Annotated in this window: 44 protein-coding genes and 1 pseudogene; 27 read left to right on the forward strand and 18 right to left on the reverse strand. The window is 68.5% G+C overall.

The features are described from left to right. From ACN469_RS21300 to rpoZ, 8 genes are all read left to right on the forward strand, one after another. Positions 1-347, forward strand: a 347-nt coding sequence (locus ACN469_RS21300; RefSeq protein WP_498770574.1) for an RNA polymerase sigma factor, incomplete at its 5' end; no start/stop codon positions are given. Continuing rightward, entirely contained in the window at positions 344-1,114 is a 771-nt protein-coding gene (locus ACN469_RS21305) for an ACP synthase (RefSeq protein ID WP_498770575.1), read from the forward strand. The genes ACN469_RS21300 and ACN469_RS21305, both read left to right, overlap by 4 nt. Next, the gene (locus ACN469_RS21310; protein WP_498770576.1) at positions 1,111-2,709 is read left to right on the forward strand and encodes a caspase family protein; all 1,599 of its coding nucleotides are present in this window, start codon (positions 1,111-1,113) and stop codon (positions 2,707-2,709) included. The genes ACN469_RS21305 and ACN469_RS21310 overlap by 4 nt, the downstream gene beginning before the upstream one ends. An 11-nt stretch (positions 2,710-2,720) precedes the next feature. Next, on the forward strand, positions 2,721-3,695 hold the full coding sequence (locus tag ACN469_RS21315) for a hypothetical protein (protein WP_498770577.1): 975 nt from the start codon (positions 2,721-2,723) through the stop codon (positions 3,693-3,695). A gap of 73 nt (positions 3,696-3,768) precedes the next feature. After that, positions 3,769-5,400, forward strand: a complete 1,632-nt coding sequence (locus ACN469_RS21320; protein ID WP_498770578.1) for an AmpG family muropeptide MFS transporter — start codon at positions 3,769-3,771, stop codon at positions 5,398-5,400. Between the two features lie 103 nt (positions 5,401-5,503). Next, positions 5,504-7,144, forward strand: coding sequence for a phosphoglucomutase (alpha-D-glucose-1,6-bisphosphate-dependent) (gene pgm, locus ACN469_RS21325; protein ID WP_498770579.1), 1,641 nt, complete (start codon positions 5,504-5,506; stop codon positions 7,142-7,144). 12 nt (positions 7,145-7,156) lie between these two features. Further along, positions 7,157-7,510, forward strand: a complete 354-nt coding sequence (locus ACN469_RS21330) for a DoxX family protein (protein ID WP_498770580.1) — start codon at positions 7,157-7,159, stop codon at positions 7,508-7,510. A gap of 141 nt (positions 7,511-7,651) precedes the next feature. Next, the gene (gene rpoZ, locus ACN469_RS21335; protein WP_141644810.1) at positions 7,652-7,891 is read left to right on the forward strand and encodes a DNA-directed RNA polymerase subunit omega; all 240 of its coding nucleotides are present in this window, start codon (positions 7,652-7,654) and stop codon (positions 7,889-7,891) included. A 9-nt stretch (positions 7,892-7,900) separates the two neighbouring features. Here rpoZ and ACN469_RS21340 read toward each other — a convergent pair whose 3' ends face one another. The 3 genes from ACN469_RS21340 to ACN469_RS21350 are packed head-to-tail and all read right to left on the reverse strand — an operon-like array spanning position 7,901 to position 9,680. Continuing rightward, positions 7,901-8,380 carry an NUDIX hydrolase gene (locus ACN469_RS21340; protein ID WP_163862602.1) on the reverse strand — a complete coding sequence of 160 codons (480 nt, stop codon included), beginning with the start codon at positions 8,378-8,380 and terminating at the stop codon, positions 7,901-7,903. Between the two features lie 39 nt (positions 8,381-8,419). Continuing rightward, positions 8,420-9,061 (reverse strand): hypothetical protein, encoded by a 642-nt coding sequence (locus ACN469_RS21345; RefSeq protein ID WP_498770581.1) that lies wholly within the window; start codon positions 9,059-9,061, stop codon positions 8,420-8,422. Positions 9,062-9,080: 19 nt separating this feature from the next. Further along, a complete protein-coding gene (locus ACN469_RS21350; RefSeq protein WP_498770582.1) occupies positions 9,081-9,680 on the reverse strand; it encodes a hypothetical protein in 600 nt (199 codons plus the stop codon). Positions 9,681-10,094: 414 nt separating this feature from the next. On the opposite strand from ACN469_RS21350, the gene groES reads away from it, so the two are divergent. The 6 genes from groES (at position 10,095) to ACN469_RS21380 (ending at position 16,058) form a co-directional block, all read left to right on the forward strand. After that, positions 10,095-10,385: a co-chaperone GroES gene (gene groES, locus ACN469_RS21355; RefSeq protein ID WP_498770583.1), complete on the forward strand. Its 291-nt coding sequence runs from the start codon at positions 10,095-10,097 to the stop codon at positions 10,383-10,385. 39 nt (positions 10,386-10,424) lie between these two features. Beyond that, complete coding sequence (groL, locus tag ACN469_RS21360) at positions 10,425-12,068, forward strand: chaperonin GroEL (protein ID WP_498770584.1); 1,644 nt, start codon at positions 10,425-10,427, stop codon at positions 12,066-12,068. A 149-nt stretch (positions 12,069-12,217) separates the two neighbouring features. Next, positions 12,218-12,475, forward strand: coding sequence for a glutaredoxin 3 (gene grxC / locus ACN469_RS21365; protein WP_498770585.1), 258 nt, complete (start codon positions 12,218-12,220; stop codon positions 12,473-12,475). Positions 12,476-12,571: 96 nt separating this feature from the next. Further along, complete coding sequence (locus tag ACN469_RS21370) at positions 12,572-12,973, forward strand: hypothetical protein (protein ID WP_498770586.1); 402 nt, start codon at positions 12,572-12,574, stop codon at positions 12,971-12,973. Positions 12,974-13,431: 458 nt separating this feature from the next. Then, entirely contained in the window at positions 13,432-14,817 is a 1,386-nt protein-coding gene (locus tag ACN469_RS21375) for an FHA and sigma-54 interaction domain-containing protein (protein WP_498770611.1), read from the forward strand. A gap of 38 nt (positions 14,818-14,855) precedes the next feature. Next, on the forward strand, positions 14,856-16,058 hold the full coding sequence (locus ACN469_RS21380; protein ID WP_498770587.1) for a hypothetical protein: 1,203 nt from the start codon (positions 14,856-14,858) through the stop codon (positions 16,056-16,058). An 83-nt stretch (positions 16,059-16,141) separates the two neighbouring features. Here ACN469_RS21380 and smc read toward each other — a convergent pair whose 3' ends face one another. Further along, positions 16,142-19,741, reverse strand: coding sequence for a chromosome segregation protein SMC (smc, locus tag ACN469_RS21385; RefSeq protein WP_498770588.1), 3,600 nt, complete (start codon positions 19,739-19,741; stop codon positions 16,142-16,144). Between the two features lie 335 nt (positions 19,742-20,076). Between smc and ACN469_RS21390 the strand changes: the two genes are divergently transcribed. Then, positions 20,077-20,787, forward strand: coding sequence for a TapB family protein (locus ACN469_RS21390; protein ID WP_498770589.1), 711 nt, complete (start codon positions 20,077-20,079; stop codon positions 20,785-20,787). 28 nt (positions 20,788-20,815) lie between these two features. On the opposite strand, the gene ACN469_RS21395 is transcribed toward ACN469_RS21390, so the two are convergent. Together ACN469_RS21395 and ACN469_RS21400 are read right to left on the reverse strand one after the other, a co-directional pair. After that, a complete protein-coding gene (locus tag ACN469_RS21395) occupies positions 20,816-22,237 on the reverse strand; it encodes a hemolysin family protein (protein ID WP_498770590.1) in 1,422 nt (473 codons plus the stop codon). A 3-nt stretch (positions 22,238-22,240) separates the two neighbouring features. Next, positions 22,241-23,056 (reverse strand): tetratricopeptide repeat protein, encoded by an 816-nt coding sequence (locus tag ACN469_RS21400; protein ID WP_141644800.1) that lies wholly within the window; start codon positions 23,054-23,056, stop codon positions 22,241-22,243. Between the two features lie 63 nt (positions 23,057-23,119). Between ACN469_RS21400 and ACN469_RS21405 the strand changes: the two genes are divergently transcribed. Next, positions 23,120-24,328: a CapA family protein gene (locus ACN469_RS21405; RefSeq protein WP_498770591.1), complete on the forward strand. Its 1,209-nt coding sequence runs from the start codon at positions 23,120-23,122 to the stop codon at positions 24,326-24,328. 8 nt (positions 24,329-24,336) lie between these two features. Here ACN469_RS21405 and ACN469_RS21410 read toward each other — a convergent pair whose 3' ends face one another. Continuing rightward, the gene (locus ACN469_RS21410; RefSeq protein ID WP_013941470.1) at positions 24,337-24,459 is read right to left on the reverse strand and encodes a hypothetical protein; all 123 of its coding nucleotides are present in this window, start codon (positions 24,457-24,459) and stop codon (positions 24,337-24,339) included. 161 nt (positions 24,460-24,620) lie between these two features. Here ACN469_RS21410 and prfA point away from each other — a divergent pair, with 161 nt between their 5' ends. From prfA to ACN469_RS21430, 4 genes are all read left to right on the forward strand, one after another. Then, positions 24,621-25,712, forward strand: coding sequence for a peptide chain release factor 1 (prfA, locus tag ACN469_RS21415; protein WP_498770592.1), 1,092 nt, complete (start codon positions 24,621-24,623; stop codon positions 25,710-25,712). After that, on the forward strand, positions 25,709-26,590 hold the full coding sequence (prmC, locus tag ACN469_RS21420; protein WP_498770593.1) for a peptide chain release factor N(5)-glutamine methyltransferase: 882 nt from the start codon (positions 25,709-25,711) through the stop codon (positions 26,588-26,590). Before prfA ends, prmC begins: the two co-directional genes overlap by 4 nt. 14 nt (positions 26,591-26,604) lie before the next feature. Next, on the forward strand, positions 26,605-27,876 hold the full coding sequence (murA, locus tag ACN469_RS21425; RefSeq protein WP_498770594.1) for a UDP-N-acetylglucosamine 1-carboxyvinyltransferase: 1,272 nt from the start codon (positions 26,605-26,607) through the stop codon (positions 27,874-27,876). 149 nt (positions 27,877-28,025) lie between these two features. Then, a complete protein-coding gene (locus ACN469_RS21430) occupies positions 28,026-28,415 on the forward strand; it encodes a zf-TFIIB domain-containing protein (protein ID WP_498770595.1) in 390 nt (129 codons plus the stop codon). Between the two features lie 26 nt (positions 28,416-28,441). Here the strand turns inward: ACN469_RS21430 and ACN469_RS21435 are convergent, their stop codons facing one another. Further along, positions 28,442-29,281, reverse strand: a complete 840-nt coding sequence (locus ACN469_RS21435; protein WP_498770596.1) for an NADase-type glycan-binding domain-containing protein — start codon at positions 29,279-29,281, stop codon at positions 28,442-28,444. 178 nt (positions 29,282-29,459) lie between these two features. Here ACN469_RS21435 and ACN469_RS21440 point away from each other — a divergent pair, with 178 nt between their 5' ends. Both ACN469_RS21440 and ACN469_RS21445 read left to right on the forward strand, forming a co-directional pair. Continuing rightward, a complete protein-coding gene (locus ACN469_RS21440; protein WP_498770612.1) occupies positions 29,460-31,418 on the forward strand; it encodes an ABC transporter substrate-binding protein in 1,959 nt (652 codons plus the stop codon). A gap of 290 nt (positions 31,419-31,708) precedes the next feature. Beyond that, a complete protein-coding gene (locus ACN469_RS21445; RefSeq protein WP_498770597.1) occupies positions 31,709-35,206 on the forward strand; it encodes an ELWxxDGT repeat protein in 3,498 nt (1,165 codons plus the stop codon). Positions 35,207-35,409: 203 nt separating this feature from the next. Here the strand turns inward: ACN469_RS21445 and ACN469_RS21450 are convergent, their stop codons facing one another. The 6 genes and pseudogenes from ACN469_RS21450 to ACN469_RS21475 all read right to left on the reverse strand — a co-directional run bounded on the left by ACN469_RS21450 (position 35,410) and on the right by ACN469_RS21475 (position 40,783). After that, entirely contained in the window at positions 35,410-35,877 is a 468-nt protein-coding gene (locus tag ACN469_RS21450; protein WP_498770598.1) for an NUDIX hydrolase, read from the reverse strand. Next, the gene (locus tag ACN469_RS21455) at positions 35,874-37,373 is read right to left on the reverse strand and encodes a DUF2380 domain-containing protein (RefSeq protein WP_498770599.1); all 1,500 of its coding nucleotides are present in this window, start codon (positions 37,371-37,373) and stop codon (positions 35,874-35,876) included. Before ACN469_RS21455 ends, ACN469_RS21450 begins: the two co-directional genes overlap by 4 nt. 16 nt (positions 37,374-37,389) lie before the next feature. Continuing rightward, a complete protein-coding gene (locus tag ACN469_RS21460) occupies positions 37,390-38,739 on the reverse strand; it encodes a hypothetical protein (RefSeq protein ID WP_498770600.1) in 1,350 nt (449 codons plus the stop codon). Positions 38,740-39,113: 374 nt separating this feature from the next. Then, complete coding sequence (locus ACN469_RS21465) at positions 39,114-39,359, reverse strand: hypothetical protein (RefSeq protein WP_498770613.1); 246 nt, start codon at positions 39,357-39,359, stop codon at positions 39,114-39,116. Positions 39,360-39,480: 121 nt separating this feature from the next. Continuing rightward, positions 39,481-39,987: pseudogene (locus ACN469_RS21470) on the reverse strand (protein kinase domain-containing protein); the annotation flags it as partial. 202 nt (positions 39,988-40,189) lie between these two features. Beyond that, on the reverse strand, positions 40,190-40,783 hold the full coding sequence (locus ACN469_RS21475) for a plasmid pRiA4b ORF-3 family protein (protein ID WP_498770601.1): 594 nt from the start codon (positions 40,781-40,783) through the stop codon (positions 40,190-40,192). A 415-nt stretch (positions 40,784-41,198) separates the two neighbouring features. Here ACN469_RS21475 and ACN469_RS21480 point away from each other — a divergent pair, with 415 nt between their 5' ends. Continuing rightward, positions 41,199-41,465, forward strand: a complete 267-nt coding sequence (locus ACN469_RS21480) for a transposase (protein WP_498770602.1) — start codon at positions 41,199-41,201, stop codon at positions 41,463-41,465. Between the two features lie 144 nt (positions 41,466-41,609). On the opposite strand, the gene ACN469_RS21485 is transcribed toward ACN469_RS21480, so the two are convergent. The 3 genes from ACN469_RS21485 to ACN469_RS21495 all read right to left on the reverse strand — a co-directional run bounded on the left by ACN469_RS21485 (position 41,610) and on the right by ACN469_RS21495 (position 45,599). Then, the gene (locus tag ACN469_RS21485) at positions 41,610-42,764 is read right to left on the reverse strand and encodes a serine/threonine protein kinase (RefSeq protein ID WP_498770603.1); all 1,155 of its coding nucleotides are present in this window, start codon (positions 42,762-42,764) and stop codon (positions 41,610-41,612) included. Positions 42,765-42,921: 157 nt separating this feature from the next. Next, positions 42,922-44,727, reverse strand: a complete 1,806-nt coding sequence (locus ACN469_RS21490) for a serine/threonine protein kinase (RefSeq protein ID WP_498770604.1) — start codon at positions 44,725-44,727, stop codon at positions 42,922-42,924. Next, entirely contained in the window at positions 44,724-45,599 is an 876-nt protein-coding gene (locus tag ACN469_RS21495; RefSeq protein ID WP_498770605.1) for a DUF2381 family protein, read from the reverse strand. Before ACN469_RS21495 ends, ACN469_RS21490 begins: the two co-directional genes overlap by 4 nt. A 354-nt stretch (positions 45,600-45,953) precedes the next feature. Between ACN469_RS21495 and ACN469_RS21500 the strand changes: the two genes are divergently transcribed. The 4 genes from ACN469_RS21500 to ACN469_RS21515 all read left to right on the forward strand — a co-directional run bounded on the left by ACN469_RS21500 (position 45,954) and on the right by ACN469_RS21515 (position 50,882). Continuing rightward, positions 45,954-46,166, forward strand: a complete 213-nt coding sequence (locus tag ACN469_RS21500) for a hypothetical protein (RefSeq protein WP_498770606.1) — start codon at positions 45,954-45,956, stop codon at positions 46,164-46,166. Between the two features lie 69 nt (positions 46,167-46,235). Then, positions 46,236-47,624, forward strand: a complete 1,389-nt coding sequence (locus ACN469_RS21505; protein ID WP_498770607.1) for a hypothetical protein — start codon at positions 46,236-46,238, stop codon at positions 47,622-47,624. 341 nt (positions 47,625-47,965) lie between these two features. Then, on the forward strand, positions 47,966-48,631 hold the full coding sequence (locus tag ACN469_RS21510) for a DMP19 family protein (protein ID WP_498770608.1): 666 nt from the start codon (positions 47,966-47,968) through the stop codon (positions 48,629-48,631). Between the two features lie 100 nt (positions 48,632-48,731). Continuing rightward, entirely contained in the window at positions 48,732-50,882 is a 2,151-nt protein-coding gene (locus tag ACN469_RS21515) for a Kelch repeat-containing protein (protein WP_498770609.1), read from the forward strand. 102 nt (positions 50,883-50,984) lie between these two features. On the opposite strand, the gene ACN469_RS21520 is transcribed toward ACN469_RS21515, so the two are convergent. Next, positions 50,985-51,862 (reverse strand): hypothetical protein (locus ACN469_RS21520; RefSeq protein ID WP_498770610.1); only part of this gene is annotated, 878 nt, incomplete at its 5' end.

Here is a 51,862-nt window from a genome sequence, read left to right on the forward strand (position 1 = left end):
ACTTCCGCGCGGACGCCTCGCCGCTGACGTGGCTGATGAAGATCGCCACGCACCACTGTCTCAACCAGCTCCGCTCGGAGCGGGCGGGCTGGCGACAGTGGTTCGAGCGGGACGAGGCGGCGCGCTCGGAAGGCCACGGTGGGCCCGGAGAGATGGAGACGCGGGACCTGGTGCGCCGGCTGTTGTCCCGGGTGGATGAGGAGACGCAGGCGGCGGTGGTGCACTACCACGTGGATGGGATGACGTTGGAAGAGGTGGCCGCGTTGCTGGGGCGCTCGGTGCCCACGATTCGTAAACGGCTGGAGCGCTTCGCCGAGCTGGGTGGAGAGGAGCTGAGGGTCCGATGAGCGCGCACGAGTCGGAGTGGACACTGCGACGCCTGCACGCCGGTGAGCTGGCCTCACCCGAGGCCACTCGCGCCAGCACCCACGCGGCGAGCTGCGACACCTGCGGCGCCGTGCTGCGCGGGCTCGAGTCGAACCAGGCCCGCTTCGAGGCGGAGCTCCCCTTCGAGCGCTTCGAGCTGGGAGTGCAGCGCGCGCAGGAGCGACAGCAGAGGCGGGAAGCGCTGAAGCCTTCACCCCGGCGCTGGGTGGCGCCGACGGTGGCGCTGGCCGCGTCGGTGCTGATGGTGGTGCTGGCCCGGCCGCTGCTGGACCAGGGCCCGGGTTGGGACCGGAGCAAGGGCAGCGGAGTCGTGGCGGAGCTGCGCATCGGCGGAGGTCCCGGCCCCCAGCGAGAGGTGAAGCCCGAGTCCATCGAGGCCCTGGAGCCGGGCGAGCGGGTGATGCTGGGCTACAAGGCGGGCACGCACCGGTACGTGGCCGCGGTGTCCGTGGATGCCATCGGCGACGTGACGGCGCTGCATCCGGAGTCCGGCGCGAGCACGCCCGTGGAGCCCGGCGCGGACCTGCAGTGGCTGCAAGGGAGCTGGGAGCTCACCGGCTCCGGTGCCGAGCGCGTGGTGCTGGTGCTCGGCGACGAGCCCTTCACGGTGGAGTCGCTGGTGGAGGCGACGCGGCGCGCGTTCACCGCCGCCAACGGCGAGGTGGAGCGGATGTCCCAGCTCGACGTGCCGGGTGCGCAGACGCACTGGGTGCTGTTCAAGCCATGAGCGCTCCCCTGTTTCATGGCTGGCGCGCGCTGGCCTCCCTCCTCGTGCTCGTGGCCTCGGCCGCGCATGCGGACAGCCTGCGCCGCTTCGCGCTGGTGGCGGGCAACGACGAGGGCGGCGACGAGACGCGGCCCCTGCGCTTCGCTCAGGACGACGCGCGAAAGATGCACGGCCTACTGACGCGCCTGGGCGGAGTCGCGCCCGGCGACGCGAAGCTGCTGCTCAACGAGTCCTCCAAGGACTTCCTCGCGGCGCTGATGGCCCTGGAGGCGCGGGCGAAGGAGGCGCAAGCGCGAGGTGAGCGCACAGCGCTGCTCGTCTACTACTCCGGCCACGCGAAGGACGGCACGCTGCGGCTGGGCAACACGCGGCTGGGCTTCGAGGACCTCAAGCAACGGCTGTCGAATGCGCCCGCGGACATCCGCATCGCGATTCTCGACTCGTGCCGTTCCGGGGCGCTGACGCGCACCAAGGGCGCGCGACGGGCCCCCGCGTTCGAAATCGAGTCCGGCGCGGCGCGCGACGCACGGGGGCTGGTCATCCTCACCTCCAGCTCGGCGGACGAGGACTCGCAGGAGTCGGACGCGCTGAGCGGCAGCTACTTCTCCCACCACCTGGCCAGCGGCCTGCTGGGGGACGCGGACAGGAGTGGTGACGGACGGGTGACGCTCTTCGAGGCGTACTCGCATGCCTACGCCCGCACGGTGGCGGACACGGCGGCCAGCAGCGGGGGCGCGCAGCATCCGACGTTCAGCTACGACCTGGCGGGCAACGGGGACCTGGTGTTGACGGACCTGCGCGCGGGGGGTGACGGACTGGTGGTGCCCGGCCTCGCGCCCTCGGGCACGTATTACTTCGTGGACCCCGCGGGCCTGGTGGTGGCGGAGCTCGACAAGCGGCCCGACGTGGAGCGCCGCGTGGCGCTCGCGCCGGGCACGTACCGCGTGAAGCGGCGGCTGTCGGACCGGCTGCGCATCGGCGAGGTGGAGGTCGCCCGAGGACGGCAGGTGGTGCTGGAGGAGGCGCGGCTGCGAGACGCGCCGTTCTCCGACGACCCGGTGAAGGGCGCGGCGCCGGAGGGCGGTGCGTGGTGGACGGTGGGCCTGTCCGGAGGCGTGCAGTCGTTCCTCGATGCGCCCACGCGCGACACGCTGTTTCTGTCCGTGGGGATGCTGGGCGCGGAGGCCCAGTTGCACGATTACTTCCGCCGCGATTGGGTGTGGGGCGTGGACGTGGCGGTGGGCGGGAAGCAGGCGGTGCTGGACCTGCCCACGCTGTCGGGGCCCGCGTACCGGTACTCGGTGACGAGCCTGGGCACGACACTCACCTCGGAGTGGCCCCTAGGACGCGTGGCCCCGTTCGTGGGCGCGCGGATGGCGTATCAGGTGATGCGGCGCGACTTCACGGACGAGGCGTATCCGGACCAGAAGTTCGCCATGTTCTCGCCAGGCGTGGTGGCCGGCCTGCGCTGGCAGCCCCTGCGGCGCTTGCACGTGACGGGCAGGGGCCGACTCCACTACCTCCTCTACACCGTGGACGAGCAGCGCTCCCTGGGCTTCTGGGAACTGAGCGCGCTCATCACGTACCAGCCATGAAGGAGCCTTCGATGCGACACCTGGCACCTGCCTGTCTCCTGTTGGCCCTGACCGCGTGCGGCGGCGACTTCTCCAATGACGACCTGGAGTTCCTCAACGCCCTGCCCCAGCGCGAGGACCTCTCGGTGACGACCCCCGGTGAACGCATGGGCGGCCGCACGGGCCAGCGCCTGGCGCGCCAGGGCAAGGTGGGGAGCCACAGCGCCCTCTGGGCGAAGCTGGGCGAGGCGTCGGCCCTCGTCGGAAACACCGACGAGACAGGAGAGAGCTTCAACGAGTCGATTGGCGGCATTCTCGACTCCGTGGAGAGCATCACCCGGCTGACCCCGACGACGCGCGAGCCGAACCGCAGGGTGTGGGGCCCCGTCCTGGGCAAGAACGACATGAAGTTCGACAGCCGCTTCGTGATGACCCGCGAAGGCGAGCGGTTCAACTACCAGACGCAGTACCGCCGCGTCGGAGGGGGCGAGGACGACTGGTGGAGCTTCCTCGAAGGCACCTTCCAGGCCGACGGCGGCGTCAGGAAGGGGACGGGTCGCCTCTACATCGACTGGAAGCGCGCGCGGGAAGAAGCGTGGCTCTTCTCCGTCGACTTCCTGGACGGACAGGAGATCCGCTACCAGACGCAGCGGCTTCCGACGAAGGTGGAGCTGGAGTACTTCGGCCCCCTGCCGGACCTCTTCCCGGGCCGGTACATCTACCGCGAGGCGGAGGGGGACCTGGCGGAGATGACCTTCGAGCTGCGGGACACTGACTTCGTGCCGGGAGGACTGAAGGAGAACGTGGCGCTCGTCACCCGCTGGGCGCCGGACGGACGGGGCACGGCCTTCCTGGAGGTCCTCTCGGGGGACATCGTCGGGGCGAAGTACACCGAGTGCTGGGACGCGCAGGGCCGCGTGACGTTCATCTCCCGGAGCTGGGACTTCCTCAATCCGACGGAGGGCGTGCGCGCCTCCTGCCCGGACATGTCGGCGCTGGACCGGTAACCGGCCAACCCTCCGAGCGGAAGCGCGCGGGACACCCTGGGCCGCGTGCACGGCTGGTATAGAGTCCGCCGCCATGAGCGAGCAGCAGGGCAAGAGTACGGAGCAGACAGCGCGGCCGGGAACCTGGGCCAGTCTGGCGCGGGCCATGGCCTCCTGGCGGACAGCCTCCGTCACCCTGCTCTCGTTCTCCTCGGGTCTGCCGCTCGGCCTGGTGTGGATCGCCATCCCCGACTGGCTTCGCAGCATCGGCGTGGACATCCGCGTGGTGGGCATCATCACGCTCGCGCAGGCGCCGTGGTCCTTCAAGTTCCTCTGGTCGCCGCTGATGGACCGCTACGTGCCGCCCTTCTGGGGCCGGCGACGAGGCTGGATGGCGGTGGCGCAGGTGGCCCTCTTCGCCACGACCTTGGCGCTGGCGGGAATCGGAGAACATCCGGAGACGGCGTGGGTGGTGGGCGCGCTGGCCATGGCGGTGGCGTTCTCCGCGGCGACGCAGGACATCGCCATCGACGCGTACGCGGTGGAGGTGCTGCGCAAGGAGGAGCAGGGCGTGGCGGTGGGCGCGCGCGTGGCGGTGTACCGCGCGGCCATGTTCATCGCGGGCTCGGCGGCGATTACGCTCGCGGGCCGCGTGTCGTGGAAGTGGGTCGTCATCGGGCTGGCGGTGCTGTACCTGCCCATGCTCATCGTCACCCGCTTCGCGCCGGAGCCGGAGGAGACCTTCACTCCGCCCAAGTCCCTCAAGGACGCCGTCTGGTATCCCTTCGTGGGCTTCCTCGCGCGGCACCGGGCGCTCGAAATCCTCGCCTTCGTCTTCCTCTACAAGCTGGCCGACAACCTCGGCGGCACGCTCTTGCGGCCCTTCCTGGTGGACATGGGCTACAGCGACCTGCACCGTGGCGTGGCCCTGGGCACCATCGGCCTGTTCGGCACCATCGCCGGCACGCTGGTGGGTGGCGCGTGGACGACGGTGCTGGGCCTGGGCCGCGCGCTCTGGGTGTTCGGCGTCATCCAGATTGTGTCCAACATCGGCTACGTGCTCGTCGCGCGCGCCGGAGCCCCCACGCCGTGGCTGATGTACATCGCCATCGGCTTCGAGAACGTGACGCAGGGCCTGGGCACCGGCGCCTTCTCCGTGCTGCTGATGCGGCTGACGCAGAAGCGCTTCTCCGCCACCCAGTTCGCGCTGCTCTCCAGCCTCTTCTCCATTCCGCGCGTCGTCGCGGGCCCCATCGCCGGCTTCCTCGTGTACTCCATCGGGTGGGAGCCCTTCTTCTGGTTCACCATGGTGGGCGGCATCCCCGGCCTGCTGCTGCTCGCGCGCTTCGTGCCGCTGGGCGTGAAGGACCCGGACTTCGACGTGCAGAGCCGCCCCACCACTCGCGCCGTCACGCGCCCCGTCCTGCTGGGCAGCGCGGCCTTCGCGGCCGTGGTGGGCATGGTGCTGGGCGCGATGACGACGGCGCTGCTCACCGCCGTGCAGAACCTGCGAAAGACACCCGAGAAGGGCTTCGACTTCGCCACGCCCTTCACCGCGCTGTTCCAGCCCTCGGGTGTCACCGACTGGGTGACGCTGGCCGGCATCGTCGTCTTCGGGTTGACGGTGGGCCTGCTCACCGCGGCCGTGCTCGCCGCGCGCTCCGGGGCGTTCTACCTGCCCGAGCAGGAGGCGCCCCCCACCCCCTCCGGCGCCGCCGGCTCGTAGCGAGGCACCCGCTTCGAGTCCGGGAGGGTCTGGGTCCACCCGAGGACAGCTCCCTCACAAGGGTTGTCCATCCGTCGCGCGGCGCGTTTATGTTGGCGGCGACATGGCCCATCCCCTCGCTGGAAAGCTCCCGCCGGAAGACCTCCTCATCGACCCCGAGAAGCTGCGCGCGCGCTACTACGCGGAGCGTCCCGACGTGGCCGTGCCCGAGCAGCGTGTCGCCTTCGGCACGTCCGGCCACCGAGGTTCCGCCGCGCGCACCAGCTTCAACGAGGCCCACATCGTCGCGGTGACACAGGCCATCTGCGAGTACCGCCAGCAGCAGGGCATCGACGGGCCGCTGTACCTGGGCATGGACACCCATGCGCTGTCCGCGCCCGCGCAGCAGACGGCGCTCGAGGTGCTGGCCGCCAACGGCGTCCAGGTGCGCTTCACCGACGGCGCCACGCCCACGCCCGTCATCTCCCACGCCATCCTCACGTACAACCGCGGCCGGGGCGCCTCGGGGCTCGCGGACGGCATCGTCATCACCCCGTCCCACAACCCGCCCGAGGACGGCGGCATCAAATACAACCCGCCCAACGGCGGCCCCGCGGACACGAATGTCACCTCGGGCATCGAGCGCCGCGCCAACGCGCTGCTCGGCACCGGCAACGCGGGCGTGAAGCGCACGCCGTACGAGAAGGCGCGCACGGCCCCGACGGTGAAGCCCTACGACTTCATCACGCCCTACGTGGAGGACCTGGGCACCGTGGTGGACATGGAGGCGCTGCGCGGCGCGAAGCTGCACATCGGCGCGGATCCGCTGGGCGGCGCCAACGTCGCCTACTGGGAGCCCATCGCCACGCGCTACGGCTTGAACCTGCGCGTGGTGAACCCCACGGTGGACCCGACGTTCCGCTTCATGCCGGTGGACCATGACGGGAAGATCCGCATGGACTGCTCGTCGCCGTACGCCATGGCGAATCTGGTGAAGCTCAAGGACCAGTACGACATCGCCTTCGGCAACGACGCGGACTCGGACCGGCACGGCATCGTCACCCGCTCCATCGGGTTGATGAACCCCAACCACTACCTCGCGGTGGCCATCAACTACCTGTTCCAGAACCGGCCCGGCTGGAAGGCGGACACCGCCGTGGGCAAGACGCTGGTGAGCAGCGGCCTCATCGACCGCGTGGCCGGAAGCCTGGGCCGCCGCGTCGTCGAGGTGCCGGTGGGCTTCAAGTGGTTCGTGGACGGGCTGCTGGATGGCTCGCTCGGCTTCGGCGGCGAGGAGAGCGCGGGCGCGTCCTTCCTGCGCCGTGACGGCACCGTGTGGACCACCGACAAGGACGGCATGCTGCTGGACCTGCTCGCGGTGGAGATCCTCGCGCGCACCGGCAAGGACCCGGGACAGCACTACCAGGAGCTGGCGGGGCGCTTCGGCACGCCGTACTACGCGCGCATCGACCAGGCGGCCACGCCCGCGCAGAAGTCCGTGCTGAAGAAGCTCTCACCAGAGGCGGTGAAGGCCACGAGCCTCGCCGGAGAGCCCATCCTCCAGCGCCTCACGCGCGCACCCGGCAACGACGCGGACATCGGCGGGCTCAAGGTGGTGGCGCAGAACGGCTGGTTCGCCGCGCGGCCGTCGGGCACCGAGGACGTGTACAAGATCTACGCGGAGAGCTTCCGCGACGACGCCCACCTCCAGGCCATCCTCCAGGAAGCGCGCGCCATCGTCGACACGGCCTTCGCGGGGGCGTAGGACTCCCGGTCCATGGTGAAGACCGTCCTGATGTACGTGCTCGGCCTGTTCATGGTGGCCGGTGGCATCAATCACTTCGTGAACCCGCGCCCCTACGTGCGGATGATGCCGCCGTACCTGCCGTGGCACGGCCCGCTGGTGTTCCTGAGCGGCGTGGCGGAGGTCCTGCTGGGCGTGGGCCTGCTGGTGCCGGCCACGCGCGTGGTGTCGGCCTGGGGACTCATCGCCCTGTTCGTCGCCATCTTCCCGGCCAACCTCCAGATGGCCCTCCAGCCCGAGCGCTTCAAGAAGGTGCCCGCTCCCCTGCTCTGGGCCCGGCTGCCCCTCCAGGTCGTCCTCATCGCCTGGGCCTGGTGGTACACCTGATCCACGCAATCCGCGTGTCCATGGCGGGACGGCGCCTGTCCGCCGGGTGGCCCTGCCCGTGCGTCCTTCCTTGACTCCCCTCGGGGTGGTCTTTAGTTTTCACCGTTTCAGGTAGCCCCACCGAAATCCGAAGGACGTTCCATGGCTCGCGTTACAGTCGAAGACTGCCTCCCCCTCGTCGACAACCGTTTCGCGCTGGTGCTGCTCGGTGCGAAGCGCGCGCGTCAGCTGATGGCCGGCGCCCGCCCCATCATCGAGAGCTCCAAGAACAAGCCCCCCGTGCTGTCCCTGCGCGAGGTGGCCACCGGCCGCGTGAAGTTCGACCGCGACGTGCGCGAGGCGCTCTCCGGGAAGTACACCCCCGAAGACGCCCGCAAGTAGTCGTAAGTCCTAGGTTCCCTTCCCCTCGGGCCTCACGGCCGGGGAAGGGGCCTCCGGGATGAGCCCCTGGGCGCGCATCCACCGCACGGCGCGCGCGGCGACGGCCTTCTCTCCCTTGTAGCCGAGCAGCGGCACCAACTGCACCACCGGCACCCAGCGCACCTCATCCACCTCCACGCGCGGCCCCGGCAGCGGCCCCAGCGCGCCTTCCTGGTACCGGAAGAGGAAGAAGTGGACGCGCTTGAAGATGCGCTGCCCCCGGAACTGGTAGACGTAGCGAATCTCGCCCAGCGGCGCGACGAGCGCGGCGGTGAGGCCCGTCTCCTCGTGCACCTCGCGGCTCGCCGTCTGCTCCGGCGTCTCGCCCGGGTCCACATGCCCCTTGGGCAGCGCCCACAGGGGACGGCCATGCGGACGGATGACGACCACCTCCCAGGTGCCGTCACTCTCCCGGATGACAATCCCGCCTGCGGACGCCTCGCGTGGCATGCCCACCCACCCTAACCGAAGGCGGAGGGCCGCGGGGACTCAACCACCGTGGACGAAGTGACTCAGCTTCGCTTCCGCCCCCAGCCGGTAGGCGTACCGGAGGTCCGACAGGAGCCGGTCCAACCGCCGCCCGGAGATGTGCCCCATCATCCGCGAGCAGAAGCGCCGGGAGACGCGGTTGGCCTCCTCGTACCGCCAGCGCTCCTGGGAGGACAGCTTCTCCCGGTAGGACACCCGGTCGAACAGCCGGGTGAGCAGCTCCTGCGCCCAGGCCCCCACGCCCTCCCCCCAGCGAGGCAGCAGGCAGATGGCGAACTTGTCCACCTCCGCCTGGGCCTCCAGCTCCAGCAGCGACACCGTCCGCCCGTGCGCCGCCGTGTGGGCCATGTAGAGGAAGTGGCTGACGCCCTCGGCCACCTGGCAGTAGCCCCCAAGGTCCCCATCCAGCAGGTACCCCAGCGGCCCGGCCTCATAGGGCTTCAGCCTGTCGAGCAGCGCGGGGGACAGGTACAGCGCCATCTCCAGCGCGTCCTCCGACTCGTGCACGAGCAGCTCCTCGTCGCCTCGGCCCGTGGACCCCAGTTGGACGGCGGCCTCCGTGTCCACCACGAAGACCTCCGCCCGAGCCTCGCACGTGAAGCCATAGATGGCCTCCAGGTGGTCCTGAACGCGGCCAATCATCGCGACCTCCGTGCCACGGCTAGTTGGGGAGCTGCCCCTTCGCGTGCGGCATCATCCCGGCGTCCACCAGCACGCGCTCCAGCCTGTCGTTCCCCGTGCGCGCCCACGACTCGTACACCTTCAAGGCCCCGGAGGGCCCGGCCTGGACCATGCCTCGCGCCGAGATCTCCTCCAGCACCTCCACCACCGCGCGGAACTTGTCGCACAGCTCCCGGTACACCCCCGCGAAGCCCGTCCGCGGCGCCAGGTCCGCCACCTGGCCGTACGCGGTGCCTCCCATCTGGATGTAATAGTCCGGACCCACCACCCCACCCTGGAGCGCGCCGGAGAAGAAGCCCACGGTGTACAGGGAGACATCTCCCAGCCGCCGCAGCGTCCGGATGCGCGCCTCGCGCTCTTGCTGGAGCGCCTGGTGGTAGAGCAGCGCCAGGGACTCGCGGCCCTTGCGGCCGTCCTCCTGGCGGTCGAACAGCATGTCGGTGCTGGCGAAGTCCGCCAGCAGGTTCACCAGATAGAACTCCGTCACCTCTTCCAGCGAGACGCGCTGGCGCGAAGTGACCTCGTCCAGGAGCGACTTGAAGAACTCCTTCAGCGACAGGGACGCCACCAGTTGACTCATCGACACTCCCGTCCTTCCACCCGGCCGACAGCGCCTTTGGGAATAAGGGAACGGTAGCAATCGACCCCCCATGTCGCAAAATCAGGTTTCAATGATTCCAAGCACTTGCGCTAGCACTCGACCTCTGAGAGTGCCAATTTCCGCACGCGAGGCAGCGAGCAGCCGTCCTCCGTCGGGGGGTGCTCGGTGCGGGGAAAAAAGCAGCAATGCCAAGCGTTTGGCATGTCGAAGCGCGGGCCGTCAGCGTCGCTTGACGGGTCGACTTCCCTGGTTATTATCCGCCGCGCCTAGGCGTTAGCACTCGCGAGGTGCGAGTGCTAAATGCCGCGGGTCGTCACGGCCCTTTTCAACCCCCAGTGGCGCCGAGAGCCGCCCGGAACCCCCGGACGGAGAGCGCCCATCAAGGAGAAGACCATGAAGTTTCGTCCCCTGCAGGATCGGCTCGTCGTGAAGCGGGTCGCCGAGGAGAACAAGACCAAGGGCGGCCTCTTCATCCCGGACACCGCGAAGGAGAAGCCCCTCGAGGGCAAGGTCATCGCCGTCGGCAACGGCAAGGTCCTGGAGGACGGCAAGGTGCGTCCCCTCGACATCAAGGCTGGCGACAGCGTCCTCTTCAGCAAGTACGCCGGGACCGAGATCAAGCTCGACGGCGAGGACCACCTCATCCTCCGTGAAGAGGATGTGCTCGGCGTCATCGAGAAGTAGTCCTCCTCCCCCACCCCCTTCACTCAAGGAATCCCCATCATGGCGAAGGACCTGCTTTTCGACGTACGCGCCCGCGAGGCCATCCTCCGTGGCGTCAACATCCTGGCCGACGCGGTCAAGGTGACCCTCGGCCCCAAGGGCCGTAACGTCGTCATCGAGAAGAGCTTCGGCTCCCCCACCATCACCAAGGACGGTGTGACGGTGGCGAAGGAAATCGAACTGGAGAACAAGTTCGAGAACATGGGCGCGCAGATGGTGAAGGAGGTCGCGTCCAAGACCTCCGACGTCGCCGGTGACGGCACCACCACCGCCACGGTGCTGGCGCAGGCCATCTTCCGCGAGGGCGCGAAGCTGGTGGCCGCCGGGCACAACCCGATGGACATCAAGCGCGGCATCGACAAGGCCGTCGCCATCATCGTCGCGGAGCTGAAGAAGCTCGCGAAGCCGACGAAGGACAAGAAGGAGATCGCGCAGGTTGGCACCATCTCCGCCAACGGCGACGCCACCATCGGCCAGATCATCGCGGACGCGATGGAGAAGGTCGGCAAGGAGGGCGTCATCACGGTGGAGGAGGCCAAGGGCCTGGAGACGACGCTGGACGTCGTCGAAGGCATGCAGTTCGACCGCGGCTACCTGTCTCCGTACTTCGTGACGGACCCGGAGCGGATGGAGGCGGTGCTGAACGACGCGCTCATCCTCATCCACGAGAAGAAGATCTCCTCGATGAAGGACCTCCTGCCCATCCTGGAGCAGGTCGCTCGCGCTGGTAAGCCCCTGCTCATCATCGCCGAGGAGGTCGAGGGCGAGGCCCTGGCCACCCTCGTCGTGAACAAGATCCGCGGCGTGCTGAACGTGTGCGCGGTGAAGGCGCCGGGCTTCGGCGACCGCCGCAAGGCCATCCTCGAGGACATCGCCACCCTGACGGGCGGCCGGTTGATCGCCGAGGACCTGGGCATCAAGCTGGACACGCTGACCCTGCAGGACCTGGGCAAGGCCAAGCGCATCACCGTCGACAAGGACAACACCACCGTCGTCGACGGCGCGGGCAGCCAGCCGGAGATCGAGGCGCGCGTGAAGCAGATCCGCGCCCAGGTCGAGGAGACCACCAGCGACTACGACCGCGAGAAGCTCCAGGAGCGCCTGGCGAAGCTCGTGGGCGGCGTGGCCGTCATCAACGTCGGCGCGGCCACTGAGACGGAGATGAAGGAGAAGAAGGCCCGCGTGGAGGACGCGCTCAACGCGACCCGCGCGGCCGTCGAGGAGGGCGTGGTTCCTGGCGGCGGCGTGGCCTACATCCGGTGCCTCAAGGCGCTGGAGGGTCACACGTTCGTCGAGGGTGAGAAGTTCGGCGTGGACATCATCCGCCGCGCCGTCGAGGAGCCCCTGCGCCAGATCGTCGGCAACGGCGGCCTCGAGGGCAGCGTCATCGTCAACAAGGTCAAGGAAGGCACGGGCTCGTTCGGCTTCAACGCCGCGACGGGCGCGTACGAGGACCTGCTGGCCGCGGGCGTCATCGACCCGGCCAAGGTGAGCCGCACGGCGCTGCAGAACTCCGCGTCCGTGGCGTCCCTGATGCTGACCACCGAGGCGATGGTGGCCGAGCGTCCGAAGGACGAGAAGGACGCCCCCGCCGGCGGTGGCGGCATGGGCGGCATGGGCGGCATGGGCGGCATGGGCATGTAGTCGCCCCCCACCCCTGGCTTGCGTCAGGGGTGGACGCTCCACCGACGGCCTCCGGTTCCTCTCAGGGAGCCGGGGGCCGTCGTGCTTTCATGCGCCCGGTGGCGCGCGGAAGGCCACGCCCTTACGTTGGGAATCAAGGAGGAGACACCGTGAAGCCCGTGAAGATCTACACCACGAACTACTGTGGTTTTTGCGTCCGCGCGAAGGACCTGCTCAAGCGCAAGGGCGTGGACTACGAGGAGCTGGACGTCACCGGAGACGACGACACGCGCGCGAAGCTGGTGGAGATGAGCGGAGGCCAGCGCACCGTGCCCCAAATCTTCATCGGTGAGACGCACATCGGCGGGTACTCGGACCTGGCCCAGTTGGACAAGGAAGGCAAGCTGGAGCCCATGCTCCAGGCTTGAGTCGCGAGCAGGCGGGCGAGCGCCCTTCGCGGGGCTGCTCGCCGCGCCGTGCCTACCTTAGCGCCATGGCAGACCACCCATTCTCGGGAGGCGGCAATGGCAGGTGAGGACGCGCACTACAACGTCATCAGCACGCTGTATCACCTGCTCAAGGGCGCCTCGACGGCGGAGCAGTTCATCCAGGACGCGGAGCAAGCGGGAGACCCGGAGCTGGCGCAGTTCTTCCGCGACTGGCGGGAAGAGCAGCGTGACCTGGCGGAGCGGGCGAAGAATCTCCTGAGCGCGCGACTGGGGACGCCAGAGCAGGCCTCGGACACGGGCACGTCCAGCGGGCGCAAGCGCGCGGCGGGCTCCGGCAAGGCCGCTCCGAAGAAGGGCCCCGTGCACCGGGACCAGAGCAACGCGGGGGTGAAGTCAGGGGGAACCAGCTCGGACGACCTGGTCGACGAGCTCTCCAAGGAGTCCTTCCCCGCCAGCGACTCGCCCGCGACGTACTGATTGGACCTCGTCCGCGCGTGACGCTGGATTCGCGCAGGGTGTTCGTCTTGGATGCCGGCCGTGAGCTTCTTGAGCGGCCCTTCCCACCCTGGACGACGACTTCCGGCGCACGCGCGGCCGGAGAACGCCCGAGGGCCGCGCGGCTGCGCGACGCTGCGCTTGCACGGCGACGAACGTGCGCTGGTGGACAATCCCCGACCAACCCGAGCACGAACTCCCCAGACGTCCATGGCGTACTGGGGCCACGTGCACGTGCGCCGGGAACCCGCCAACGACTCACCGCTGTCTCCCCGACTCCGGGCCCCGCGCTCGGGGCTTTTATTCTTCCGAGGGAGGCTCGCGTGCAACAGCCCTCCAGGAAGAATCTTCCACTCTTGTTGCCCTGAGCCGATGGGGCACGAGCAGATGGTGCGTCGGGCTTGCCCGCCCGGTCCCCTCGCACCTAAAGAGGACCCATGATGGAACCCAGGCCCGAGGTCACCCAGACCACCCAGACGGACAAAGACGAAGGCCGCACCACCCGCATCCCCATTCACGAGTGGACCGTGGAGGTGGTGTCTGGCCCCGACAAGGGCAAGAAGGTGACCACCCAGGATGGCTTGGTGCGGGTGGGCTCGGACCCCGCGAGCGACCTGGTGTTGACGGACACCACGGTGAGCCGCCGCCACCTCGAGGTGGAGCGCACGCCGCGCGGACTGCTGCTGCGCGACACCGGCAGCCGCAACGGAACCTTCCTCGACGGGCGACAGGTGCTCCAGGCGTACCTGGGGCGCGGCGACAAGGTCGAGCTCGGCAAGACGAAGCTGGCCGTGAAGGTGGCCGCCAAGCCCACCGAGGTGGAGCTGGCGGGGGCCGAGTCCTTCGGCGCGCTGGTGGGCTCCTCGGAGAAGATGCGCTGGGTCTTCACGGAGCTGCGGCGCGTGGCCCGCGAGGACATGAGCCTGCTCATCGAGGGCGAGACGGGCACCGGCAAGGAGCTGGCGGCGCGCGCGGTGCATCAGCACTCGTCGCGGCGTCACGGCCCCTTCAAGGTGGTCGACTGCAACCTCATCTCCGAGGAGAAGGCGGAGCGGGAGCTGTTCGGTGGCCTGCGCGCGAGCGACCCGGAGGACAAGGAGGCGCGCGGCGTCTTCGAGGCCGCCCGGGGAGGCACCCTCTTCCTGGATGAGGTGGGCGAGCTGCCGCTGATGGTGCAGGGCAAGCTCTTGCGCGTGCTGGACGCGCGCGAGGTGCCCTCGCTGGACGGCCAGCCGGTGCCGGTGGACGTGCGCGTCATCGCCTCCACGCACCGCAACCTGGAGGAGGACGTGCGCCAGGGCCGCTTCCGCGCGGACCTGTACTTCCGCCTGGCCGTCGCGCGCGTGCGCCTGCCGCCCCTGCGCACCCGTCGCGAGGACCTTCCCTCGCTGGCGCAGGCCCTGTCCCAGACGCTGCGCGCCAGCGTGACGCTGACGCCCCAGACGCTCGCGCTCTTCGAGGGCTACGACTGGCCGGGCAACGTGCGCGAGCTGCGCAACGTGCTGGAGCGCGGCGCGCTGATGGAGGAGACGGGCAACACCAGCTGGCTGGACTTCCTCGCCCAGCCGTCGCGCCGCCCGGAGGGCCAGCCGCCCGGCACCCACGTGGCCACGCTCGTCACCGGCATGCCGTACCACGAGGCGAAGGACAGGGTGCTGGCCGACTTCGAGCGCCTCTACTTCGCCGAGGTGATGCGCACGGTGGGCTTCGACATGAAGGCCGCCGAGCAGCGCACCGGGTTGTCCATGCAGAGCCTCTACCGCCTGCTCAAGAAGAACGGGCTTCGCCTCAAGGACCTCAAGAACGCCGAGGGCCTGGAGAAGTGAGTGCCCCCTCGCAGTTCCACCCCAGGGAGAACAACCGCATGTTGCGTCGTCTCGTCGTAGCCTCCGTCGTCTTCACCGCCGCCTGCGCCGGTCAGCAGAAGCCCACCGAGAGCGCCGACACGGCTGGCAAGCCGCAGACCACCGAGGAGCGCGTGCGCATTGGCAATCAGCCCGCGTTCGACGTGGCCACCTGCTTCCCGCGCGAGCTGAACCTGCCGCCGTCCAACCAGGGCGTGCTGGTGGGCGCCATGCTCACCACCCGGCCGGAAGTGCTGGAGTGTCTCGTGTCCCCGCAGAACCGGGGCCCCGCAGAGAAGACGGTGGCCACGGTGAAGACCACCGTGACGGACGCGGGCGCCACGCACGCAATCACGGGGGAGAACCTCACCCCCACGGGCACCCAGTGCATCCAGGCCGTGGTGGACAAGCTCGTCAAGCCGCAGCCCCTGTCCAAGGGCGCACAGCCGCTGGAGTCCACGGCGACCTTCGAGCACGACACCACGGCCAGCGCCACGGTGAAGTTCGGCGTCAACGACGGCTCGGACTTCTCCGGCGCCGTCCGCCTGGCCCAGCAGGGCTGGTGCGACTGCTACGCCAACTACAAGTCGCAGACGCCCCCGGTGCTGACGTCCCACATGACGCTCACCAAGGGCCAGCCCGTCGCCGAGGTGACGTTCGACGCCTCCGGGAGCACCGAGGGTGACCAGCTCGCCGCGTGCCTCAAGACGAAGGTCGTCGCCGTGCCCGCCAAGCTGGCCACGGACAAGCTGAGCTATCCGCACCGCTTCGTCCACTTCAACTCGGGCGCCACCGAGGCCGCCAGCGCGCTGCCTCCCCAGCTGCGCTTCTTCCAGCTCGAGGTCGTCCGCAACCAGCGCGCCGCGGACGCGGCCATCGCCTTCGGTGCCCGCGCGGCGGCCGCCGAGTCCTTCGAGGCCGTGGTGGCCAAGTACCAGAAGACCAAGGACTACAAGCTGTTCGACGAGCTGGCCGGCAAGTGCACCGCGCTGGTGGAGGCCGCGCAGAGCTGGGTGAAGGCGCTGGAGGCTCAGCAGTCCGTGGACCAGGCCTCCGTGGCGCTGGTGCAGGAGCTGAAGACGACGGACGCCGAGGGTTGGACGCCGGTGGAGACGGCCAGCCAGACGGCTTTGACGAACACCCAGAAGGACCTGACGGCCGCCCAGGCCCGCGCGGATGCGGACCAGAAGGCCTGCCCGAAGAAGTCCTACAAGGGCAAGTAGTCCCCAGCAGGGCTGAAAAGCACGAAGGCGCGGGACCCGAACTTCCGGGACCCGCGCCTTCTGTGTTTCCGGCGCCGTGAAGACTAGGCGCTGACCTTGTCGTCGTTGGCGGCGCTGGCCTCGCTGATGCGCACGCTGACGAGCTTGGAGATACCCGGCTCCTCCATGGTGACACCGTAGAGGGTGTTGGAGACCTCCATGGTCCGCTTGTTGTGGGTGATGAGGATGAACTGCGACTGGCTGCTCATCTCCTTCACCATGTCGTTGTAGCGGCCCACGTTGCCCTCATCCAACGGCGCGTCGACCTCGTCCAGGAGGCAGAAGGGCGTGGGCTTGATGAGGAAGATGCCGAAGATGAGGCCCACGGCGGTGAGGGCCTTCTCGCCACCGGAGAGCAGGTTGACGCTCTGGAGCTTCTTGCCCGGCGGCTGGGCGACGATCTCCACGCCCGGCTCGCCGTTGGGGCCGTCATTGGTGAGGACGAGGCTGGCCCGCCCGCCGCCGAACAGGCGGGGGAAGATGGCCTGGAACTTCTCGTTCACCACGTCGAAGGTCTGCTTGAAGCGCTCGCGGCTGGTGGCGTCGATGCGCGTAATCGCCTCGCGCAGCTGCTCCATGGAGGACTGGAGGTCCGTCTTCTGCGCGATGAGGAAGTCGAAGCGCTTGGACAGCTCCGCGTGCTCGTCGATGGCGGTGAGGTTGATCTCCCCCATCTTCTCCACCTGGGCGCGCAGGTCCTTCAGCTCGGCTTCCGTCTCCGGGGCCAGCGAAGGCAGCAGGTGGTAGCGGTGCAGCTCCAGCGCCAGGTCCACCTGGTGCCGCTCGCGGATGCCGGCCGACAGGTGCTCCAGCTCCAGGGCAATCTCGCGCTCGCGCAGCGAAATCTGGGACAGCCCCTGCATCAGCTCCTCCACCCGGCCGCGCAGCTCGCGGAACTGGGCGTCCTGCTCCCGCACCTCCGTGGAGGCCGTGGTGTGCGCGGTGCGCCGCCCCTCCAGGCCCTCCGCGGCCACGCGGTGCTCTTCCACGCGCTGGGCCAGCCCCGCTTCCGTCTCCGCGGTGCGCCGCGCCAGCTCATCGGTGCGCGAGCCACCCTCGGCCAGCGTCGCCTGGAGGCGCGCCACGCGCGTCTCCATCTCCCGGCGCTGCGTCACCAGGCTGTCCAGCTCCTTGCGCGCGGACTCGCCGCGCTCGCTGCCGGCGGCGACCTTGATGCGCAGGCCCGTCAGCTCACCGTTGGCGGACTCGGAGCGCTGGCGCAGCGACTCCTGGTCGGAGGAGAGCTGCCGGACGCGCTCCTCGCGCGCCTCGCGGTCCGTCTGGCCGTGGGCCACCTCGCCCCGGCTCGTCTCCTCCTCGTTGGCCAGCGCCATGTGGCTCTGACCGAGCTGCCCGTCCTCCAGCTCCTGGGCCCGCAGGCGCTCGCGCACCTTCGCCAGGTCCTCACCCGCCTTGTGCAGGTCCTTCTCCTGGCTGGCGAGGTTGACCTCCTCGGCGTGCTGGTTCTTCGCCAGCCCCTTGAGGACGCCCTCGGTGTGCCCCATCTGCTTCTGGAGCGTGTAGTGCCGGGTGAGGATTTCGTTGTAGCGCTCCTCCACCCGGGCCACCTCGGTGGCCAGCTCGGCGATTTCGCGCTTCTTCTGGAGCGCGCCCACCGCCGCGCCCTCGCGCTCACCGCCGATAATCGTCCCGTCCGCGCGGAAGACCTCGCCCTCCTGCGTGACGAGCGTGCACGGCGGGCCACCAGCCTCCGAGTACGCGCGCGCCGACGCCAGGTCCTGGACGATGACCACGTCGCCCAGCAGCATCCGCACCACGGGTGCCAGGGCCTCTTCGCACGTCACCTCGCGCAGCGCGTGGGCAAGCACTCCCGGACGCTCGAAGTCCGGCTCCAGCGCGGGCTGCAGCGTGTCCAGCATGGGCACGGGCAGGAAGCTGCCTCGGCCCTCCGCGTGGCCCTTGAGGTACTCCACCAGCTCCACGCCCTTGTCGCGGCTCTCCACGATGACGTGCTGGAGCCGCTCACCCAGGGCCGCTTCCACGGCGCGCTCGTAACGCGGGGTGACGGTGAGCACGTCCGCGACGAGGCCGAAGATGCCCTGCTCCCGGGCCACCGTGCCGGCGCGCATCATGACGGCGCGCACGCCCCGGTCGAACCCGTCGTAGTTCTTCTGGATGTCCTCCAGGGACGACAGCCGGCTGCGCTTGTCGCTCAGCTCCTCGCGCAGGGCGATGACCTGGATTTCGTTTTCCGTGAAGGTCGCCCGGGTGCGGGTGAGGGCCTCCTCCTCCTGCCCCTTGCGCTCGGCCAGCTCCGCGGCGAGGTGCCGGGTGTCCTCCACCCGCTTCGCCACGTCGCCGCGCACCGACTCCAGCTCCGTCTCCTGGGCGCGCAGCCCGTCCAGCTCCGCCTGGAGCTTGGCCCGGCGCGCTTCCAGGTCCGTGCGCTGGCGGGCCAGGTTGACCAGGTTGCTCTCGTGGTTGGCCAACCGGGTGGCTACCGCCACCAGCCCGGCGCGCTCCTGCTCCAGGCGCAGGGCCACCTCCGTCTGGAGGTGGTTGACGCGGCGCAGCTCCTCTTGCGCCACCTGCATGGCCACCTCGTCCTCCTTCCACGAGCCGGCGATGCCGGACAGCTCCGCCTCGCGGGCGGCCATGGCGTCGGACATCTCCGCCTGCCGCGCCAGGAGCCCGTCCAGCTCCGCGCGAGCCTGCGTCACGCGGCTGTTCGTCTCCTCGTAGTCACGGCGGCCGTAGGCCAGCTCCTGCGTGTCGCGCTGCACGGAGCTCTCGAGCGCGTGCACCTCCGCGGCCAGCGTCTGGAGGGCGGCGGCCTCCGCGTCCAGCTCCGCGCGGCGCCGGGTGATGGCCTCCTCCAGCTCCTTCACCCGGTCCAGGCTCTCGCGCTCCTCGGAGCCCAGGTTCTGCAGGCGCGACTGGAGGACCTGCTTCTCCGCCAGCAGCTCCAGGTGGCGGTGGCTGGCCGCGTGCAGGTCGATGTCCCGCATGCGCTGCTTGAGCTTCTTGTACTTCTCCGCCTTCTTCGCCTGGCGCGACAGCGCGTCCAGCCGCTTCTCCAGCTCGCTGGTGATGTCCGTCACGCGCAGGAGGTTGGCCTCGGTGGCCTCCATCTTCCGCTCGGCGGCCTTGCGGCGGGCCTTGTACTTGGTGACGCCCGCGGCCTCCTCCAGCAGGTGGCGCCGGTCCTCCGGCTTGCTGGAGACGATGAGGCCGACGCGGCCCTGCTCGATGATGGAGTAGGCCTTGGTGCCCACGCCCGTGCCGAGGAACAGCTCGGTGATATCCAGGAGCCGGCACAGCGTCTTGTTGATGAGGTACTCCGAGTCCCCGTTGCGGAACAGGCGCCGCGTGACGGTGATCTCCGAGTAGCCCTGGTACTGGGGCGACAGCTGGTCCGTGTCATCCACCAGGAAGGTGAGCGACACCTCCGCCATGGACAGGGGCGGCTTGTTCTCCGAGCCGTTGAAGATGACGTCCTCCATGCCACGGCCACGGAGGTTCTTCGCGCTCTGCTCTCCCATCACCCAGCGGATGGCGTCCACGACGTTGGACTTTCCACAGCCGTTCGGGCCGACGATGCCGGTGACGCCTTCGTCGAAGGTGAAGACGCTCCGCTCCATGAACGACTTGAAGCCGGTGATGTCCAACCGCTTGATACGCATGCCAGCGGGCTCCTGGAAGGGGCGCGAGTTACGAGATGAAAAGTGAGCGCGAGGCCGAAAAATCGGCCTCGGAACGATCAGCAGGAGTACCAGCCGCCATCCAGGCGATCAAGCGTGACCATGCCACGCGTGGCCATACGTTCGGCTGCTTGCCCTTCAAATGGGCCATTGGCTGACAGGAGGGTCCTCTCTTGGACTTGCACCCTGGCCGCCCCACCCTACCTTCCCATTGACTTTTCTGGAGGTTGCGTACGTACCAGCCCTTTCTTGCCCTGACGCTCCTCCTGGGAGCGTCCCCTACGCCGGAGGTAACACCCCGGTCTGACACGCAGGCGGTGGAAGCCCCGGCCTCCTGCCCCCACCCGTATTTCCCGCTGGAAGAAGGGCTGACGCTCACCTACCGGGCAGGCAGGTCGTCGGAGATGGTGCTCAGCACCCACGACGTGACGCCCACGCCCGAGGGGCTGCGCGGCAAGGTCGTCGTGAAGCTCAAGGGCCGCCAGGGCGAGACGGACGCCACCTGCACCGCCGCGGGCATGAGCACGGGCCTGGGCGGCCTGGAGGGCACGCTCCTGTCCGCGTCCGGCATGGATGTGCAGGTCGTGAGTTCGGAAGGCATGGCGGTTCCCGCGCTGACGAGCATGGTGCCCGGCGGCACGTGGAAGAACAGCCTGTCGGTGAAGCTCCAGCCCCCCGTGGGCAAGACGAACGGCATCCGGCCCATCATCGCCACCACGTTCGACAAGGAGTCGACCGTCGTGGGCGAGGAGGAAGTCACGGTGGCGGCCGGGACGTTCAAGGCGCTGAAGGTGAAGAACATCGTCACCGCGCGCGCCAGCCGCCCCGGCTCCGAGGGCCGCTCCATGGAGAGCCACATCTGGTTCGCCCCGGGCGTGGGCATCCTCAAGCTGGCCACGGCCGAGGGCACGGATCTGGAATTGCTCAAGGTGGAGCGTCCCCAGCCCGTGCAGGCCAAGTCCTCCGGCAAGGCGAAGCGGCCGGTGAAGAAGGCCGCGGCCGACACGAAGGTGCCCTCGGCGCCCTGAACGGAGCCCGGGTGCCCGGGACTGAACGCTACGTGGACTCTCCGCCCGACGAGGCGGGGGGTGTCTCGCCCGGGGTGCCCTGCTGAGGCTCTCCCGGGCCTGACGACGGCGTCTCCGAGGACGAGCGAGGGGCGGGGCGGGACTGGGGCTCCACCGTCACGCGCACCACGCGGGGCCCGTCCACCTCCTCCACCAGGATTCGCCACATATCCAGCCGCAGCGAGTCCCCCTTCTCCGGGACGCGCCCCAGCTTCGTCATCAGGAAGCCGGCGATGGTCGTCACCTCGCCCTCTTCGTCCTCGTCCAGGTCGAAGCTGACGTCGAGCCGCTCCTCCAGGTCATCCAACTGCGCGGTGCCAGGAAGCTCGAAGCGCCCGCCCGGCAGCGAGCGGACCTCATCCATCCGCCGCCCCAGCTCCGCCACGTCGCCCACGACCTCCGCCACCACGTCGGAGATGGTGACGAGGCCCGACGTGCCACCGTGCTCGTCCACGACCAGGGCCGTCTGACGGCGACGTCGGCGGAACTCCGCGAGCAGCTGCTCCAGCGTCGCGTTCTCCGGGATGAAGAGCACCGGCCGCTGCACCTGCGCCAGGCTGCGCAGCTCGCCACGCGACAGCAGGAAGAAGAGGTCCTTGGCGTTCACCACGCCCTCCACCTCGTCCAGGTTGCCCCGGCACACCGGCAGCCACGTGTGCCCCGCGGCGCGCGCGTCAGCGATGCACTTCTCCAGCGGCTCCTCCACATCCAGGAACTTCACCTGGTTTCGCGGCACCATCACCTGCCGCGCCGTCTTCTGCGCCATCTCCAGCGCGCGCTCGAGCAACTCCGCGCGCGCCGTCGTAATCGCCCCCGCCTGCGCGGAGCTGTGGAGGATGACGCGCAGCTCGTCCTCACTGTGCGCCTCGTGCGCCTCTCCCACCGAGTGGAGGCCGAAGACCCGCAGTACCCACGCCGCCAGCCCGTTGAGCAGGACGATGGCCGGATAGAAGAGGAAGTAGAACGCCCGCATCGGCAGCGCCACGGCCAGCGAGGTCGCCTCCGCGCGCTGAATCGCCAGGCTCTTGGGCGCCAGCTCTCCCAGGACGATGTGCAGGAAGGTGATGATGCTGAAGCCGATGACCACCGACACGGTGTGAGCCAGCGTGGGGCTCGCGCCCTCGGGCACCAGCTTCGTCAGCACGGGCTCCAGCAGCTTGGCGAAGGCGGGCTCACCCAGCCAGCCCAGGCCCAGCGAGGCCAGGGTGATTCCGAACTGCGTGGCGGACAGGTACGCGTCCAGCTTCTCCACCATCCGCAGCGCCTGCGCGGCGCCCGGCGTGCCCTCGTCCACGAGCGACTGCAGGCGCGTGGCGCGAATCTTCACGATGGCGAACTCGGTCGCCACGAAGAAGCCGTTGGCGAAGACCAGGAGGATCGCCAGCCCCAGGAACACCCATTCCATTCCCATGGCTCAGAACAAGGCGTCGAAGTCGGCGTCGCCCTTGAGGGCGTCGAACATGGGGTCCGTGGACAGCCACCCCATCACCTTCTGACGGTCCGCCGTGAGCGCCGCCTTCAGGTACTGCACCGCGTCCTTCGGCCGGCCCCACAGGGCGTACAGCGCCGACAGGTTGTAGTTGAGCAGCAGGTCCTCCGCGTTCAGCGCGCGAGCCCGCTCGTAAGCGCGCTCGGCCTCCGCGTAGAAGCCCTTCTGCGCGTAGCAGATGCCCAGGTCCAGCTGCGCCTCGAAGTTGTCCGGCTCCAGCCGCACCACGTCCTTCAAGAGCGTAATGGCCGAGCGGTAGTCGCCCTCGTCCATCATCAGCGCCGCCAGCTCGTGCCGGGGGAACGCGTCCTGGGGATCCAACTCGATGGCCGCCTGCAGCTCGCGCATCGCCTCTTCCACCCGGCCCTGGTCCGCGTACGTGAGGCCCAGGTTGAGGTGCGCGTCCGGGTACTCCGGATCCAACTCGATGGCTTCCTTGTACTCCTCCACCGCCATCTCCCCGGCGTGCGTGGAGAGGAAGCAAGCCAGGTTGTAGTGCGCCGTGGCGCTCTCCGGCTCCAGCTTCAGGGCGGTGAGGTACTCGGTCAGCGCCTCGCGGAAGAGCTTCTTCTCCGCGTAGACGGTGGCCAGGTTGTCGTGCGCGTGCGCCGAGCTCGGGTCCAGGTCGATGGCCTTCTTGAACTCCTTGATGGCCTCGTCCAGCCAACCCCGGTCCGCCAGCTCGATTCCACGAGTGTTGTGCTCGTCGGAGAGCGCGATGTTGTCCTTTTCCCGGGCCATGAGAGCGCCGGGCAATCTACGCGTCGCGCAACGAAGGGTGCAAGGTAGAGTTTCCCTCCGTCCATGCGCCACGCCGCCCTCCTGCTCCTCCTGTTGTCCGCCTGTCATCCCCGCCCCGCCCCCATTCCGGAGGCTCCGACCCCCTCCGTGGAGCCCCGTTCTCCAGAGGACGCCGGCCCTCCCGCCAGCCCGGAAGCGACCAGCCCCCTGGACGCCGGGCCCCCCACCCGACCCATCACCCTGGTGGTCGGTGGGGACGTGACGCTGGGTCATAACCACCAGAAGTACTTCGACGACCAGGTGGCCAAGGGCCGCTCCCGCGAGGAGATGCTCGCCTACGGCTTCAAGGAGGTCCGCGCCCTGGGCGACGCGGCCGACCTCTTCGTCGTCAACCTGGAGTGCCCCTTCACCGAGGGCGGCGAGAAGCTGGCCAAGAACTTCAACTTCCGCGCGCGGCCGGAGCTGGTGGGCGCGCTCGTCGCGGGAGGCGTGGACGTCGTCAGCCTGGCCAACAACCACCTCATGGACTACGGCGCCCAGGGGCTGGTGGACACGCTGGTGACGCTGGAGGCCGCCCGAATCCCCTACTTCGGCGCGGGCAGGACGCTCGCCGAGGCGCGCCGCCCCGCCCTCCTCACCGTGGGCGGAGTCAAGGTCGCCCTCCTGGGGTACTTCTTCCTGGGCGAGCGCAACATCGAGCCGCCGGAGGTCTACGCCACGGAGACGACGCCGGGGGTCGCCGGCCACTTCTCCGACGTGGACGCCATGGAGCGCATGCTGCGCGAGGACATCCTCGCCGCGAAGCACCAGGCGGACGTGGTGCTGCCCTTCTTCCACTGGGGCCGCGAGGGGACCTACGTGCCGGAGCCCTACCAGGTGAGACTGGCCCACGCCGCCATCGACGCGGGAGCGGCGGGCGTGCTGGGCAGCCACCCCCACGTGCTCCAGGCCATGGAGCTGCACCGGGGAGCGCCCGTCGTCTACTCGCTGGGGAACTTCGTCTTTGGAGGCAACTGGAACCCGCGCGACAAGCGGGGCGCCCTGTGGAAGGGCCGCTTCGGTCCGGGGGGCTACCTCTCCAGCGAGGTCTTGCCGCTGCGCACGGACCGCTTTCCGGAGCTCCCCTTCCAGCCCGTACCCGTCACCGGGGAGGCGGCCGAGGAGGTGCTGCGACTCCTGGCCAACAGCTCGTCCGGGGTGGAGCGGATGCTCCCCGAGTTGGAGCCGTGGGCAAGGCCGTCTCCCTCCCCCGCGACTGGCGGGAGGGAGTAACCGGAGGGTCAGACCTTGTTGTTGGACTGGCCCTTCTTGGCGCGGCTGCGGCGGCGCTTCAGCTGGGCCTTACGGCCCTTGGCACGGTTGGCGACCTTCTTCTTGGAACGATTTCCCTTCTGGGCGGGCATGTGGAAGGACTCCGTGTGGTGATGTGAGACCGACCGCCAAGTGGATCCGGCGGTGAGGGCGGCCCTTCTTTCATGCTACCGCCCGAGCGGCCAAGGAATTTCTTGACTCCGTCCTCCCTTGCCAGCAGCCGGACAAAGGGGCAATACCCCCTGGAACGACGATGATTGACAAACTTGAAGACGTCGAGCGCCGGTTCGAACGCCTCACCGCGGACCTGTCGAACCCCGACGTCCTCGCCGACTCGGCGAGGCTTCAGAAGGTCTCCAAGGAGCGGGCGGGCCTGGAGAAGCTGGTGGACACGTTTCGCACGTACCGCCAGGTCCTCGCCGACCTCAAGGAAGTGGAGGTCTGGCTCGACGCCGGCAGCGCCGACGAGAAGGGCTATGCGCGCGAGGCCCTCCCTGGCCTGAAGGATCAGCGCGACACCCTGGAGAGCTCGCTCAAGCTGCTCTTGCTGCCCAAGGACCCGAATGACGAGAAGAACGTCATCCTGGAAATCCGCGCGGGCGCGGGTGGCGACGAGGCGGCGCTGTTCGCGGAGGAGGTCATGCAGATGTACCTCCGGTACGCGGACCGACGGGGCTGGAAGGCGGACATCATCGACATGAGCGCGGGCAACGCGGGCGGGGTGAAGGACGCCACCGTGACGCTGTCCGGCGACGCCGTCTTCAGCAACCTGAAGTACGAGTCCGGGGTGCACCGCGTCCAGCGCGTGCCGGCGACGGAGACGCAGGGCCGCATCCACACCTCCACCATCACCGTGGCCGTCATGCCCGAGGCCGAGGAAGTGGACGTGAAGCTCAACGAGGCGGACATCGACCGACAGGCGATGCGCTCGACCGGCGCGGGCGGGCAGAGCGTCAACACGACGGACTCCGCGGTGCGCCTCACCCACCGGCCCACGGGCATCGTCGTGAAGTGCCAGCAGGAGAAGAGCCAGCTGAAGAACTACAACATGGCCCTTCGCATGCTGCGCGCGAAGATCTACGAGATGGAGCAGGAGCGCATCCGCGCCGAGCGCGACTCCACGCGCCGCTCGCAGGTGGGCACCGGCGACCGCAGCGAGAAGATCCGCACCTACAACTTCCCGCAGGACCGGCTGACGGACCACCGCATCAGCCTGACGGTGCACAACCTGCCCGCCGTGATGATGGGCGACATCGAGGACATCATCACCGCCTGCCGCACCTTCTACCAGGCGGAGGCGCTCAAGGCTCAGATGGGCGGCCCGAGGCCCCAGTCCGAAGCATGAGCAGCGAGCCCTGGACCATCCGCAAGGTCCTCACCTGGACGACGCAGCACTTCGAGAAGCGGCAGGTGGATGCGCCGCGACTCACGGCGGAGATCCTCCTGTCGCACGTGCTGAAAACGGGGCGCGTGCGGCTGTACGTGGACCTGGACCGCCCCCTGTCCAAGGAGGAGCTGACCGCCTTCCGCGCGCTGATTGAACGGCGCATGGCGGGCGAGCCCACGCAGTACCTCACCGGAACGCGCGAGTTCTACAACCGCGCCTTCAAGGTGGACGCCCGCGTGCTCATCCCCCGGCCGGAGACGGAGCTGCTCGTCGCGGCGGCGCTCCAGGTTTTGCCCAAGGACGCACCCGCGCGCGCGCTCGACGTGTGCACGGGCTCCGGCTGCATCGCCATCAGCCTCGCGGCCGAGCGGCCCCTGCTCGCCGTGACAGCCACGGACCTGTCTCCGGACGCCTGCGCCCTGGCGAAGGAGAACGCGGAGACGCTCAAGGTCTCCGAGCGGGTGACGGTGCTCCAGGGCGACCTGTTCTCCCCGCTGCCCGCCGACGCACGCTTCCACGTCGTCGTCTCCAACCCGCCCTACATCGCCTCGCACGAGATTCCCGGCCTGTCCGCGGAGGTGCGACGCGAGCCCAAGCTGGCGCTCGACGGTGGGAAGGACGGGCTGGTCGCCCTCCGACGGGTGGTGACGGAGGCGCGCAAGTGGCTGGAGCCTGGCGGCCTCCTTGCATTGGAGATGGGCGAGACGCAGGGCCCCGCTGTCCTGGAGCTGCTGCGCGCGGCCGGTTACGCCGACGCGCGCGTGGAGAAGGACCTGGAGCGGCGGGAACGCATGGCATTTGGGACACAGCCCGCGGCCAGCGGGCCACAGGGCTGAGGGCCGGAAACAGCATGGACAAGATTGTCATGAAGGGCGGCGCCGAGCTGCACGGCGAGGTCGTCGTCTCGGGCGCGAAGAACGCGGCGCTGCCCATCCTCGCCTCCGCGCTGCTGGCGGATGGCACCTCCACCTTCCGCAACGTGCCGGACCTGGCCGACGTGGTCACCATGCTCAAGGTGCTGCGCACCATGGGCTGCGACGCGGAGCGGCTCACCGGCCGGAAGAAGGACGTGTGCGAGGTGGGTGTCAACGGGGCCATCACCCCGGAGGCCCCCTATGATTTGGTCAAGACGATGCGCGCCAGCGTGCTGGTGCTGGGCCCGCTCGTCGCGCGCTTCGGTCGCGCGCGGGTGTCCATGCCCGGCGGGTGCGCCATCGGCGCGCGCCCCATCGACCAGCACCTCAAGGGCCTCAAGGCCCTGGGCGCGGACATCCACCTGACGGAGGGCTACGTGGAGGCCCGGGCGAAGCAGCTCAAGGGCGGCACCGTCAACTTCGACGTCATCACCGTCACCGGCACGGAGAACGTGCTGATGGCGGCGGTGCTCGCCAAGGGCCGCACGGTGATGGAGAACTGCGCGCGCGAGCCCGAAATCGAGGAGCTGGCCCGGGTGCTCAACAAGATGGGCGCCCGGATTGAAGGCGCCGGCACCTCCATCATCACCGTCGAGGGCGTGGAGGGCCTCACGCCCGTCGACCACGCCATCCTCCCGGACCGCATCGAGGCGGGCACCCTGCTGGTGGCCGCGGCCATCTCCGGCGGCAACGTGCTGGTGAAACACGCCGTCCCCGAGCACCTGGACGCCGTCATCGACAAGCTGCGCGAGGCGGGGTGCACCCTCACCGCCGAAGCGGGCGGCCTGCGCTGCAAGGCCCCCCGCACCCTCCACTCGGTGAACATCACCACCACTGAACACCCTGGGTTTCCCACCGACATGCAGGCCCAGCTCATGGCGCTCATGTGTGTGAGCCATGGGACATCCGTCATCAGCGAAAACATCTTCGAGAACCGCTTCATGCACGTTCCGGAGCTGCACCGTCTGGGGGCGGACATCACCGTCCAGGGGCACACGGCGGTGGTGAAGGGTGTGAAGTCACTCAGCGGCGCGCCTGTCATGGCGACGGACCTGCGGGCGAGCGCTTCACTCATCCTGGCGGGCCTGCGCGCCGAGGGGCGCACGGACGTCAGCCGCGTCTACCACCTGGACCGCGGCTACGAGCGGCTGGAGCGCAAGCTGCGCGCCCTGGGGGCGGACATCCGGCGCGTGAAAGCGAAGGCCTGAGAGACTGGGGGACACGGGGTCGGACGACCCCAGAAGGCGCGTTGCCAACAGAAGCGGCAACCCGGGTTGCATCCCAAATTTCTCACGACCTATCATTCTCCGAACCACTGGGGACGCGTGTCCCCCATTGAAGGAGATTGACCCGCGCCATGGATTGCCCCAGCTGCAACGTCGAGATGGTTGATCTCGAGGGGGATGACCAGACGTTGCGAAGGTGTGGAGATTGCGGCGGACTGTGGATTGACGTCGCGGACCTGAACCGGGTCCTCCTCCACAACAACCTCCCCGGGCTGGAGAGCCAGGGCGGCAAGGTAGATGCACAGGCATTGACCGGGCAGTGCCCCGAATGCCTGGTTGATCTGGTCCGTGTGGATGGCGGCGACCGCCAGCATCCGCTCCACTACGACACCTGTGAATCCTGCGGCGGCATCTTCCTGGAGTCGGAGTTTGAAGACGCCACCGACGTGAAGGTCGCCGTCGAGGAGATCATGGTGTTCTTCCGCCACTTCGGTGGGAAGAAGAAGGCGGCCGCCCTCTAGACGGCCCGCCGGACAGTCGCTCCGGTTCAGGGTTGGCCGCGGAAGGCGCGGCCCCACTCCTCGGCCACCGCGCCGTCGAGTTCCAGCGTCGACCCCGCCGAGGTGGCCCCTTCCGAGGCGGCCTTCTGGAGGCGCACCGTCATCTTTCCGCGCTTGGGCACCTCCAGCGTGAGGCGGGAACCGGACAGGGCATACGTGCCCGTCACGGTGCTCGGCTCACCGCCCTCCAGCGGCTCGTGGGCGAAGCGGTACGTCCCGTCGACGTAGAACGACAGGAACCTGTCCGGGGCACCCGACATGCCGCTGAACCACGTCCCCAACAGGGGCGCCAGGCGCGAGTCGTAGCGCAGGCGCGGCGCGAGCCACGTGCCGTTGAGCGCCTTGCCTCCCGAGTAGAAGATCAAATCCGTGACGCAGACCGGGGCGCCCTCGTCGGCGCCGGGGAAGCGCTCGGCCACCTCCAGCGTGAAGCGGTTGCCCGTGAGGGCGGGGCTGATGGGGACGGCCTGCAGGCCGCGCTTGTCCTCCACCTTGAGGCTCTTGGCGGAGTCCACGCTGGTGAGGGTGAGCTTCTTCGCGCGGGCGTGGGCCTTGTACGCGGCCTTGTCCGTCCCATCCCCCGTGTAGACGCGCACCTCGTCGATGGTGACGACGTCCTTGAAGCCGATGGTGACGGGGGCCGGGGTGGCGCCGGTGGCGCACCACGCGGTGGTGTCGCGGCCGTCGAGCAGGTGGAGGGGCGAGTAACGCTCGGGCTGACGCTCGCGCTCCAGGTAGTCAGCGGCCTGGGCATACCCCGGAGGGGCGGTGGACGCGGCGGGAGCGGCGGAGGCGAGCAGCAAGAAGGCGAGGGGGAGGCGGCTCATGGCCCCATCTTGGATCGCTCCGCGCGGGTGGCTCCAGTCCCCGGCCGGGAAGGCCGTGCCGAGAGGGTCCCATGGGCCCGCTTTGCGACACGGATGAAAGCACGGGCCCGGGTGTTGGGGTGCTTGACACCCGGACGCCGCAAGGAAGTGATGCGGCCCGATGCGGAGAGAAAACGTGATGCGACGCTGGGGGTGGGTCTGTGTGCTGGCCGCGACGCTGGTCGCCTGCAAGGACGACAAGCCGAGCGAGGTGCCCGACGCGGGGCCCGTGGAGACGGGGCCGGCGGCCCTCACGGAGCAGGAGCCCAACGAGCGGCCCGAGCAGGCCCTGGAGATGACGCGGGACAGCGTGGTGACGGCGGACCTGGCGGCCCAGCCGAACAAGGCGGACGAGGACTGGTATCGGCTCGCGCCCCCTGCCCCTCGCGTGGCGGATGTCACCGTGTCGGGGCTGCCCGGCGGAGACATCACCCTGGAGGTCTATGACCGGGACCGCAACCGGCTGGCCTCCATCAACAGCGAGGGCGAGGGCAAGCCGGAGCGCTTCCCCAACCTCTACGTGGAGGGCGAGCGCTGGTTGCGCGTGGCCCCCGCGCGCAAGGGCGTGGGCGGGGCCTACACCCTCACCGTGAAGATGCGCGCCGCGAACGACGGCGAGGAGCACGAGCCCAACGACAGGGCGGTGGACGCGATGACGCTCCCCCTGGGCCAGACGGTGACGGCGTTCCTGGGCCACGCGGGTGACGAGGACTGGTACCGGGTGGAGCTGCCGGAGACCGCCGCGCCCACGGGCGAGCCCGCGGCGAACGACGCGGACTCGGGCGCCGAGGGCCTGGCGCCCCAGGGAGCCGCGGCTCCGGGTACGGCGCCCGTGGAGGGAGCGACGCCGCCTCCTCCGAGCCCGGCGCCTGGCTCGGAGACGGGCTCGGCCACGGGGACGCCCGAGGAGGGCGCGGCTCCGCTGGACAATCCCCCCTCCCCCACGGGCACGTTCGGTGGGGGGGAGCCTCCCGCCGCGCCGGCCCCGGAGACGGGCGTGGCGCAAGTCACGGACGCGGGGGTGGCGGCGCCTCCGCCCGAGCCTCCCTCGGTGGCGCTGAAGATCGACCTGTCGGCGGTGGAGGGCGTGCGGCCGGAAATCTCGGTGCTGTCCGCGGCCGAGGCGCCCCTGTTCTCGCTGCGAGGCAAGGAGGGCGAGGCCCTTTCGCTGCGCAACATCGGAGTGCGTGCGACGGACCGGGTCGTCTACGTGGTGGTGAAGGGCGGCTGGACGGGGGCGGGCAAGGAAGCGCGCCGCACGTTCAACGCGAGCACGCCGTACACGCTCACCGTGACGCAGGAGGAGGCCGGGGCGAACGCGGAGCTGGAGCCGAATGACGAGCTGTACAAGGCCACGCCGCTGACGGCCGGTGGGTATCGCGAGGGGTTCCTGGCGCCCAAGGGCGACGTGGACCACTTCGTGCTGCGCACGACGGAGCCGGTGCTGGCGAAGGTGGAGCTGTCCGGCGTGGAGCGCCTGGACCTGGTGCTCTCCATGGTGGAGCCGCCGCAGGGTGACGGGCAGCAGGAGACGGTGCTCCTGCGAGCCAATGGCGGCGCGCTGAAGGAGCCCGAGCGCCTCAACAACGTCTCATGCAGCGGCGCCTGCTACTTCCGCGTGGAGGGCGCGTCGCGCAAGGTGGACGGCAAGTGGGTGAAGGACTTCGAGAACGCGGAGCAGCCCTACCGCATCAGCATCACCACGGTGCCGGACAACGGGGGCGAGGAGCGCGAGCCGAACAACACGGTGGACCGCGCGCAGGAGCTGACGCTGGGCAAGGCGGTGCGCGGCACGGTGTTCCCGGTGAAGGACACGGACTACTACCGGGTAGACCTGTCGGACCGGCCGGTGCGCACGCCGCTGAGGGCGACGCTGCTGGGCATCCTGAAGGTGGACGTGGGCCTGTACCTGCACCGCGTGCAGCCGGACGGGAAGCTGTCGCTGGTGCAGACAGCGGACCGCGCCAAGGGAGACCAGCCGGAGAGCATCCGGTTCAGCGCGGAGCCCGGCGTCTACCTCTTCGAGGTGCGTGACGCGAAGAACCGCGAGGCCAACTTCCAGGACTCGTACCAGCTCACCGTCGAAGAGGGCGAGTAGCCGAGGCGGAGGGCCACGCGCGGGACGGTGTTCTTCTCGCGCGCGTCCCAGGGCCGACGGGGAGAACACCTCCCCGTGGAGGGGCGGGTTCTTCCATGACAACCGATGGTGGGCCCTGGGCTTGAAGTACAGGGCCCCTTGGGTCGTCTCCGCCGACTTCGTGATGGCAGACGTCTGGGATTGCTCCTTCTCGCACGGGGAGCGGTGAGAGCCGAGGACTCCGCGTCATGTTCGACGCGATGAAGCGCGGAGGGCTCGTCACGCGCGCGTCAATTCATGAAGATGCGCGCATGAGACCGAGTGGAGCGCTGTGGGGTGCGCTGTGGGTGTTGGCGGGGAGCTGTAGTCCGGTGATGTCGGAGGGCGGGGTGCCGGTCGAGCGCAACTCACCTGTTCTGGAATCACGGCTGCAATCACGTCCGGACTCCTGGCCAGCGTATCCGGTGAGAGATATTGGCGAAGTGCCCCTGGAGTTCCAGGAGCGTCGCGCCATGCCTTGGACGTATACGTATCCCGCGTACGCCACGGAGGTGATGCTCTTCGCGGCGGCCCGCTCTCCCTACGGAAAAGAGCTTTGGGTCAGCGACGGAAGCCGGGAAGGGACCCGCGTGATGAAGGACATCGCGGTCGGCCCTGACAGCGCCTACTTGGGCGACGTGACAATCCTGGGAAGGAACCTGCTCTTCCTCGCGGGGGACGGACCTTACTTCTCAGGAGGAATCGCCTCGGACATGGCCTTGTGGAAGACGGATGGCACGGCGGCGGGCACCGTCCGGGTGAAGGAGCTGCTGACAGGAGAGGAGTACGGAAGCTGGGCGGTGTTCCCGGGCTTCGGTTTCGACGACCAGGCGCTCCTCGTGGTGAATCGCTCTCAAGGGCAGGGCGAACTCTGGGCCACGGATGGAACGCCCGAGGGGAGTCACCTGCTGACAGACTCCTCGGGGAGCGCGAACAGGGTGCTCTTCGGCAGCAGCTCGTTCGAGCTCGCGGGCGTGAGGTACGTCACCGCCACTCAGGTCGGCATGCCGCGCCGCCGTTTGTGGCGGACCGATTTCACTCCCGCCGGCACCTCCCTGGCCCTCCATGGCGAGACGCCCTATGGCATGCAGACGTTCGTGCCTGTCGGACAGTACGCCTACATGTTCGCGTCAGATCCCACCCACGGACACGAACTCTGGCGAACGGATGGAACAGATACGGGAACGACGCTCGTGAAGGACATCTACCCGGGCCCCCTCAATGGCATCCCCAACTGGCAATACACCGGCATGCCCGCCAGCAGTTCCATGGCGCGAATCGACGGCACCCTCTACTTCACGGGAGTCGATCAGGAAGAGAACGTAGAGCTCTGGAAGAGTGACGGGACGGAAGCGGGGACCGTGCTCGTGAAGGATATCTGCCCGGGCACCACGGGGTCCTATCTCCACTCGTTCCGGAACATGAATGGCATCCTCTACTTCGTGGCGACCTCGGGCTATGTGACGATTCCAGGCCCCACGGAAGACGACCCCCCCACCACGCTCTGGGACACGGAGCTGTGGCGCAGCGACGGCACGACGGCGGGAACGTACCGGGTGAAGGATATCAACCCAGGCCCGAGACGCGGCGTGGTCGGCGGCCTCACGGTCGTGGGCCCCCACCTCTACTTCCAGGGACGGACGCCCGAGCACGGTGTCGAGCTGTGGACCAGCGACGGAACCGAGGAAGGGACCTTCATGGTGAAGGACGCCGCGCCCGGTCCGCTCGACTCGATGGCCGAGGTCGCGGGTTGGGATGACGGGCGCATCTATTTCTACGCCGACGTGGATGGGAGCGACCGCACCCACTCGGGCACCTGGCTTTGGGTAACGGACGGGACGCCGGGTGGCGCGGTCCCCGTGAAGCATGTCACCGCGGCCTCCACTCCATCGCATCCGCAGCACCTGACCGATGTGGATGGCACCCTCGTGTTCTGGGCACAGGAAGGCACGCCCGACACGTTCCGACTCTGGAAGAGCCAGGGCGCACGCAGTGGGACGGTGCGAATCTCCGACCTGGATCCGGGCGGCAAGGTCACCTCCGAGCAGCGTTTCGCGCTGACGGCGTTCCGCGGCCGCGTGTACTTCACGGCCCGGGACGGCGCGGCCTGGACCATCTGGTCCTCGGGCCTCACGCAGGGAAGCCAGACGCGGGTGACAGGGGGCGAGCTCGTCGGCGCGCCGGTGGCCCTGGGCGAGTGGCTGTACTTCCTCGCGAGCGCCGATGGCGCCGTGGCGCTCTGGCGGGTCGGCGCGGCGGGAACAGGCGCCGAGCGTGTCGCCGAGCTGGGAACCGCCAGCGGCAAGCGCTTCGGTCCGCTGGGGACTTTCGGCGGCTCGCTTGTCTTCGGCGTGGGCGCGGGCCTCCAGTCCACGCTGTGGAAGAGCGACGGGACGCCCGCGGGGACGGGGCCACTCCGGGCCATCCACGCGCTGGGCGACATGCCCGCGTTCTCCTTCGTCGAGTCGAACGGGTCGCTCTATTTCCTGGCCTCGTCGACGACGGCCAACGTCCGCAGCCTCTGGAGAAGCGATGGAACAGCGGAAGGGACAGCGCCCGTCACCTCCTTCAACACGTTGTCTGATATCAGCCGCCCTGCCCTGTCGCTCATCGGCGGACGCCTCGTGGCCCACGTCGAGGGGCGCATCTGGGCGAGCGATGGCACGGCGGCGGGCACGGTCGCCATCAGCCCTTCGGGCCTCACCGTGTCGGGAGAGCGCCCGGTGGTGGCTGGCACCCTCGCCTACTTCACCGCGAAGGATGACACCACCGGCTGGGAGCTGTGGAAGACGGACGGCACCGTGGCGGGAACGACCCTGGTGATGGATGTCCAGCCCGGCCCCACGGGCTCCAATCCCGAGCAACTGCGAGCCCTGGGGAACCGGCTCGTGTTCTCCGCCTCGGATGGCGTGTCGGGCTTCGAGCCCTGGACGACGGATGGGACGCTGGCCGGGACTCACAGACTCGCGGATGTGCAGCCCGGGGACCCAGGTTCGACGCCACGGTCCTTCATGCCCGCCGGCGACCACCTCTACTTCACCGCCGACCTGGATGAGCGAGGACGTGAGCTGTGGGCCGTGGGCCCCGAGCACTTCGACACGGTCCCCCCTTCCATCACCTGCCCGGCGGACGTGGTGGTGGACGCGGGAGGCCGAGCCAGGCGCTATGTCGAATTCGGCATGGCGGAGGCATGGGATGACGTCTCCGAGGTCGAGGTGACCTCGTTGCCCCGCTCCGTCACCCGGTTCACCGTGGGGACGACGCCCGTGGTGTTCACCGCCCGGGACGGCGCGGGCAATACCGCGACCTGTGAGATGCGGGTGACGGTGCTGGGCCCTCCCTCGTCCGAGGATGGAGGCACCACGCTTCCCGACGCGGGAGCGCACACGCCCGACTCCGGTCCGGAGGCAACGGACGCGGGAGAGGAGCCTTCCGACGCCGGTACCGTGTCCCCGGACGCGGGCGACGGACCTCCGGATGCGGGGGCTGTGTCCTCCGACGCGGGTGACGTAGTCCCGGATGCGGGGGCTGTGTCCCCAGATGCGGGCCCAGGTGGGGCTGATGCGGGACACGAACCGGACATCACGCACGACGAGCCGAAGGGCGGCGGATGCTCCACGAGCCCGACGGGCCTCTCGCTGCTCTGGGGCTTGCTGTTCCTGATGGGAGGCCCCCTGCGACGTCGACGGGCCGCGCGCGGCCACGACGCCCCGCACCAGCCTCATCGACCCACCACTCCGACGGGCGCCTCGCACGGGCGCCCGTCTTGAGGACCACGGGACTTGAACCCGTGGGCAGGACGATAGGAAACCCCAAGCAGGACGCGCTGTTACCCCTATCACCTTGATTTCCCTCGGGTTCATCCTCCCGCCCCGTCCCATGTAGTTCCCCAGTGTGCCACCTCGAACCACGCTGGAGGGGCACACTGGGGACACATGGAGGCTTCGGCGCCGACTCACCGGCCCCCTGGTGGTCAGGCTTCTTCGTCAGGGAGAAGCGTCCGTAGAAGCTCGTCGTCGGGTCCGAGCGGACGCCAGCCAGCCGGAGGCGGATTGGCAAGGAGCGCATCACTCGCCTGCCGCACGCGCGCTTCATGCGTTTCTGGGGTGTACGCAGACCAGCGACCAAGCACCATTGCAACCTCAAAGCGACTTGCGTCATCCAAGACGGGCGGCCAGCCGTTGGGGAGTCCCTCTCCCACTTCGCGCACGAGCACGTCTCGAACGAAGCACGTAACTCGATTGCGCTGCTCCGCCTCGTACAGCAGACCACTCAACACCTGCACCGCAGCAACGTCATTGCCCAACTCGTCGGCCAGGACGTACAGCGGAACGGCAGGTCGCGCCTCAGCAAAGGCGGACAGCGAGTCGTATCCCCGCTCTCGGACCCGTTCGTACAGGCGGACCTTGATGTTGCCCTGCCAAGCGGCTCCGTCGCTCATCGGCTTCTCCCAGTGACGAAGTTCATAGGGACCCTATAGTCCCGCATGCTCTTCGCGACGAGATTCAGGATCTCGTTCCGCGTCAGAGATCGACCAGCGGCAATCTCGGCGTCGCTCAGGGTCTTCATGATCATCCGATTCCACTCGCCGGGCCATGTGCGTCCCAACTTCCAGTTGCCCCCGCCGTGAATGGCCTCATGGAGGGACTGTTCCAGGCGGACGCAGAACTTGTCGATGTCCATGTCGCCCTTGAAGCCGCGCCGCTCGAACCACTCGCGGTGTTCCTTCGGCATGACGTGGTGCTTCGGTGCCTCGGACATGCCCGCTCCAGCTCTATCTGTCACCTGCATGCCGCGCACCTCGGGACTGTCGCCCAGCGCTTCTCGCACGCCCTTGGGCAAGTCCTGGTGCGCTTGCGCCATCATCACCTGCCCGCCGTGGATGCGGACGGCCGCGCTCACTGCCGGAACGGAGATGACGCCCGCCTGCACGAGCCTTCGCATCATCTCCACCCACTCCACGGAGACGACGATGCGAGAGCCCATCATGACGCCTCCCGAACCCATCGCGAGACTCATGCCGAGCGTCACCGGTGCGGCCGGGGGCAGTCGTGGCAGCGCCATTTTCAGTGTGGAAACCATGGACAGCATCTCCAACACCTGCACCGCCGTCAGCACCTTCTCACCCACCTTCATGTTCTCGCGGGTCTGCGCGTGGAGTGCGGCAAACTCCTGGGTCAGCTTCCCCATCAACTCAGGCATCGCCGTCGCCGCAGCCTCCGCCCTCTCCGAGTCTAGCGATTCGAGGTCCTTCAACGTGGGCTCCATCAGGCCCCGGACGCGGTGCAGCGCCACGAGCAGCTTCTCCTCGCCGCACACGAAGCAATGGTGGAGGACAGCGTCAGAGAGCAGAAGGAAGTCAACCCAGGTGGCCAGCAGCAGAGTCCCGAACATCGCGGCCTGGAGCTTGGGCCCTGTCATGCGAAGCACTCCCAACTCCATGTCCGAGTCACCCACTTCCGAGGCGACTTCCGTCAGCCCTGTGGCACTCCCGAGCGCACCACGGAGCCACGTCACCTGAGTGGCTCCGTGCTCGACAAAGCGAGTGAACACTCCCCCGTTCAATTTCCACCCACCCAGAGCCGGAGGCCGGTCCACCAGCTTGGTGAATGCCCCTTCAACCCCATCCAGCGAGGACTGCACTTCGTCGATGGCGTCGAGGACGGCCTGTCGCGGCGAGGCGCCAGTCTGCGCTCTACCCCCGGCGGCTCCGGATGCAGCCTTCGTTGCGGCAATTCGCGCCCCCACATGACGCACAAGTCGCTGTCGGGACCCGGACGCCGCGATGGAGTATGGGGCCGGACTGAAGGCATCGGGGCGTTCGTCGCTCGTAACATCCGCCCTCTCGGGAGAGGTCGCCCCGCGAGGCGTGTAGTTCAGCGTTCCGCCACGTCCGGATGCATGCGGCACCGACGCGCATCCCGTGGCAAGCACCACGGCCAGGAGCAGGGCATCAGCGCGCATTGTCCACCCCCAGGCCCACAGATGCGAAGGCGCCAGGCCGCAACGTCCCTTCAGTCGTGGGGAACAGCAGCGTGCCCCCCGTCCCCATCGCGTAGAGCTTCCCACCCAAGAATCGCCAGCGGACTTCCGCCGCCCCCAGGTAGCGCGCCCCTGGTTTGCCCGCGCCCACGGCGAGCCCCTTCACCGCGACTTCCAAGGCGCGCTCGAAGAGCTGCACCGCCACGCGACCGTCCACGTCGACGCGCCCCCACGAGAAGGCTTCCGCGCCCACCGAGAAGCTCAGGTGCTTGTAGGGCCCTCCGTAGCTGGCTGCATCCCACTCCACGAGGGCTTCCGCGAATGCGGAGTAGCCGTCCGGGAAGTGAGCATCCGCGAGCGGCACGCCGTCAGGGCCCGCCGCCTGGAAGCGCGCCAGTTCGTAGTCCGCGCCGAAGTAGCCTTGCCGGAAGCCACCCTGCTGGCGCCTCGCCTCCAGCCGAAGGCGCAGGTTGAACCTCTCGGAGAGGGAGTCCACCCCGCCCCCCACGACCGCACCCCAAGCACCGCCATCCCCGGGACGGCCACCCCACCCGGCATTCACGTAAGCCTCCATGCCGGACTGGGCCACCACTACCGCCATGGCGTCCAGGTGGGCCAGCGTCATCGATGGCGCCGCCCCTCCCGCTCGCCCCCAGTCATGGGCGGCAGACACGGCCAGCGTGTACCGGCCCCGCTGCTCGGGCTGCCCGAAGAGGAGGTGCTCCATGTCCAGGGAGAGCTCCGCTCCCAACAACCGCGCGCCGAGCACATCCGACGCGAACGCTTCCGTGTAGAGCGGGCCCAACGTGCCGGTGAAGATACCCCCGGCCGGGTGGTAGTCGGGATTCGTGCGGTTGGAGTAGCGGCGGACGAGATGGCCGGAGAGGAGCCGGTGTTCCTCCAGCGGGCCGAACCAGATTCCTAGCGGCGCGTTGTCCGACCCCAACAGGAGCCCTCGAACGAGCTGCCCCCAGTCCGAGAGCGTGTCCCAGTCCTCGCGACGCACGAGGGGCGCGCCATCCTCCTCACGCCAAAGACGGAAGCGCACGGGCGCCCCCAGGTTGACGCCGAACTCAGGCCCCCCGTCGAGGATGAAGGTGGGCTCCACCTGCACGAAGCCCTCGTCTTCCCCCACGCCAGCACGAGGCAGGAACGCCAGCGTCGTGGCCTCCAGCCGCATCAGGTGGTGCCACTTGCGCGCGGGTGGTGCCAGAGAGGGAGACGACGTCTCTTTCTCGGAAACGGGAGGCTCCGAGGCCCAGCCCAGCATGGGGAACAGCAACAGCAGCAATGCGACGAATCCACTTCGCTTCCTGCGCATACACGCCTCCTGTGCGTGCCCCGAATGAGGCACGAAGAACACACGTCTCCCGGTCGGCTTGAGCGGCTCGCGCCGTGCCGGTGGTGAATCAGCAGTGGTGGGGGAAAGAGGTGCCGCCGCTACGCGGTCGGCTGCTTCGTCAACGTGCGACGGCGCGGACCGGCACCGGGCTCCGTGGGCACATCATCCGGGTTGCGCGAGCCAAACGACGCTCGCCGCGTGCCCCTGGTGAAGGAGGACGCTGTGGTGGACTCAGCTCCGCTCCAAACCTCATGGACAGGCGGGGTGATGCCGCCTTCGTCGCTCGGCACCTCGAAGTCCCAGAGCTTGTCACTGGCCTGCGCGAGGGCGTGCTGAACCTCTCGCAACGCGTCCTACCTCGTGTAGCGCCCCAGTCGTGCCAGTTGGGCGCGAAGGACAAGCTCCAACTCGGCCGCCGTCCCGAAGCGCTCGGCGGGGTTGCGCCGTAGCAACGTGTGGAGGATGTCCCGGAGCGGCACCGCGAGCCCTTGCGCCGCGTGCTCTACGTCCTCGGAGCTGTAGGCCATGGCGCACCAGATGGCATCCTCCGCGAACGCTGGCAGCTCCGTCACGAGCGCGGCCACCGAGGCCGCGAGCACCTTCTCCCGCTCTTTGAGGACGCGGGAGCGAGGTGGCCAGCCGTCCCGCGAGACGGGAGAAGGCCACGCCAAAGTCGGTCAGCCGAATCTCTCCCTGGGGGCCCACGCTGATACGAGCGGGGTTCACGTCCCGGTTGACGATGCCGAGCGGGAAGCCCGCATCATCCGTGCGCGCGTGTGCATAGGCCAGGGCCGCCGCCACCTCCGCGCCCAAGTAGAGGATGAACGCCTCCGAGAAGTAGCAGCCGCGCGCCTGGGCGACAGCCAACAGCGTGTTGAGCGACAGTCCCTCGACGTTCTCCATCGCCACGCACAGTCCATGCTCGGTCTCGAAGAGGCCATGGACGCGCGCGATGCTCGGGTGGCGAAGGTACTGGGCGAGCCGAACCCCTTCCTCCAGGCGGATGCGGGTGCGAAGGAACTTCTCCGTCACGTCCGCCGCTTTCGGCAGGGGTAGGCACTTGAGCACAACGCATTCCCCGAGGCCCTTGGGCGTGCGGGTCTGCGCGAGGAGGATTCGCTCACCGACGCGGCCCTCTCCCAAGTCCCTGCAGAACTCGTAAGAGTTGTCGCCGTTGGTGAATAGGACAACGCTCCCGGCAGGCCGAAAGCCAGACGGACTGGACATGGACAGGAAGCTCCGAGCGCCCGCGCGAGAGGGATTCGCGCAAAGGCAGACTCAAGATACTGCCAGCCCTTCCAGACCTGAACGACCTGACAGGTCTAAAAAGATAGAATTACCTCTTACCCTGAGTGAACCCAAGGAGGCCCATTCTGCAAAGCCGCTTTACGTCCCCCGAGGAAACCAAACCAGAGTTCGTGAACCTCGATCACCTGATGGCGCAGACCGCCTTGTCGGTGGATTTGAGGTCGAACGCTTCGGGGTCAAACGGGCCGCCGAGCCACTGGAGCATGTCCTCGTGCTCCTCGTGCTCGGGGTCCTCAAGCACCTCAAGGAGGCGCTCGTAGCCGGGGATGCCGCCGCAGTCATCGGGCGGCGCCGCTCGCGCGCCAGCGGTGCACGCGGGGTATCTCTTGCCGGACTCGGCAGGCTGCACCTTCTTCACGCGGATGCGGTGCACCCAGTCGTCACCGAAGTCATAGATGTAGCCGAAGAGGCGACGAGCACGCGGGGCGATGTCCGCGACGGTGGACTTGCGCTCATCCCGCAGCTCCGAGTCGCCGAAGCCAAAGTCATCGGCATCTCCCGCCGTGTCCCCGTATCGCTGCCGCGAAGTGTCCTCGAACACGTGCATGTGGCTGTGGGTCCACCCAAAGGCCTCTTGCAGCACGTCGTGCAGCTTCGACAGGGGCATGTCACTGCGCACGTGAAGCTCGCGCCAGATGGCCGGCTGGATGCCCACCAACTCGACGTGCAGCACGTGAATGGAAGGCTCGGCAGTCGTCTTCTTACGGGAAGCCATGGACGAGGGCGCATGTAGCCGCTCCGGCCATGAAGGGAAAGCGTCCTGCAAGCCCTGCGGGAAGTCCTCCTCGGCACGCCCCAGGAGTGCGGCTGGCAAAGGCCCACTTGGAGCCGCGAGCTGCTCTGCCTGGAAATGGGCCGCCGGGGCGTCCCCAAGGTGTCTGTGGCCACGATGGGCAGAGCGCTCGGAGCGGTGGGCGCCAGCCTCAAGAGGCCCAAGCCGTTCGTGCTGTGCCCGTGGCCGCGGATGAAGCGACAACGGCGCATCTTCCAACTGCGCAGACTGGCGGCAGCCTGCTGCGTCCGAGAGCCCGTCTTCTACGTGGACGAGGTGGACATCCACCTCAACCCCAAGGTCGGTCCGGATTGGATGTTGAAGGGCCGCAGACGCCACGACGCGCAAGGTGACGTGGGTGAAGGGCACGAGCAAGGCCAGCTCCCTCTTCATCTCGCTGCTGTGGCGGCTGGCCACCGAGAACAAGCGAGCGCGGCGCATCCACCTCATCCTCGACAATGCCTCCATCCACGACAGCAGAAAGACGCGCTTGGCCCTGGCTCAACTGGGTGGCCGAATCGTCCTGCACTTCCCGCCGCCCTACTGCCCCGAGGAGAATCGCATCGAGCGCCGCTGGCTCGACCTGCACGCCAGCGTCACCCTGAACTCGCAGGCAAGGCGATAGGAAACCCCAAGCAGGACGCGCTGTTACCCGCTATCGCCTTGATTCTCCTCGGATTCATCCTCCCGCCCCGTCCCATGCTGTTCCCTGGTGTGCCCACTCAATCCACGCTGGAGGGGCACACTGGAGGCACATGGAAGCATGGCGTCAGTTCGTGCTGATTCGGTCCTGGGAAGACTGGAGTCCTCGGGGGCGCCGGATGCCCAGCTCGACCATCACCTCGTGGGCTCGCCTGGCCATCTCGTGCAGCTCGGCTGATGCGTCCTCCCGGCCGTACGCATCTCCCTCTCCGAGCCAGCGACGCAGGTCCGCCGCCAGTTCACTCGCCGATTGATAGCGGTCGTCCGGACGGGGCTGGAGGAGCTTGCGGAGCACCAAACCCAGCCCCTGCGGAAGCTGCTCCGTCAACACCTCCAAGTCCGCCTGCGTGTAGGTCGCCGCGCGCCAGATGGCGTCCGCCACCAGGGGCTCGCTGCCCGCGAGCTGGGCTCGCTTGATGGCATGCCGGACACGCCTGCGCTGCCTGACCGACAGCGAGCCCTTCACCTCTTCGGTCAGGGTGTCCGGGGCATCCAGGAGGTTCTTCCCCGTCGCGAGTTCGAGCAGGACGTTACCCAGCGCGAAGAGGTCCGAGCGCGCGTCCGCACGGCCCGTCAGGAGCATTTCCGGAGAGGAGTAGAACGCATCCCCATGCGGCCGGTGCACCGTGGATGAAACGCGGCCGGGCAGGTCCGACATGGCGAGCCCGAAGTCGGAGACCTGCACGTCGCCGTTCCAATCAACGAAGAGGTGCTCCACGTCGAGCGCCCGGTGGACGATGTTGAGGGGGCGCCCCTGCTCGTCCTTCGCCTCCTGGGCATGCTCCAGGGCCTCGGCGACGCGAGCCCCGACATGGAGTGCGCAGAAGGGAGAGAACCGGCCACCGCACTCCCCGGAGAGCGTCAACAGGGTGTTGATGCTGTGCCCCGACGGATGCTCGGTGATGACGTACCAGCAGCCCTCCGCCTTGTGCAGCCCGTGGACACGGAGGATGACCGGATGGTCGAGGTACGTCGCGAGGCGCACCTGCTCTTCCAGCTTCGCCCGCGCCCGCTTGACGCGAGGTGGCTCCAGCAACTGCGAAACGCTCGCGGCCTTGAGCAGCACCTTGCCTCGGATGCTTCCCTCCGAAGTGCGGCGCCGGGCGAGCAGGAGACTCAATCCGTGGTGAACCTCTCCCAGGTCTTCGCGGAACTCGTACTGGAAGCCGTCCCGCATGAAGAGAATCGCTCCGCGTGGGAGCCTGAACTCACTTGCCGACATGCTCGTTTCTCCTTCGCGCAGGCATCCTTGGCCAACGCGTCGCGAGCGATGTTACCCGTGAGATGGGCAGCTACGGAACGACCCTGGGAGGTCCTGTCGCGTCTGGAGAGGAGGGCGCCGGAATCGAACACCTACCCAACACGTCACCCGGCGCCACTCATGGCCAGCGGTCCACGACAAACCCGCCGTCCCGATTTTGCCCCTTCACCTTGCCGTCCTTGAACGCGTAGACACGCCCCTCCACCACGAAGCAGATGGGCTGCTCGTCCTGCCCTGGAAGCTTCACGCGGTCATAGCGGATGACGAGCGCTGGCCCATCCGCACGTCCCATCTTGTCGGAGAGGTAGTACGCCTTGCCGTAGAAGCGTGTCCCAGCAGGGGCGACCGCCGCTTGCCGGTCGTCGTTGAGGCCTTCCGGAACGACGCTCACCACCGCCGCGCCAGGCGTAAACCACACGTCTGCGTCATCGTCCTCGCTGGCGTCGAGTTTCAGGCCGAAATCGTCCCCGACCTTCCAGTGAAGCTGGTGCCGCATCGTTTCCTTCGCTCCAGCAGGACAGGTGAACGATTCGGGCCGGATTTGGGCACTGGGACAACCCGCCGCCAGCGCCGCGACAAGCGACAGCGACGCGCACTCCACGGCGGCAACCGACTTCTTCGGGACTCGGAGCGTGCGTCCTGGGGGCGGCGTTTCAGACGGAGGGGTCTTCACGGTTGAACCTTCTTTCTGTGCGTCGTCGATCTCCTGCGCCGAGGGAGCCACGGGGGAAAGACCAGGGGAGGACATAGCAGGAGGGGCTATCCTGGGCGGGGCGGATTGTGGAGGGCTGGGAGGGCGCAGGCCCGCGGCGATGCGCGGTTCGACAGGGGGCCCGGGGAGCGCCGCCGAATAGCGCCAGAGGGCCGTCGCAACGACGAGCGCCACGACACCAACGATGCCTGGGAACCACCTTCCCAATGCGCGTGGTCGCCCCACCATGGCCACATGCCGCTTGAGGGACTGGGGAGGGGAGGGAATCGTCAGTGCCGCAGGTGGTGGCCCGCCCTGGCGTTGTTCAGCGGGCGGATGGGCCGGTACGTCATACTCAGCGGAGCGCTCGGCGAGGAGATCCGCCAGTTCGCGGCGCAGCGCCTCGGTATCGACCGGACGCCGCTTGGGGTCCAGGGCCACCAGGTTCTCAATCAGGTCGCTCACTGCTTCTGGAACCCGCGCATTCGCCAGTCGGGGCGACGGCGGTGGTAGGGCCGCGTTGTTCAAGTCGAAGCGCGGACGAAACTTCGTCGGTCGCGGGTCCGTCAGCAGCTCATGAAGCATGACACCGACCGCGAAGATTTCGTCGGCGACCTGGAAGGCGTAGCGAGCGCGGTGCTCGTCCTTGTGCTCGCGCAGGAACTCGAACTGCTCGGGCGCGCGATAGCGTTCCGTGCCCGGAGGTAAGCCCCCGTCCGTCAAGGCTTCGGCGAGTGTGTAGGTCGCGCAACTGAAGTCGATGATGACGGGCTCTCCGTCACTCTTCCGGATGAGCACGTTGGACAGCTTCAGGTCCCGATGGAGGATGCCCCGTCCGTGCATGTACGCCAGCGCACCGGTGAGCTTCTCGAAGACTCTGAGTATCTCGCGAACGGTCGGGTGCTTGCGCTCGGCCCATTCCGCGAGCGTCCAGCCGTCCACGTAGTCGAGCGCGAGGTAGAGGTTTCCACTCTCCGCGAGTCCATGCCCTTGCGGCCGGACGATGTTCGGATGGTTCAGCATGAGCAGTGCCGTCAACTCCCGCAGCGTCCGGGCATGGGTCTGCTTGGAGTCGCCGCTGGACTCCCGGTGCTGGGCCACCTTGATGGCGCGGTGCCTGCCGTTCTTTTCTCCAAGGAAGACGCACGCGAAACCTCCGTCACCGAGGGCCTTTGAAACCTGCCACCCGTCGATCAACGAACCGGGCAGGGCGTGGAGCAATGTCGGGTTCATGGGGTTCCTCCTGAACGAGGCAGCGGGAAGCGCACGTCCGGAATCGTGAGACGACGCCCCCCATCCCCACGCACCTCCAAGGTGAAGACGAGGTCCGAGTCCGTCTCTGGCACTTCAACAACCGCAAGCACTTGCCCCTCCTCTCCCGCGGGGATTGCCCCCAGCGTCTTCGCTACGAGCCGTGCCCGCAGGGGTATGCCGTCACGCCCCAGGAACGTTGCCTCTTGTGGTGTCCAGGCGGGGCGGTTGCGACCATTCGTGATCTTCACTTCCATCAGGATCCAACCCGTGCCCCGGAAGGCTACGGACGCTCGCGATGAAAGCCCGTGTGCGGCGTCTTTCACTCCTTTGCCGAGGGTCGTCGTGACGCCCGTCTTGTCCAAATAGCCGAGCAGCACGAAGTCCTCCGGCTTTGGCGTCGGGGCTTGTGCGGTGGGCTGGCAGGCGGCATTGGGCGGCTCCGGGCGCTGCACGTCGATCAGTGCGTCAACGTTGCTCGGGTCTGTCACGAGCACGAAGGCGGCGCGGGAGGGCACCTGGCCGTCGGCGAAGAAGACTCCGATCTCCTGACGCTCGCCGTCGGTGAGGTTGGCCACGGGCTGAACGATGATGGAGCGCTCGCCCGCATCCAGGATGCGAATCCGGGATTCGTCGAAGGTGAGGGTCTTCCGCTGGATCGGCGCGGAGAACAGGAACACCGTCCGGGCGTCCGCCGCGACATGGACGACGGGCAGCGGTTCGGCAGGTGTGCTGGCGATGGTCACGGAGCGCTTACGGTCAACGCCCGCCTCCGTGGCCGGCTGGGCCTGCGCGGCAGCTCCCCACGCGAGCGCCAGCGTCAGGGGAAGAACCAATCTGAAGGGTTGGAGCAAGGATGCGTGACCTCCCGAATTGGAAGGTTACCATCGTGAATGCACGCGCAGTGGGGCTCTTTCCTACAGCGCGCCGCAGCCCGGGGGGTCACCGGTACAACTGACATCCCGCCCCGTTCCTCACCCTTCCCCGGTGTTTCCGCGTCAATCCATACTGGAGGGGCACACGGAGGGCACACGCGGCCCAACAGGGGCAATCCGCTTATGGGTGTATCGGCCCGAGTTCCCCATTCTCACAGGGCTCGCGAGAAGCCCATGGGAGGCTGACGGGAGCGTGTGCCCTGGCGAGGTGGAACTAGAGGAACCAGTTCACCGGATGAACGAGTCGGAGAAACTTCGACGTCACCTCGTAACATGGTGGAGAGCGCGGAGCCCGTCGCGGTCGACTTCTCGTCCTACCTCCGCGTGTCGGACAGCGCGTCCACGCCACAGGTGTCCTACAGCATCCCGAACGGCTCGGGCGGTCGCTGTGACTCCACGAGCCCTGCGTTGACGGCGTGGCTGCGCTTCCCCGTCATCCCCACCGTCCTCCGACGGCGTGTCACACCGGTGTCGCCACACGGCTGAGACCTGCCGCGTCACGCTTGCGTCAGGCGCATGTGCTATCCCCCGGAATTCCTTACCCGGAGGAAACGCATGAATTTCCGCAATTTCGCGCTCGCCTGTGCTCTGTCTCTCGGAGTCACGGCCTGTGGCAGCACGTCCCCCGACGAGTCGCCAGTCGTCCCTGTCGAGGAGACGGGCGTCTCCACCGCCGCGGCGACGGCCACCCGCATCTACGCGTACGAGCCCACCGGCACGCACGAGCTCAGCTTCGAGACGCTGGGCACCTTCGAGACGCGCAACAACCGCCGCGTGCTCGTGATTCGTGGCACCACCAACCGCTACCTCCGCGATGTCTTCAGCTTCGTGCCGGATGACGCCTTCGGCACGGCGAGCGTCATCAGCGAGCGGCGCTTCGAGGTGGTGCTGGAGGAGGGCCACGAGCTGAACACGATGCTCTCCGGCCTGCCGCTGCTGGTCTCCATCGACACCTTCACGGGCTCGCCGACACGGTACTACGCGCAGCTCATCCTCACGCCCCGCTTCTTCGACTTCCGTGGGCCGAACTCCATCTCCGTCTTCGAGAACGTCGACCCGGTCTACGTGCGCAACACGGCCGGCACCGAGGCCCTGATGTACCGCGGCCGGGTGGACTCGGCGGCCACGTCGCTCACCGTCACCGCGCCGGACGGCGTGCCGACGGTCTCCCGCGTGGACGCGGACACCTTCAACCTGGACTGGCGCTACCCGGCCGTGCACCAGGCCGTGGACCCGCACACCATTCCCCTCACCTTCACCGCCGCGCTGAACACCGGCGCCGTGGTGGACGAGACGGCGCGCCTCGTGGTGCGCGTCACCGGGCTGGCCATCAGCACCAACGACGACCCGTACAACACGTGGCCGTCCCCCGCCTGCCAGCCGGCCGTCTACAACTGCTACCACTCGAAGCCCGCGGGCACGCTGGACTTCAGCTCGTGCGGTACCTACCGCCAGGTGCAGCGCTGCACGTACGCGAGCGCCTGCGAGGTGCTCCCCGGCCAGCCGCTGTCGCTCACCGAAATTGGCTTCCCGCCCCCGGCGCACGGGCTCCAGGCGCCCGTCTCCGACTCCTTGGCCACGACGTGGTACGGGCTGGTCGGCATCGACGCGTACAGCACCCCGGAGTGCCCGGCCACGCCGGTGACCGTCCAGGCGGTGGTGGACCACCTCCACGAGACGACGCAGGCAGTGCCGCCGTTCGATTGGGGCGTGGCCACCGACCGCGCCGGCCTGGTGGATAACAACTACTTCTTCGGCTCGAGCAGCTCCCCGCTGCTGGCCGCCATCGACACGTTCGCGGGCGGTGGCCCCATCCAGGCGTGGTTCGCCTGGGAGGAGCTCCCCTGCCACAACTGCCACAGTTACGCTGAGTACGGCATCCTGTACTACCCGAACAGCGGCAAGGTCATCTCGCTGAAGAGCTACCACGGCTACGACTGGTGATGAGCTCCCGCCCGGGCCGCCCCCAGCGCCCGGGCAGTCCTCCTCCAGGGAGCCGCCGCAGCTGGGCGTGATCCGGTTCGATGGACAGGTTGACTGCGCCGCTGCGCTTTCGAACTCGGCCGGCGCAGCGTAGCCGATTGCCGAGTGCAGGCGCTGTTGGTTGTAGAAGACCTCGATGTAGTCGAACAGCCTCACCTTGTGCCCATCCTCGCCAAGACGGGCGACTACACGGGGCAGCTGTGGAAGCTGACTCCGGTGACTCCGCCCCGCGGGGTACGAACGCACGGACGAAGTTCAGGGACAGGCGGCATGGTCAGCCCGGCCACCCGAGGGTGACGCACATGACTCCAGACGAAAACCGCATCATCGACGTGGGCTTCGACGAGAAACACATCCTGCTGCACCTGACGGACGGCCGCGTGCTGGCCACGCCACTCAGCGGCTCCCTTCGCGTCGCCAAGGCCACGCCCGAACAACGGCTCGATTGGGTTCTCACCGAAGACAGGCGCGGCGTGAACTGGCCGGCGCTATGGACTCCCGCCCCCGATGGAATGGTCAGCGTCTGGGCCATCGAGCAGGATGCGCTCTACGAGCATGCCCTCGCGCGGCTGCGACACGCCAACAGGGATTTGTCTGCCTTGCCACCCGACGAGCGCGAGCTGGTCGCGCTGTGGCGCATGGAGGCCGACATCAACAACGGCGGATTCATGCAGTTCTTCTGCAATTGGGGTGAAGAGACCTGCCATCTGGCCATCGAGGCGCTGGGCAGGATTGGCGCCCATGGCACACAACAATGTCTGGATGACATGCTGCACGTCATTGCCCACCATGGGGAGACCGATGAGCTGGTATCGCTGTCCGCTCTGCCTGGCATGCTGACCGAAGCCGAACGGAACCGACTGTATGCACTGGACCAGGCGTTCTGGAAATATCCCGACCCGCTCGACAAGCAGGTCGTGCGGCACTACGCGCCGCGAGTGGTAACCCGTGCCGGCTCCACGGACTGAGCGGACGACCCGGTCAGGGTCGATTTGAACTGACTGGGATAAGCGCTCAGGATGCGCCGCGCCCGAGCGGAATGCGATTCCCGCGCCGGCGGGCGCCTCCATGAAAAGAATTGCACTCCTTCCCTCCCTGCTCACGCTCCTGGCCTGCGGCCCCACGGCCGTGGAGTCACCCGCGCCCACCTCGGACTCCCAGACCTCCTCGCTGGCGGCGCCACAATGGCTCGCAACCACCGCGGCGGTCTACGCGCGAGGCAATGCCACCGCCACGCGGCTGGCCACCGGACAGGTGCTTGTCACCGGTGGAAGCAACTCCAGCGCCGTGACGGCCAGCGCGGAACTGTACAATCCGGCCACCGCCACGTGGACCACCACGGGTTCCATGATCACCGGCCGCAGCGAGCACACCGCCACCCTGCTCGACAATGGCCGGGTGCTGATAGCGAATGGATACGGCGGCGGCGGCGCGGGTGTCGTGCTCAGCTCCGCGGAGATCTATGCACCGACGACGGGGACCTGGACCGCCACCAACCCCGGCGCACAAGCACGCACGGTGGCGCAGGCCGCGAAGCTCTCCACGGGCAAGGTGCTCATCACGGGCGGATATTCGGGCGCAGTGGGCATCCTCTCCAGCGCGGACCTCTATGACCCGTTCACGAACAGCTGGACGGCCACGGGCATGAATGGAAGTCGCTATCGCCACACGCTGACCGCGCTGCCCGGCGGCAAGGCGCTCGTCACCGGCGGCAGCAGCCGGCTCAGCACGCTGAGCACCGCGGAGCTGTTCGACTCCGCGACGAACACCTTCACCTATGTCGCGCCCATGAGCCGGGCGCGCCACAGCCACACCGCCACGCTGCTGCCCTCCGGCAAGGTCCTCATCGCTGGCGGCAGCGGCACCAACACGGCCGAACTCTATGACCCGGCCACCAACACCTGGGCGCCCACCGGCTCCCTGTCCCGCGCCCGCTCGAGTCACCACGCGATGCTGCTCCCGTCCGGAAAGGTGCTCGTCTTCGACAGCAGCGGCACCAGCGAGCTCTACAACCCCGCCACGGGCACCTGGAACATCTCCGCGCCCCTGCTCTCCAGCCGCACCGTCGGCGTGGCCGCCCTCCTGCGCTCCGGTCAGGTGCTGTTCTCCGGAGGATTCATCGGCTCCACCGCCTCGGCCGCCACCGAGCTGTACGAGCCGGGGCAGCAGTCCTGGAGCGCCACCGGCTCGCTCTGGGTGGGACGCTGCCAGCACACCGCCACGGAGCTGCCCTCGGGGGCGGTGCTCGTGGCGGGTGGCGCGAGCTCCGGCACCCCGCTCACCAGCGTGGAGTCCTATGACCCAGGCCTGAAGACCTGGAGCACGCTGGGGTCGATGACGGAGGCGCGCAGCGGGCATGTGGCCGTGAGGCTGCCGTGGGGGCACGTGCTGGTCATCGGCGGCAATGCGTCCACCACTCAGACGACGTCGGAGCTGTACGACCCGGACACCAACACCTGGACGCCGCAGGGCAGCCTGCTCTCGCCGCGCTCGGAGTTCACCGCCACGGTGCTGCCCTCCGGAAAGGTGGTCGTCGCCGGGGGCCGCACCGCCACCATCAACTACCTCACCAGCGCGGAGGTGTATGACCCGGCCACGGGCACCTGGTCGGCCACGGGCAGCCTGGGCTTCGGCCGCGCGGACCACTCCGCCGTCCTGCTCGCGGATGGTCGGGTGATGGCGGCGAGCGGCACGTACTTCGCCAACTCCATGACGTCACAGACTCCGACGGTGGAGCTGTATGACCCGGCCACGGGCACCTGGACGGGCACCAGCAACATCGCCTTCTCGGGGCGCAGCGACTTCACCTTGAACCTGCTGGACTCGGGTCTGGCGCTCGCCGTCGGTGGACGCAGCGGCAACTCCATCCCCTTCGGCGCGTTCTCGGTGAATGCGTCGAGCCTGTACTCGCCGACGACGGCGACGTGGGCCGCGACGGGGAGCCTGGCCACCACCCGTCACCTCCACTCGAGCGTCGTACTTGCCTCGGGCTCACTCCTGACGGTGGGCGGACTGTCGCGCGTGGGCGGCGGCCAGCCCGTCACCACCACCCTGGCCAACGCGGAGCTGTTCAACCCGGCGACGAACACGTGGAAGGAGACCGCGGGCATGCTCGTCGCCCGGGCGGACTTCACGCTGACGCCGCTCTACACCCAGGAGGTCCTGGCGGTGGGCTGCGGGCCCGCGGGCGAGCCCTCGGCGGAGCTGTACACGCCGTAGGTTCGCGACCCGGGGCGACGGCGCCGCTTCAACCACAGCCCCAAATGCAACCGCCGCCTCCGGCATCCCTGGCCGGAGGCGGCGGTGTCGGGAAGCGCGTGACTACGGAACCGCGCTCACATCCACGTCAATCACACGCGGCTCCTCGGTGTGATTCTCCGTGGTGACGGCGGCCACGGAAGCGCCCACCTGGAGCGTCAGCGCCCAGGTTCCATCCGTGAGCCGGTTGGGCACGTACTTCCAGAAGAGCCTCGCCCGGCCCGTCGTCAGCCCCTCGGCCCCGAGGGCCTCGGTGGCCTTCCGCTCGATTTCGGCCGTGCTCAGCCGGGTCCGCAGGAGGTGGCCCTCACGCGCCAGCGCGGGCCAGGTGATGAGCGCTCGCTGGAAGCTGCCGTCCACGCCGTGCGTCACCACCGCGCGGTGGCCCTGCACACGGATGCCATTGATGGCGCGCAGGACGAAGGTCTTGTGCCGGTGGAGCTCCGCGGGCTCGATGGTGCCCACATCCTCGCTCTGGAGGAAGGACGCCACCTGCCGGATTTCACCCACCTCCGTGGTGGGAATGCCCCAGCGCTGCAGCCGGGCCAGGGAGTTGCGCTGCAGGACCGCGGGCTCCTGCCTCGTCACGGGCCCGCTCTCCACCTTGTTCAGCACCAGGGCACGGCCCGACGCACCATCCCGCTCCAGCTTCCAGCTCGCTGACTCCAAATCGAGACGGGTGCCCATCTCGCCCGACACGGTGAAGGGCTCCGTCGTGCCAATCAGTCCCCGCTGGAGAATCGCGTCGTTGAAAGCGTTGGCCGGCAGCAACTGGGTGGGCAGCCCACCGGACGGCGGCGTGGCGATGCCGGTGGTATCGAACTCGAAGCTCAGGGCGGTCGCAGCGCTGGTGACCTGCGCGGGCCGCGTGTCGGCGGTCTCCTCGGCGAGGGGTGTCACGTTGTCGCAGCCGAGCATCGCGGTGAGCGGCAGGGCGGTCA

Source organism: Corallococcus terminator (assembly GCF_049194865.1).
GTDB classification, from domain to species: Bacteria; Myxococcota; Myxococcia; order Myxococcales; family Myxococcaceae; genus Myxococcus; species Myxococcus terminator_A.

Bases quoted from the DNA above. Each gene is read 5' to 3' on its own strand.
- prfA (WP_498770592.1), top strand. From the start codon at position 24,621: ATGATTGACAAACTTGAAGACGTCGAGCGCCGGTTCGAACGCCTCACC.
- ACN469_RS21395 (WP_498770590.1), bottom strand. From the start codon at position 22,237: ATGGGAATGGAATGGGTGTTCCTGGGGCTGGCGATCCTCCTGGTCTTC.
- ACN469_RS21380 (WP_498770587.1), top strand. From the start codon at position 14,856: ATGTTGCGTCGTCTCGTCGTAGCCTCCGTCGTCTTCACCGCCGCCTGC.
- ACN469_RS21430 (WP_498770595.1), top strand. From the start codon at position 28,026: ATGGATTGCCCCAGCTGCAACGTCGAGATGGTTGATCTCGAGGGGGAT.
- prmC (WP_498770593.1), top strand. From the start codon at position 25,709: ATGAGCAGCGAGCCCTGGACCATCCGCAAGGTCCTCACCTGGACGACG.
- ACN469_RS21510 (WP_498770608.1), top strand. From the start codon at position 47,966: ATGACTCCAGACGAAAACCGCATCATCGACGTGGGCTTCGACGAGAAA.
- ACN469_RS21330 (WP_498770580.1), top strand. From the start codon at position 7,157: ATGGTGAAGACCGTCCTGATGTACGTGCTCGGCCTGTTCATGGTGGCC.
- ACN469_RS21490 (WP_498770604.1), bottom strand. From the start codon at position 44,727: ATGAACCCGACATTGCTCCACGCCCTGCCCGGTTCGTTGATCGACGGG.
- groES (WP_498770583.1), top strand. From the start codon at position 10,095: ATGAAGTTTCGTCCCCTGCAGGATCGGCTCGTCGTGAAGCGGGTCGCC.
- ACN469_RS21310 (WP_498770576.1), top strand. From the start codon at position 1,111: ATGAGCGCTCCCCTGTTTCATGGCTGGCGCGCGCTGGCCTCCCTCCTC.
- ACN469_RS21450 (WP_498770598.1), bottom strand. From the start codon at position 35,877: ATGAGCGACGGAGCCGCTTGGCAGGGCAACATCAAGGTCCGCCTGTAC.
- ACN469_RS21370 (WP_498770586.1), top strand. From the start codon at position 12,572: ATGGCAGGTGAGGACGCGCACTACAACGTCATCAGCACGCTGTATCAC.
- ACN469_RS21350 (WP_498770582.1), bottom strand. From the start codon at position 9,680: ATGAGTCAACTGGTGGCGTCCCTGTCGCTGAAGGAGTTCTTCAAGTCG.
- ACN469_RS21505 (WP_498770607.1), top strand. From the start codon at position 46,236: ATGAATTTCCGCAATTTCGCGCTCGCCTGTGCTCTGTCTCTCGGAGTC.
- ACN469_RS21500 (WP_498770606.1), top strand. From the start codon at position 45,954: ATGGTGGAGAGCGCGGAGCCCGTCGCGGTCGACTTCTCGTCCTACCTC.
- ACN469_RS21435 (WP_498770596.1), bottom strand. From the start codon at position 29,281: ATGAGCCGCCTCCCCCTCGCCTTCTTGCTGCTCGCCTCCGCCGCTCCC.
- ACN469_RS21345 (WP_498770581.1), bottom strand. From the start codon at position 9,061: ATGATTGGCCGCGTTCAGGACCACCTGGAGGCCATCTATGGCTTCACG.
- ACN469_RS21440 (WP_498770612.1), top strand. From the start codon at position 29,460: ATGCGACGCTGGGGGTGGGTCTGTGTGCTGGCCGCGACGCTGGTCGCC.
- ACN469_RS21445 (WP_498770597.1), top strand. From the start codon at position 31,709: ATGAGACCGAGTGGAGCGCTGTGGGGTGCGCTGTGGGTGTTGGCGGGG.
- ACN469_RS21475 (WP_498770601.1), bottom strand. From the start codon at position 40,783: ATGGCTTCCCGTAAGAAGACGACTGCCGAGCCTTCCATTCACGTGCTG.
- groL (WP_498770584.1), top strand. From the start codon at position 10,425: ATGGCGAAGGACCTGCTTTTCGACGTACGCGCCCGCGAGGCCATCCTC.
- ACN469_RS21460 (WP_498770600.1), bottom strand. From the start codon at position 38,739: ATGCGCAGGAAGCGAAGTGGATTCGTCGCATTGCTGCTGTTGCTGTTC.
- murA (WP_498770594.1), top strand. From the start codon at position 26,605: ATGGACAAGATTGTCATGAAGGGCGGCGCCGAGCTGCACGGCGAGGTC.
- pgm (WP_498770579.1), top strand. From the start codon at position 5,504: ATGGCCCATCCCCTCGCTGGAAAGCTCCCGCCGGAAGACCTCCTCATC.
- ACN469_RS21375 (WP_498770611.1), top strand. From the start codon at position 13,432: ATGGAACCCAGGCCCGAGGTCACCCAGACCACCCAGACGGACAAAGAC.
- ACN469_RS21515 (WP_498770609.1), top strand. From the start codon at position 48,732: ATGAAAAGAATTGCACTCCTTCCCTCCCTGCTCACGCTCCTGGCCTGC.
- ACN469_RS21405 (WP_498770591.1), top strand. From the start codon at position 23,120: ATGCGCCACGCCGCCCTCCTGCTCCTCCTGTTGTCCGCCTGTCATCCC.
- ACN469_RS21410 (WP_013941470.1), bottom strand. From the start codon at position 24,459: ATGCCCGCCCAGAAGGGAAATCGTTCCAAGAAGAAGGTCGCCAACCGT.
- rpoZ (WP_141644810.1), top strand. From the start codon at position 7,652: ATGGCTCGCGTTACAGTCGAAGACTGCCTCCCCCTCGTCGACAACCGT.
- ACN469_RS21305 (WP_498770575.1), top strand. From the start codon at position 344: ATGAGCGCGCACGAGTCGGAGTGGACACTGCGACGCCTGCACGCCGGT.
- ACN469_RS21315 (WP_498770577.1), top strand. From the start codon at position 2,721: ATGCGACACCTGGCACCTGCCTGTCTCCTGTTGGCCCTGACCGCGTGC.
- smc (WP_498770588.1), bottom strand. From the start codon at position 19,741: ATGCGTATCAAGCGGTTGGACATCACCGGCTTCAAGTCGTTCATGGAG.
- ACN469_RS21400 (WP_141644800.1), bottom strand. From the start codon at position 23,056: ATGGCCCGGGAAAAGGACAACATCGCGCTCTCCGACGAGCACAACACT.
- ACN469_RS21320 (WP_498770578.1), top strand. From the start codon at position 3,769: ATGAGCGAGCAGCAGGGCAAGAGTACGGAGCAGACAGCGCGGCCGGGA.
- ACN469_RS21485 (WP_498770603.1), bottom strand. From the start codon at position 42,764: ATGTCGGCAAGTGAGTTCAGGCTCCCACGCGGAGCGATTCTCTTCATG.
- ACN469_RS21340 (WP_163862602.1), bottom strand. From the start codon at position 8,380: ATGCCACGCGAGGCGTCCGCAGGCGGGATTGTCATCCGGGAGAGTGAC.